Source organism: Pseudomonas sp. PGPR40 (genome assembly GCF_022014505.1).
Taxonomy (GTDB): domain Bacteria; phylum Pseudomonadota; class Gammaproteobacteria; order Pseudomonadales; family Pseudomonadaceae; genus Aquipseudomonas.
In genome coordinates, this window is the sequence record NZ_JAKLSP010000041.1 from 1 (window position 1) to 45161 (window position 45161).

37 protein-coding genes and 1 other RNA gene are annotated in these 45161 nt (G+C 60.0%); 28 read left to right on the plus strand and 10 right to left on the minus strand.

All coding sequences use genetic code 11. From position 1 onward, the window contains the following. Positions 1 to 150: 150 nt before the first annotated feature. The 5 genes from rlmF to MEB48_RS26595 form a co-directional block, all read right to left on the minus strand. Positions 151 to 1173 (minus strand): 23S rRNA (adenine(1618)-N(6))-methyltransferase RlmF, encoded by a 1023-nt coding sequence (rlmF, locus tag MEB48_RS26575; RefSeq protein ID WP_237886750.1) that lies wholly within the window; start codon positions 1171 to 1173, stop codon positions 151 to 153. Positions 1174 to 1449: 276 nt separating this feature from the next. Continuing rightward, on the minus strand, positions 1450 to 4296 hold the full coding sequence (locus MEB48_RS26580) for a valine--tRNA ligase (protein ID WP_237886751.1): 2847 nt from the start codon (positions 4294 to 4296) through the stop codon (positions 1450 to 1452). A gap of 237 nt (positions 4297 to 4533) precedes the next feature. Further along, the gene (locus MEB48_RS26585) at positions 4534 to 4920 is read right to left on the minus strand and encodes a DNA polymerase III subunit chi (protein ID WP_237886752.1); all 387 of its coding nucleotides are present in this window, start codon (positions 4918 to 4920) and stop codon (positions 4534 to 4536) included. An 8-nt stretch (positions 4921 to 4928) separates the two neighbouring features. Beyond that, positions 4929 to 5357, minus strand: a complete 429-nt coding sequence (locus tag MEB48_RS26590; protein WP_237886753.1) for a DNA polymerase III subunit chi — start codon at positions 5355 to 5357, stop codon at positions 4929 to 4931. Positions 5358 to 5417: 60 nt separating this feature from the next. Next, a complete protein-coding gene (locus MEB48_RS26595; RefSeq protein ID WP_237886754.1) occupies positions 5418 to 6908 on the minus strand; it encodes a leucyl aminopeptidase in 1491 nt (496 codons plus the stop codon). Between the two features lie 294 nt (positions 6909 to 7202). On the opposite strand from MEB48_RS26595, the gene lptF reads away from it, so the two are divergent. From lptF to pdxJ, 8 genes are all read left to right on the plus strand, one after another. Then, positions 7203 to 8321, plus strand: a complete 1119-nt coding sequence (lptF, locus tag MEB48_RS26600; protein WP_095051238.1) for an LPS export ABC transporter permease LptF — start codon at positions 7203 to 7205, stop codon at positions 8319 to 8321. Then, the gene (gene lptG / locus MEB48_RS26605) at positions 8314 to 9375 is read left to right on the plus strand and encodes an LPS export ABC transporter permease LptG (protein ID WP_237886755.1); all 1062 of its coding nucleotides are present in this window, start codon (positions 8314 to 8316) and stop codon (positions 9373 to 9375) included. The genes lptF and lptG overlap by 8 nt, the downstream gene beginning before the upstream one ends. A 171-nt stretch (positions 9376 to 9546) precedes the next feature. Further along, complete coding sequence (gene lepA, locus MEB48_RS26610; RefSeq protein ID WP_237886756.1) at positions 9547 to 11346, plus strand: translation elongation factor 4; 1800 nt, start codon at positions 9547 to 9549, stop codon at positions 11344 to 11346. Positions 11347 to 11351: 5 nt separating this feature from the next. After that, positions 11352 to 12206: a signal peptidase I gene (gene lepB, locus MEB48_RS26615; protein ID WP_237886757.1), complete on the plus strand. Its 855-nt coding sequence runs from the start codon at positions 11352 to 11354 to the stop codon at positions 12204 to 12206. Between the two features lie 184 nt (positions 12207 to 12390). After that, positions 12391 to 13080 (plus strand): ribonuclease III, encoded by a 690-nt coding sequence (rnc, locus tag MEB48_RS26620; protein WP_237886758.1) that lies wholly within the window; start codon positions 12391 to 12393, stop codon positions 13078 to 13080. Beyond that, positions 13073 to 13975: a GTPase Era gene (era, locus tag MEB48_RS26625; protein ID WP_237886759.1), complete on the plus strand. Its 903-nt coding sequence runs from the start codon at positions 13073 to 13075 to the stop codon at positions 13973 to 13975. Before rnc ends, era begins: the two co-directional genes overlap by 8 nt. A gap of 169 nt (positions 13976 to 14144) precedes the next feature. Further along, positions 14145 to 14831, plus strand: coding sequence for a DNA repair protein RecO (gene recO / locus MEB48_RS26630; RefSeq protein ID WP_237886760.1), 687 nt, complete (start codon positions 14145 to 14147; stop codon positions 14829 to 14831). A gap of 81 nt (positions 14832 to 14912) precedes the next feature. Further along, complete coding sequence (pdxJ, locus tag MEB48_RS26635) at positions 14913 to 15662, plus strand: pyridoxine 5'-phosphate synthase (protein WP_237886761.1); 750 nt, start codon at positions 14913 to 14915, stop codon at positions 15660 to 15662. Between the two features lie 129 nt (positions 15663 to 15791). Here pdxJ and mltF read toward each other — a convergent pair whose 3' ends face one another. Beyond that, a complete protein-coding gene (gene mltF, locus MEB48_RS26640; RefSeq protein ID WP_237886762.1) occupies positions 15792 to 17252 on the minus strand; it encodes a membrane-bound lytic murein transglycosylase MltF in 1461 nt (486 codons plus the stop codon). 274 nt (positions 17253 to 17526) lie between these two features. Between mltF and purL the strand changes: the two genes are divergently transcribed. After that, complete coding sequence (gene purL / locus MEB48_RS26645; RefSeq protein ID WP_237886763.1) at positions 17527 to 21423, plus strand: phosphoribosylformylglycinamidine synthase; 3897 nt, start codon at positions 17527 to 17529, stop codon at positions 21421 to 21423. Between the two features lie 5 nt (positions 21424 to 21428). Next, positions 21429 to 21740, plus strand: a complete 312-nt coding sequence (locus MEB48_RS26650; protein ID WP_007905538.1) for a Nif3-like dinuclear metal center hexameric protein — start codon at positions 21429 to 21431, stop codon at positions 21738 to 21740. Between the two features lie 124 nt (positions 21741 to 21864). Here the strand turns inward: MEB48_RS26650 and MEB48_RS26655 are convergent, their stop codons facing one another. The 4 genes from MEB48_RS26655 to MEB48_RS26670 all read right to left on the minus strand — a co-directional run bounded on the left by MEB48_RS26655 (position 21865) and on the right by MEB48_RS26670 (position 25311). After that, positions 21865 to 22443: a BON domain-containing protein gene (locus MEB48_RS26655; protein WP_237886764.1), complete on the minus strand. Its 579-nt coding sequence runs from the start codon at positions 22441 to 22443 to the stop codon at positions 21865 to 21867. Next, positions 22440 to 23033, minus strand: a complete 594-nt coding sequence (locus MEB48_RS26660; RefSeq protein WP_030129809.1) for a phosphoheptose isomerase — start codon at positions 23031 to 23033, stop codon at positions 22440 to 22442. Before MEB48_RS26660 ends, MEB48_RS26655 begins: the two co-directional genes overlap by 4 nt. A 104-nt stretch (positions 23034 to 23137) precedes the next feature. After that, the gene (locus tag MEB48_RS26665) at positions 23138 to 23500 is read right to left on the minus strand and encodes a YraN family protein (protein WP_007904371.1); all 363 of its coding nucleotides are present in this window, start codon (positions 23498 to 23500) and stop codon (positions 23138 to 23140) included. Next, a complete protein-coding gene (locus tag MEB48_RS26670) occupies positions 23500 to 25311 on the minus strand; it encodes a penicillin-binding protein activator (protein WP_237886765.1) in 1812 nt (603 codons plus the stop codon). Before MEB48_RS26670 ends, MEB48_RS26665 begins: the two co-directional genes overlap by 1 nt. A gap of 177 nt (positions 25312 to 25488) precedes the next feature. Here MEB48_RS26670 and rsmI point away from each other — a divergent pair, with 177 nt between their 5' ends. From rsmI to lpxC, 18 genes are all read left to right on the plus strand, one after another. Further along, complete coding sequence (gene rsmI, locus MEB48_RS26675) at positions 25489 to 26394, plus strand: 16S rRNA (cytidine(1402)-2'-O)-methyltransferase (RefSeq protein WP_237886766.1); 906 nt, start codon at positions 25489 to 25491, stop codon at positions 26392 to 26394. 75 nt (positions 26395 to 26469) lie between these two features. Continuing rightward, positions 26470 to 26823: RNase P RNA component class A (gene rnpB / locus MEB48_RS26680), an RNA gene on the plus strand. Positions 26824 to 27177: 354 nt separating this feature from the next. After that, positions 27178 to 27633: a division/cell wall cluster transcriptional repressor MraZ gene (gene mraZ, locus MEB48_RS26685; RefSeq protein ID WP_003205355.1), complete on the plus strand. Its 456-nt coding sequence runs from the start codon at positions 27178 to 27180 to the stop codon at positions 27631 to 27633. Beyond that, complete coding sequence (gene rsmH / locus MEB48_RS26690) at positions 27630 to 28577, plus strand: 16S rRNA (cytosine(1402)-N(4))-methyltransferase RsmH (RefSeq protein WP_442969125.1); 948 nt, start codon at positions 27630 to 27632, stop codon at positions 28575 to 28577. Before mraZ ends, rsmH begins: the two co-directional genes overlap by 4 nt. Further along, positions 28574 to 28867 (plus strand): cell division protein FtsL, encoded by a 294-nt coding sequence (ftsL, locus tag MEB48_RS26695; protein WP_237886767.1) that lies wholly within the window; start codon positions 28574 to 28576, stop codon positions 28865 to 28867. Before rsmH ends, ftsL begins: the two co-directional genes overlap by 4 nt. Continuing rightward, on the plus strand, positions 28867 to 30606 hold the full coding sequence (locus MEB48_RS26700) for a peptidoglycan D,D-transpeptidase FtsI family protein (RefSeq protein WP_176466863.1): 1740 nt from the start codon (positions 28867 to 28869) through the stop codon (positions 30604 to 30606). Before ftsL ends, MEB48_RS26700 begins: the two co-directional genes overlap by 1 nt. Next, on the plus strand, positions 30606 to 32069 hold the full coding sequence (locus MEB48_RS26705) for a UDP-N-acetylmuramoyl-L-alanyl-D-glutamate--2,6-diaminopimelate ligase (RefSeq protein WP_237886768.1): 1464 nt from the start codon (positions 30606 to 30608) through the stop codon (positions 32067 to 32069). Before MEB48_RS26700 ends, MEB48_RS26705 begins: the two co-directional genes overlap by 1 nt. Further along, the gene (locus MEB48_RS26710; protein WP_237886769.1) at positions 32062 to 33429 is read left to right on the plus strand and encodes a UDP-N-acetylmuramoyl-tripeptide--D-alanyl-D-alanine ligase; all 1368 of its coding nucleotides are present in this window, start codon (positions 32062 to 32064) and stop codon (positions 33427 to 33429) included. The genes MEB48_RS26705 and MEB48_RS26710 overlap by 8 nt, the downstream gene beginning before the upstream one ends. Beyond that, the gene (gene mraY, locus MEB48_RS26715; RefSeq protein ID WP_095051253.1) at positions 33429 to 34511 is read left to right on the plus strand and encodes a phospho-N-acetylmuramoyl-pentapeptide-transferase; all 1083 of its coding nucleotides are present in this window, start codon (positions 33429 to 33431) and stop codon (positions 34509 to 34511) included. The genes MEB48_RS26710 and mraY overlap by 1 nt, the downstream gene beginning before the upstream one ends. Positions 34512 to 34516: 5 nt before the next feature. Then, a complete protein-coding gene (gene murD / locus MEB48_RS26720) occupies positions 34517 to 35863 on the plus strand; it encodes a UDP-N-acetylmuramoyl-L-alanine--D-glutamate ligase (protein WP_237886770.1) in 1347 nt (448 codons plus the stop codon). Beyond that, entirely contained in the window at positions 35860 to 37077 is a 1218-nt protein-coding gene (ftsW, locus tag MEB48_RS26725) for a putative lipid II flippase FtsW (RefSeq protein ID WP_442969126.1), read from the plus strand. The genes murD and ftsW overlap by 4 nt, the downstream gene beginning before the upstream one ends. Further along, the gene (gene murG / locus MEB48_RS26730) at positions 37067 to 38137 is read left to right on the plus strand and encodes an undecaprenyldiphospho-muramoylpentapeptide beta-N-acetylglucosaminyltransferase (RefSeq protein ID WP_237886771.1); all 1071 of its coding nucleotides are present in this window, start codon (positions 37067 to 37069) and stop codon (positions 38135 to 38137) included. The genes ftsW and murG overlap by 11 nt, the downstream gene beginning before the upstream one ends. After that, complete coding sequence (gene murC, locus MEB48_RS26735; RefSeq protein WP_237886772.1) at positions 38130 to 39590, plus strand: UDP-N-acetylmuramate--L-alanine ligase; 1461 nt, start codon at positions 38130 to 38132, stop codon at positions 39588 to 39590. The genes murG and murC overlap by 8 nt, the downstream gene beginning before the upstream one ends. Beyond that, positions 39587 to 40546, plus strand: a complete 960-nt coding sequence (locus tag MEB48_RS26740; RefSeq protein WP_237886773.1) for a D-alanine--D-alanine ligase — start codon at positions 39587 to 39589, stop codon at positions 40544 to 40546. The genes murC and MEB48_RS26740 overlap by 4 nt, the downstream gene beginning before the upstream one ends. A 4-nt stretch (positions 40547 to 40550) precedes the next feature. Further along, positions 40551 to 41417 (plus strand): cell division protein FtsQ/DivIB, encoded by an 867-nt coding sequence (locus MEB48_RS26745; protein ID WP_237886774.1) that lies wholly within the window; start codon positions 40551 to 40553, stop codon positions 41415 to 41417. 14 nt (positions 41418 to 41431) lie between these two features. After that, the gene (ftsA, locus tag MEB48_RS26750; RefSeq protein WP_237886775.1) at positions 41432 to 42691 is read left to right on the plus strand and encodes a cell division protein FtsA; all 1260 of its coding nucleotides are present in this window, start codon (positions 41432 to 41434) and stop codon (positions 42689 to 42691) included. A gap of 81 nt (positions 42692 to 42772) precedes the next feature. After that, on the plus strand, positions 42773 to 43966 hold the full coding sequence (gene ftsZ / locus MEB48_RS26755; RefSeq protein ID WP_095051261.1) for a cell division protein FtsZ: 1194 nt from the start codon (positions 42773 to 42775) through the stop codon (positions 43964 to 43966). A 112-nt stretch (positions 43967 to 44078) separates the two neighbouring features. Further along, positions 44079 to 44990: a UDP-3-O-acyl-N-acetylglucosamine deacetylase gene (gene lpxC / locus MEB48_RS26760; RefSeq protein ID WP_007939852.1), complete on the plus strand. Its 912-nt coding sequence runs from the start codon at positions 44079 to 44081 to the stop codon at positions 44988 to 44990. Positions 44991 to 45161 lie beyond the last annotated feature (171 nt).

Here is a 45161-nt window from a genome sequence, read left to right on the forward strand (position 1 = left end):
GCAGATGAAAGGTGTGTTTTCCCAGGTCGATGGCGGCAATAGCTACTTTCATGGCAACGGTCTCCGATAGGCCCCCTGCGAAAGCTTAGTGGGCAATCGCAGGGGGCCGGGGGTAGCCATTTCATTAGTTGATCTACGTCGGTCAGCTAATCAGCTTTTACGCGCCCAGCGTTCGCGCCAGACCTGCTGTTCGTTTTTAGTCTGGAATGTCCAGGCGACGAATCGGCTTTGCTTCTGCCCTTGGGACATTTCCACCACCTGGCTTTCCAATACGCCGGCCTTTTTCAGCGCCGTCTGGATCGCAGGCAGGTTCGAGGCTTTCGAGACCAGGGTGCTGAACCAAAGCACTTTGTGTTGGAAATGCGCACTCTCAGCGATCAATTGCGTCACAAACCGCGCTTCGCCACCTTCACACCACAGTTCGGCGGACTGGCCGCCGAAGTTCAGCACCGGCAGTTTGCGTTTCGGATCGGCGCGGCCCAGTGCGCGCCATTTACGCTCACTGCCCCGGGTAGCCTCGTCCATCGAGGCGTGGAACGGCGGGTTGCACATGGTCAGGTCAAAGCGTTCGCCGGGTTCGAGCAGGCCTAGCAGAATGTGTTTGGGATTGCTTTGCTGGCGCAGCTGGATGGCTTTGTTCAGCCCGTTGGACTGCACGATGGCTTTGGCGGCGGCCACGGCCGTCGGGTCGATTTCCGAGCCGAGGAAGTGCCAGCGGTAGTCGCTGTAGCCGATCAATGGATAGACGCAGTTGGCGCCCATGCCGATATCGAGCACCTTGACCGGCGCACCGCGAGGAATCTCGCCGTCGTTGACGCTGGCCAGCAGGTCGGCCAAAAAGTGCACGTAGTCGGCGCGGCCCGGAACGGGTGGGCACAGGTAATCGGCCGGGATGTCCCAATGGGCAATGCCGTAGAACGACTTGAGCAGCGCCCGGTTGAACACCCGCACCGCGTCCGGGCTGGCGAAGTCGATGCTTTCCTTGCCATACGGGTTGATGATCACGAACTTCGCCAGTTCCGGCGTGCTCTTGATCAGCGCCGGGAAGTCGTAACGACCCTGATGGCGATTGCGCGGATGCAGGCTGGCCTTCTCGCGCGGCTCCACGGCTTTGGCCGGAGTAGCGGAGTCAGGCTTCTTGCGCGCAGGTCTTGGTGTGCGGGGGGCGTTCATGGGCGTTGTCGATTCGGGTATGGCTAAAAGTGGCGGGTATTGTCCCACATCCAGTGTGGGAGTGGTGTCGATCGCCCATCGTGCTGGTCACACTGATCAAATGTGGGAGCGGGCTTGCTCGCGAAAGCGGTGTCTCAGGCGACTTGAATGTTGGATGTAAGAATGCCTTCGCGAGCAAGCCCGCTCCCACAGGGGGATTTACGGTGTTTTGAGGAAAGGGGCGGGCATAAAAAAGGGAGGCCGTTGCGGGCCTCCCTTTTTCATTGCGATTTACCGTTACAAACTGGCAATCCGCGCATGCTGCTCGGCCAGTTTGCCCAAAGCCTGTTCAGCTTCGGCCAGTTTGGCGCGTTCCTTTTCGATGACTTCGGCCGGGGCCTTATCAACGAAACCGGCGTTGGACAGCTTGCCGCCAACACGCTGAACTTCACCCTGCAGACGCAGGATTTCCTTGTCCAGACGAGCCAGTTCGGCGTCCTTGTCGATCAGGCCGGCCATCGGCACCAGCACTTCCATCTCGCCGACCAGTGCGGTGGCGGACAGCGGTGCTTCTTCGCCGGCCTTCAGCACGGTGATCGATTCCAGACGCGCCAGCTTCTTCAGCAGCGCTTCGTTCTCGGTGAGACGGCGCTGATCTTCGGCGCTGACGTTTTTCAGGAACAGGTTCAGCGGCTTGCCCGGACCGATGTTCATTTCGCCACGGATGTTACGCGTGCCGAGCATCAGGCCCTTGAGCCATTCGATGTCGTCTTCGGCGCCCTGATCGATGCGTGCGTCATTGGCCACTGGCCAAGGTTGCAGCATGATCGTCTTGCCTTCGATACCGGCCAGCGGCGCGACGCGCTGCCAGATTTCTTCGGTGATGAACGGCATGAACGGGTGCGCCAGACGCAGCGCGACTTCCAGCACTCGAACCAGGGTGCGGCGGGTGCCGCGCTGACGTTCGACCGGTGCATTTTCGTCCCACAGCACAGGCTTGGACAGTTCCAGGTACCAATCGCAATACTGGTTCCAGATGAACTCGTACAAGGCTTGTGCGGCCAGGTCGAAACGGAACTGATCGAGCTGACGGGTCACTTCGGCTTCGGTGCGTTGCAGCTGCGAAATGATCCAGCGATCCGCCAGGGACAGCTCGTAGGCTTCGCCGTTCTGACCGCAGTCTTCGCCCTTGTCCAGCACGTAACGCGCGGCGTTCCAGATCTTGTTGCAGAAGTTGCGATAGCCTTCGACGCGGCCCATGTCGAACTTGATGTCGCGACCGGTCGATGCCAGCGAGCAGAACGTGAAGCGCAGGGCGTCGGTGCCGTAGCTGGCGATGCCGTCGGCGAACTCGTCGCGGGTCTGCTTCTCGATCTTCTTCGCCAGTTTCGGCTGCATCATGCCGGAGGTGCGTTTCTGCACCAGCTCTTCCAGCTCGATGCCGTCGATGATGTCCAGCGGGTCCAGGACGTTGCCCTTGGACTTGGACATCTTCTGGCCCTGGCCATCACGTACCAGACCGTGCACATAAACGGTCTTGAACGGAACCTGCGGCGTGCCGTCTTCGTTTTTCACCAAGTGCATGGTGAGCATGATCATCCGGGCAACCCAGAAGAAAATGATGTCGAAACCGGTCACCAGTACATCGGTGGAGTGGAATTTTTTCAGGAATTCGGTCTGCGCCGGCCAGCCGAGCGTGGAGAACGTCCACAGGCCCGAACTGAACCAGGTATCCAGAACGTCGTTGTCCTGTTGCAGCGCAACGTCCGGGCCGAGGTTGTTCTTGGCCCGTACTTCGGCTTCGTCGCGACCGACATAGACCTTGCCCGACTCGTCGTACCAGGCCGGAATCCGGTGGCCCCACCACAGCTGACGGCTGATGCACCAATCCTGGATGTCGCGCATCCACGAGAAGTACATGTTTTCGTATTGTTTCGGCACGAACTGAATGCGGCCGTCTTCAACCGCAGCGATGGCCGGCTCGGCCAATGGTTTGGTGGAGACGTACCATTGGTCGGTCAACCACGGTTCGATGATGGTGCCGGAGCGGTCGCCTTTCGGCACTTTCAGGGCGTGATCGTCGACGCTGACCAGCAGGCCGGCGGCTTCGAATGCTGCGACGATCTGTTTGCGCGCTTCGAAGCGGTCAAGGCCGGCGTATTCGGCCGGGAGTTTGCCGTCGACTTCGGTGTTCAGCGTGCCGTCCAGGTTGAACACTTGGGCTGCGGGCAGAACATTGGCGTTCTTGTCAAAAATGTTCAGCAGCGGCAGGTTGTGGCGCTTGCCGACTTCGTAGTCGTTGAAATCGTGGGCCGGGGTGATTTTCACGCAGCCGGTGCCGAATTCAGGATCGCAATAATCATCGGCGATGATCGGAATGCGGCGGCCGACCAGCGGCAGCTCGACAAATTTGCCGATCAGGGCTTTGTAGCGCTCATCGTTCGGGTTAACCGCCACGGCGGCGTCGCCGAGCATGGTTTCCGGGCGAGTGGTCGCGACGATCAGGTAATCCTTGCCTTCAGCGGTTTTGGCGCCGTCGGCCAGCGGGTATTTCAGGTTCCACAGGAAACCTTTCTCGTCGTGGTTTTCCACTTCGAGGTCGGAAATCGCCGTGTGCAGCTTGGTGTCCCAGTTGACCAGACGCTTGCCGCGATAGATCAAGCCGTCTTCGTGCAGGCGCACGAACGCTTCTTTAACCGCTTCCGAGAGGCCGTCGTCCATGGTGAAGCGCTCACGGCTCCAGTCCACGGACGAGCCGAGGCGGCGGATCTGACGGCTGATGTTGCCGCCGGACTGATCCTTCCACTCCCAGACTTTCTCGAGGAATTTCTCGCGGCCCAGATCGTGGCGATTCTGGCCCTGGGCTTCGAGTTGACGCTCCACCAGCATTTGCGTGGCGATACCGGCGTGGTCGGTACCTGGCTGCCACAGGGTGTTGCGACCCTGCATGCGGCGGAAACGGATCAGGGCGTCCATGATCGCGTTGTTGAAGCCGTGACCCATGTGCAGGCTGCCGGTGACGTTCGGCGGCGGGATCATAATGGTGTAGGACTCGCCCGCACCTTGCGGGGCGAAGTAGTTCTCGGACTCCCAAGTGTTGTACCAGGAAGTTTCAATGGCGTGCGGCTGGTAGGTCTTATCCATGCGCGGCGGGACCCTATTGGCATTTATTCAGGAAAAGCCGGCAAGTATAGCGGGGCGTGGGGCGTAGGGCGAGTTGATCACGGGTTGAGCTGACCATCAGCCATTGCACAAAAAAAATGTGGGAGCGGCGGTGCGACGATTCGACTTGCTCGCGAAGGCGGCCTGTCATCCAACACTAATGTTGAATGTTATGGCCTCTTCGCGAGCAAGCCCGCTCCCACATTAGAAGGGTGGTGTTTATTCGTACTGGCTCAACAACCGTTCCATCCGCGCATCCAGACGGCGTTTGATTTCGGTTTCGATGTGCGGGGCGAAGTCGTCGATCACGTCTTGCATGATCAATAGCGCGGCGGCGCGCAATTCGCTGTCCAGATGCAGCAGGGCGTCGGGGCCTTTGCTGGCGGCAGGCGATGGTTGCGCGACTGGAGCAGGCGGTGGTGTTGTTTCGACCGGTTGCGGCGCATTGCCGACAGTGTCGAACAGCATGGGGATCTGTTCCTGATCACCTTCAATGACCGTGTCGGTCAGCAAGGGCGGTTGCAGGTTGTCATCGCCGAGCAGTTGGCGGATCGACTCGAGGTCATCCAGCAGGTGCGCGGAATGTTGCGGTTTTGGAGTGTCCATCGGAATGCTCAGAGTCGCTGTAAACGGTGATCTTGCAGAGGATAGCCCTGTTCGCGGTAGAAACGGAAACTCTCCCGTGCAGCCGAACGAATCGTCGGATCTTCCACCACCACTTCCGCCACCCGAGCGAATTTGTTGGCGAAGGCCGGGACTTTCAGGTCGAGATTGATCAGCAGATCCTGATGCTGACCGCAGTCATCGCCAAGACCCAGGACAATCAAATCGTCCGGCTCGTTTTCGGCGGGACCGTGGGGCACGAAGCTTTCGCCCTTGAAGGCCCACAACCGCGCATCGAGGTCATCACGCTGGGCGGCATCGCTGCAATGCAGGTAAATGCGGTGGCCCATGCGCCAGGCTTTTTCGGTGAGCTTGCAGGCGAAATCCAGCCGTGCCGAAGGATCGGCGCTGGGCAGGATATAGAAGTCGACTTTGGTCATTGCGGTTCCTGAGTCCTGAGCGGCGTCACCGAAAAGTGACGCCACTCAGGTTCATCGGTTTCAGGCCTTGGCGCGGTCCAGCAGGTATTGGGTCAGCAGGGGAACCGGACGGCCAGTGGCGCCCTTGTCCTTGCCGCCGCTGGTCCAGGCCGTGCCGGCGATGTCCAGGTGCGCCCAGTTCAGGTTCTTGGTGAAGCGTGACAGGAAGCAGGCAGCGGTGATGGTGCCGGCTTTCGGGCCGCCAATGTTGGCGATGTCGGCGAACGGGCTGTCCAGCTGCTCTTGATATTCATCGAACAGCGGCAGTTGCCAGGCGCGGTCGTCGGCGGATTGGCCAGCGCTCAGCAGTTGGCCGATCAGTTCGTCGTTGTTGCCCAGCAGGCCCGAGGTGTGAGAGCCCAGTGCGACGACACAAGCACCGGTCAGGGTGGCGATGTCGATCACCGCTTGCGGCTTGAAGCGTTCGGAGTAGGTCAGGGCATCGCACAGCACCAGACGGCCTTCGGCGTCGGTGTTGAGGATTTCCACAGTCTGGCCGCTCATGGTGGTGACGATGTCGCCCGGACGCGAAGCGTTGCCGCTCGGCATGTTCTCGGCGCAGGCCAGGATGCACACCAGGTTGATCGGCAGTTTCAGCTCAAGCACGGCACGCAGGGTACCGAACACGCTGGCGCCGCCGCCCATGTCGTATTTCATTTCATCCATGCCGGCGCCGGGCTTGAGGCTGATGCCACCGGTGTCGAAGGTGATGCCTTTGCCGACCAGTGCGTACGGCTTCTCGGATTTCTTGCCGCCGTTGTACTGCATGACGATCAGGCGCGGTGGCTGGGCGCTGCCCTGGCCGACGGCGTAGAACGAGCCCATGCCCAGGTCCTTGATCTTTTTCTCATCGAGGACTTCGACTTTCAGACTCTTGAATTCTTTGCCCAGGTTCTTGGCTTGCTCGCCCAGGAACGTCGGGTGGCAAATGTTCGGCGGCAGGTTGCCCAGGTTGCGGGTGAAGGCCATACCATTAGCGATCGCGGTGGCGTGGGCCACGGCGCGTTCGACTTCAGCCTGTGCTGCCTTGATGGTCACCAGGGTGACTTTTTTCAGGGCGAGCGGGTCGGCTTTCTGGCTCTTGAACTGGTCGAAGGTGTACTTACCATCCACCAGGGTTTCGGCCAGCAGGCGAGTCTTGCCATAGCTGTCGCGGCCTTTGACCACGACTTCGTCCAGAGCCAGCACTGCATCGCTGCCGCCCAGGCCTTTAAGGGTGTTGAGGATTCCGGCGATGATTTTGCGGAACGGGCGATCGCTCAGTTCGAGGTCCTTGCCCACGCCCACCAGCAGCACGCGCTCGGCCTTGAGGTTAGGCAGGCTGTGCAGCAACAGGCTCTGGCCGACTTTGCCAGCCAGGTCGCCGCGCTTGAGTACTGCACTGATGGTGCCGCCGCTCAGTTCGTCGAGTTGTTTGGCAACGGCGCCGAGCTTGCGGCCCTCACCGACGGAGACCACCAGCGTGGCAGTCTTCAACGTTTCCGGGCTAACGCTTTTTACAACCAGTTCCATGTCCGGGTCCCTGAATTAATGGTCAAAGTGCGCAACGCGCAGAAGGCTTGCTTAATAAGTAGAAAGACGCAGGTAGCAGTGCCCGCGACAAAGGCGGCAGTTTGAACCTCGCCGGTTGCGCCTGACAACCCTCGGTTGGTGCGAACTTCAGCGGTTCAGGCGCCTCCTTCAGCATGCGCAGTGACAGGCGCACCCAATCACAGGATAATGCGCCTCTTTTTCGGCGGCTCTGCCCTGCGGGCCGACTGATACGTTTGTTTGGCCGCTTAGCCTGACAACCCTGGAGTGTCTGGTTTGATTGTCTTCCGTTACCTATCCCGCGAAGTCCTGTTGACCTTGAGCGCCGTCAGCGCCGTGTTACTGGTCATCATCATGAGCGGGCGTTTCATCAAATACCTTGCCCAGGCGGCCTCTGGCCTTCTGGATCCGGGCTCGCTGTTCCTGATCATGGGTTTCCGTCTGCCGGGTTTCCTGCAGTTGATCCTGCCTTTGGGGCTGTTTCTCGGGATTTTGCTGGCCTACGGTCGTCTGTACCTCGACAGCGAAATGACCGTGCTGTCCGCCACCGGCATGAGCCAGCAGCGGCTGTTTCGCATCACGCTCTTTCCGGCCACGCTGGTTGCGCTGGTGGTGGCATGGCTGAGCCTGAGCCTGGCGCCACAGGGTGCCAACCAGTTCCAGTTGCTGCTGAACAAACAGGATGCACTGACTGAGTTCGATACCCTCGAACCAGGCCGATTCCAGGCTTTGCGCGACGGTACTCGCGTGACCTACACCGAGCAATTGTCGGATGACCGCATCAATCTGAACGGCGTGTTCATTTCGCAAAAGAATGTAAATTCCGACAAAAAGGATCGGGGGATTTCCGTACTGGTGGCCGAGAAGGGCCGTCAGGAAATTCGCCCCGACGGCAATCGGTATCTGATCCTCGACAACGGCTACCGCTACGACGGTAATCCGGGTCAGGCCGATTACCGCGCCATCAAATATGAGGAATACGGCGTATTGCTGCCCAAGCCGGATGTCAGCGACGAAGTCACCGATCGTGACGCGATGACCACCCGCTCCCTGCTGGGCAACGATGACATCCGCTCGCGTACCGAACTGCAATGGCGTCTCTCATTGCCGCTGCTGGTCTTCATCGTGACCCTGATGGCGGTGCCGCTGTCGCGGGTCAACCCGCGCCAGGGCCGTTTCCTCAAGCTGCTGCCGGCGATTCTTCTTTATATGGCTTACCTGACCATCCTGATTGCCGCTCGCGGCGCCCTCGAAAAGGGCAAGATCCCGCCGGCACTGGGTTTGTGGTGGGTGCATGCGATCTTCCTGGCCATCGGTCTGGGCTTGCTGTACTGGGAGCCACTGCGCTTGAAGATGGCGAGTCGCCGCAGTGCGCTGGAGGTGGCCCGTGGATAAGCTCGATCGCTACATCGGTAGTAGCGTGTTCATGGCGATCCTGGCAGTACTGGGGATCATCCTCGGTCTGGCCACGCTGTTTGCCTTCATCGATGAGATGAGCGAAGTCAGCGATACCTACACCTTGATGGATGTTTTGAGTTACGTCTTGCTGACCGCGCCGCGCCGTCTGTACGACATGTTGCCGATGGCGGCGCTGATCGGGTGCCTGATCGGCCTTGGCAGTCTGGCCAGTCATAGCGAACTGACCATCATGCGCGCGGCGGGCGTGTCGCTCGGGCGGATCGTCTGGGCTGTGATGAAGCCGATGCTGCTGTTGATGGTGGTGGGGCTGGTGATCGGCGAATACGTCGCGCCAGCCACGGAAGTTACTGCTCAGGCCAATCGTTCCCTGGCCCAGGGCAGTGGCGATGCACAAAGCGCCAGGCACGGTCTGTGGCACCGGCAGGGTGACGAGTTCATTCACGTCAACTCTGTGCAACCCAATGGTCTGCTGTACGGCGTGACCCGTTATCGCTTCGACGATCAGCGCCACATGCTGTCTTCAAGCTTCGCCAAGCGCGCGGAATTCGATACGGATCACTGGCAACTGAACGACGTCACGACCACGCTGTTCCATGAAAAGAGCACCGAAGTGGTGACAACCCCGGTCGAGCGCTGGGAAGTTGCCCTGAGCCCACAACTGCTGAGCACTGTGGTGATGGCGCCTGAATCACTGTCGATCACCGGTCTGTGGAGTTACATTCACTACCTGGCTGACCAGGGCCTGAGCAACGGTCGTTACTGGCTGGCATTTTGGGTCAAGGTGTTGCAGCCGCTGGTGACCGCTGCATTGGTGCTGATGGCGATTTCCTTCATCTTCGGCCCGCTGCGTTCGGTGACCCTCGGTCAGCGGGTCTTTACCGGCGTGCTGGTGGGTTTCACCTTCCGCATTGTCCAGGATTTGCTCGGGCCTTCGAGCCTGGTGTTCGGTTTCTCGCCGCTGTTTGCGGTGCTGGTGCCGGCCGGTGTCTGTGCCCTGGCCGGAGTCTGGTTATTGCGCCGGGCCGGTTGATCGCGGGTTTTCCCCGACCTTGCCTGTCACTCAAAACTCCCCTGTCGCAAGACCGGGGCGTTTTTGTAGGCGCCGTCTGACCTGCGAACGTGACGCTTGCGCCGTGGATCAGGTACAATTCCCGGCTATTTTTCGGCGGGCTATGCCTGCAGCCTTTTTGAGTGTTGATCCGTGAGTGATTTGAGTCATATCCGCAATTTCTCCATCATCGCCCACATTGACCATGGCAAGTCGACGCTGGCCGATCGCTTCATCCAGATGTGCGGCGGCCTTGCCGAGCGCGAAATGGAAGCCCAGGTGCTGGACTCCATGGACCTGGAACGTGAACGCGGGATCACCATCAAGGCCCACAGCGTCACCCTTTATTACACTGCTCGCGATGGCATCAAGTACCAGCTGAACTTCATTGACACCCCCGGCCACGTTGACTTCACCTACGAAGTCAGCCGGTCGCTGGCGGCTTGTGAAGGTGCGTTGCTGGTGGTCGATGCCGGTCAGGGCGTTGAGGCGCAGTCGGTTGCCAACTGCTACACGGCGATCGAGCAGGGCCTGGAAGTGATGCCGGTTCTGAACAAGATCGACCTGCCACAGGCCGATCCGGAGCGCGTCAAAGAAGAAATCGAAAAAATCATCGGCATCGATGCCACCGACGCGGTCGAGTGCTCTGCCAAGACTGGTCTGGGCGTCGACGAAGTGCTTGAGCGCCTCGTCACCACCATTCCTGCGCCGACCGGCAACATCGAAGATCCGCTGCAAGCGTTGATCATCGACTCCTGGTTCGACAACTACCTGGGCGTTGTTTCCCTGGTTCGCGTGCGCCACGGTCGCGTGAAGAAGGGCGACAAGATCCTCGTCAAATCCACCGGCAAGATCCACCTGGTGGACAGCGTCGGTGTATTCAACCCGAAACACACGCCTACCGCTGACCTGAAGGCCGGTGAAGTGGGCTTCATCATTGCCAGCATCAAGGACATTCACGGTGCACCGGTCGGTGACACCCTGACCTTGAGCTCCACGCCCGACGTTGACGTGCTGCCAGGCTTCAAACGCATTCAGCCGCAGGTGTACGCCGGTCTGTTCCCGGTCAGCTCCGACGACTTCGAAGATTTCCGTGAAGCCCTGCAAAAGCTCACCCTCAACGACTCGTCCCTGCAGTACACCCCGGAAAGCTCCGACGCGCTGGGTTTCGGCTTCCGTTGCGGGTTCCTCGGCATGCTGCACATGGAAATCATCCAGGAGCGCCTGGAGCGCGAGTACGACCTGGACCTGATCACCACGGCGCCGACGGTTATTTTCGAGCTGTTGCTGAAAACCGGTGAAACGATTTACGTCGATAACCCGTCGAAGCTCCCGGACCTGTCGTCGATCGAGGACATGCGCGAGCCAATCGTGCGGGCCAATATCCTTGTGCCGCAAGAACACCTGGGTAACGTCATTACCCTGTGTATCGAAAAGCGTGGCGTGCAGCACGACATGCTGTTCCTCGGTACCCAGGTACAAGTGACCTACGATTTGCCGATGAACGAAGTGGTCCTCGATTTCTTCGACCGTCTGAAATCCACCAGTCGTGGCTATGCTTCGCTGGATTACCATTTCGACCGTTATCAATCAGCTAATCTGGTGAAACTGGATGTGTTGATCAACGGTGACAAGGTCGACGCCCTGGCGCTGATCGTGCACCGCGACAATGCGCACTACAAAGGTCGCCAGTTGACCGAGAAGATGAAAGAACTGATTCCGCGCCAGATGTTCGACGTCGCGATCCAGGCCGCCATCGGCGGGCAGATCATTGCGCGGACTTCCGTCAAGGCACTCAGAAAGAACGTATTGGCCAAATGCTACGGCGGTGACGTTAGCCGTAAGCGCAAGCTGTTGGAAAAGCAAAAGGCCGGTAAAAAACGCATGAAGCAGGTCGGTAACGTGGAGATTCCACAAGAAGCTTTCCTTGCAGTGCTCAGGTTGGATAGTTAGGTCCTATGTCACTAAATTTCCCGCTGTTGCTGGTCATCGCCGTGTTCGTCTGCGGCCTGTTGGCGTTGCTCGATCTGCTGTTCCTGGCGCCGCGGCGCCGGGCTGCCATTAACTCTTATCAGGGTAGCGTCAGCCAGGCTGACATGGTGGTGGTCGAGAAACTGAACAAAGAGCCGCTGCTGGTCGAATACGGCAAGTCGTTCTTCCCGGTGTTGTTCATCGTGCTGGTGCTGCGTTCGTTCCTGGTGGAGCCGTTCCAGATTCCTTCCGGCTCGATGAAACCGACCCTGGACGTCGGCGACTTCATTCTGGTGAACAAATTTTCTTACGGGATCCGCCTGCCGGTGATCGACAAGAAAGTCATCGAAGTCGGTGATCCGCAGCGCGGCGATGTGATGGTGTTCCGCTACCCGAGCGACCCGAACGTCAATTACATCAAGCGTGTGGTGGGCCTGCCGGGTGACCAGATTCGCTACACCGCTGACAAGCGTCTGTTCGTCAACGGTGAATCGGTCGCCGAACAATTGGTCGGTTCCGAGCCAGGCACGTTGGGCAGCGCCGAGCTCTACAAGGAAAAACTCGGCGTTGCCGAGCACCTTATCCGCAAGGAAATGAGCCGCTACCGCGCAACGCCGGATCGTTCGTGGACCGTGCCTGCCGGGCACTACTTCATGATGGGCGACAACCGCGACAACTCGAACGACAGTCGCTACTGGGATGATCCGAGTATTCCCAAGGATCTGCTGGGCATGGTTCCCGACAAGAATATCGTCGGCAAGGCCTTCGCGGTCTGGATGAGCTGGCCGGAACCCAAACTCAGTCACCTGCCGAATTTCTCGCGGGTTGGCCTGATCAAGTAATCACACACGGCGCTGTTGAACACAGCGCCGAATGCATTTCTGGAACCGGCATAATCGGCGACAGAAGCATGAAAACAACGATATTCAGGACGTTATTTTTGAACACAGCGTTAATTGTCCCAAGCCTGCGCCGCACCACGGCGATGGCGGTGGAATCCAGCCACGAACTCAGCGTGGGTAAACCGTGAGCGCCTCCTTAAGCCGTCTAGAGCGTCAGCTCGGCTACACCTTCAAAGACCAGGAGCTGATGGTTCTGGCCCTGACTCACCGCAGCTTCGCCGGGCGCAACAACGAACGCCTGGAGTTCCTCGGTGATGCCATCCTCAACTTCGTCGCTGGCGAGGCGCTGTTCGATCGCTTCCCGCTGGCCCGCGAAGGCCAGTTGTCGCGTTTGCGCGCACGCTTGGTGAAAGGTGAGACCCTGGCCGTACTGGCCCGTGGTTTCGACCTGGGCGATTACCTGCGCCTGGGGTCCGGTGAATTGAAAAGCGGCGGTTTCCGTCGCGAGTCGATTCTGGCCGATGCCCTGGAAGCGCTGATCGGTGCGATCTACCTGGACGCCGGCATGGACGTGGCGCGTGCGCGCGTGCTGGCCTGGCTGGCCGGAGAGTTCGAAGGCCTGACGCTGGTCGACACCAACAAAGATCCGAAAACCCGCCTGCAGGAATTCCTGCAGTCCCGTGGTTGTGAGCTGCCACGTTACGAAGTGGTGGATATCCAGGGTGAGCCACATTGCCGGACGTTCTTCGTCGAATGTGAAATCATCTTACTGAATGAAAAAAGCCGAGGTCAGGGTGTGAGTCGTCGTATTGCCGAACAGGTAGCGGCCGCCGCAGCACTGATTGCCCTGGGTGTGGAGAATGGCAATGACTGATACAACCGCAACTCGCTGTGGCTATGTTGCCATCGTCGGCCGTCCCAACGTGGGCAAGTCCACGCTGCTGAACCACATTCTGGGTCAGAAGCTGGCGATCACCTCGCGCAAGCCGCAGACCACCCGTCACAACATGCTCGGCATCAAGACCGAAGGCGACGTGCAAGCGATCTACGTCGACACCCCGGGCATGCACAAGGGCGGCGAAAAGGCCCTGAACCGCTACATGAACAAGACCGCTTCGGCGGCGTTGAAAGACGTCGACGTGGTGATCTTCGTGGTTGACCGCACCAAGTGGACCGACGAAGACCAGATGGTCCTCGAGCGCGTTCAGTACGTGACCGGCCCGCTGATCGTGGCGCTGAACAAGACCGACCGTATCGAAGACAAAGCCGAGCTGATGCCGCATCTGACCTGGTTGCAGGAACAGCTGCCGAATGCGCAGATCATGCCGATCTCGGCCCAACACGGGCACAACCTGGACACACTGGAACGAGTGATCGCCGAGCACCTGCCGGAAAACGATCACTTCTTCCCCGAAGATCAGATCACCGACCGCAGCAGCCGCTTCCTTGCTGCCGAACTGGTGCGCGAGAAAATCATGCGCCAGTTGGGTGCCGAGCTGCCGTACCAGATCACCGTGGAAATCGAAGAGTTCAAGCAGCAGGGCAAAACCCTGCACATCCATGCCTTGATCCTCGTCGAACGTGACGGCCAGAAGAAAATCATCATTGGCGACAAGGGCGAGCGCATCAAGCGCATCGGCACCGAGGCGCGCAAGGACATGGAGCTGCTGTTCGACTCCAAGATCATGCTCAACCTCTGGGTCAAGGTTAAGGGTGGCTGGTCTGACGACGAGCGTGCGCTGCGTTCGCTGGGTTATGGCGACCTGTAAACTGCTTGGCAGCACATAGATCTACTGTGGGAGCGGGCTTGCTCGCGAAGAGGATGTAACATTCAGCATTGATGTTGACTGTTGCACTGCTTTCGCGAGCAAGCCCGCTCCCACATTGGTTTTGGGTTGTTTATAAAACTGCGTTCCGTCATTGAGAACCCTGACTCCCATGTCTCAAACCCCCATAGGCCAACCCGCCTACGTCCTCCACAGCCGCGCCTACCGCGAAAACAGCGCGCTGGTGGATTTCCTTACGCCGCAAGGTCGGCTGCGCGCGGTGTTGCGTAGCGCACGGGGCAAGGCCGGGACATTGGCGCGGCCGTTCGTGCCGCTGGAAGTCGAGTTTCGGGGACGGGGTGAGCTGAAAAACGTCGGTCGCATGGAAAGCGCCGGTGTTTCCACCTGGCTCAACGGCGAGGCGCTGTTCAGCGGCCTTTACCTCAACGAGTTGCTGATCCGCCTGCTGCCCGCCGAAGATCCTCATCCCGGGGTCTTCGATCACTACGCCGCGACCCTGCTCGCCCTGGCCGAAGGTCGTCCACTGGAACCATTACTGCGGTCCTTCGAATGGCGCTTGCTCGACGACCTCGGTTACGGCTTTGTCCTGAACGCCGACATCCACGGCGACCCTATCGCGCCGGATGGCCTCTATCGCTTGCAAGTGGATGCAGGCCTGGAACGGGTCTATCTGCTGCAACCGGGTCTGTTCAATGGCTCTGAGCTGCTGGCCATGGCCGATGCCGACTGGTCCGCGCCTGGTGCGCTGTCCGCCGCCAAGCGCTTGATGCGTCAGGCTTTGGCCGTTCATTTGGGCGGTCGTCCTCTGGTCAGTCGCGAGTTGTTTCGCAAGCCGTAAGAACTGTTGATGCTGCGTCAACAGACCCTGTCTCCCCGTGTATGCTGTGCACCGAACTTACCCTTCTTCAGGAGCGCTTCCGTGACCACCAGCAATCGCATTCTTCTTGGCGTGAACATCGACCACGTTGCCACCCTGCGTCAGGCCCGCGGTACTCGCTACCCGGATCCGGTCAAGGCAGCGCTGGACGCGGAAGAGGCGGGCGCTGACGGTATCACCGTGCACCTGCGTGAAGACCGTCGGCACATTCAGGAGCGCGATGTGCTGCTGCTCAAGGACGTGCTGCAAACCCGCATGAACTTCGAAATGGGCGTCACCGAAGAAATGATGGCCTTTGCCGAGCGCATCCGCCCGGCGCACATTTGCCTGGTCCCGGAAACTCGTCAGGAGCTGACCACCGAAGGCGGTCTGGATGTGGCTGGACAGGAGTCGCGGATCAAGGCGGCGGTGGATCGTCTGGCGAAAATCGGCTGTGAAGTGTCGCTATTCATCGACGCTGACGAACGGCAGATCGAAGCGTCCCGCCGTGTCGGTGCGCCGGCCATCGAATTGCACACCGGGCGTTATGCGGATGCCGAGACGCCAACCGAAGTGGCTGAAGAGCTCAAGCGCGTGGCCGATGGCGTGGCATTCGGTCTGGCCCAAGGGCTGATCGTCAACGCCGGTCACGGTCTGCACTATCACAACGTCGAGGCTGTTGCGGCGATCAAGGGCATCAATGAACTGAACATCGGTCATGCGCTGGTGGCCCATGCGTTGTTCGTCGGATTCAAGTCGGCGGTGTCGGAGATGAAGGCGTTGATTCTGGCGGCTGCTGCACTAAAGGGTTGAGATCGGCGGTGCTGCCTTCGCGGGCAAGCCTCGCTCCTACAGGTCCGAGTTGAACGGCAACTATGTACTCGACGCGAACCTGTAGGAGCGAGGCTTGCCCGCGAAGGCGTCATTGAAAACAGCAAAAATTTAAAGCGGCGGGGTTTCCTGGCTCGGCTTGGTCTTGTCGACTCCCGGCACATGCAGGTTGCCCTCGGCCACCTGATTGCCTTCCAGCTGCGGCTGCGTGACCCATGTCAGGATGTCGTAGTAACGACGGATGTTCGCCACGAAATGCACTGGCTCGCCACCGCGGGCATAGCCATAGCGGGTCTTGCTGTACCACTGTTTCTGCGACAGGCGCGGCAGGATCTTCTTCACGTCCAGCCACTTGTCCGGGTTCAACCCTGCCTTGGCCGTCAGTTTGCGCGCGTCATCCAGATGACCGCTGCCGACGTTGTAGGCTGCGAGCGCGAACCACGTACGATCCGGCTCCTGAATCGACTCGTCCAATTGCTCCTTCATATACGCCAGGTACTTCGCGCCGCCCATGATGCTCTGCTTGGGGTCGAGCCGATTGGACACGCCCATCGCTTGCGCCGTGTTCTGGGTCAGCATCATCAGTCCGCGCACGCCGGTCTTGGACGTGACCGCCGCTTGCCACAACGATTCCTGATAACCAATCGCCGCCAACAAGCGCCAGTCGACTTTCTCTTTCTTGGCGTACGTCTTGAAGTGCTGTTCATACTTGGGCAACCGCTGCTGAAGATGCTGGGCGAAGGTGTAGGCGCCCATGTAACCCAGCACGTCGACGTGCCCGTAATAGCGGTCTTTGAGGCGTTGCAGGGTGCCGTTTTTCTTCACTTTGTCGAGATAAGTGTTGATCTCGTTGAGCAGGCTGTTGTCTTCGCCGGCGGCCACGGCCCAGCTCTGATTGCTGGCGTCACCGAGATCGAAGGCGACCCGTATGTTGGTGAAATACACCTGGTTCATCGCGACTTCGTTGGAGTCGACCAGGGTCAGGTCGATCTGGTCTTCATCGACCATGCGCAACAAGTCGACCACTTCAACCTGGTCGGATTCTTCGTACTCGATGCCAGGGAATTTCTTTTTCAGCTCCGCCAATTGCTCGGCGTGGGTGCTGCCCTTGAGCACCATGATCTTCTTGCCGACCAGATCGCCTGCGTCGGTCGGCCGCGACTGACCGTTGCGGTAGATGATCTGTGGGGTGACTTCAAGGTAAGAGTGGGAGAACCGCACCTGCTGTTTGCGTTGCTCGCTGCTGACCAGGCCGGCAGCAGCCAGCACCGGGCCATTGGGCTTGCCCACCTGATTGAACAGGTCGTCGAGATTGTCGGCAGTTTCGATCTTGAGTTCGACCCCCAGATCGTCGGCGAAACGCTTCACCAGCTCGTATTCGAAGCCGGTTTCACCGTTGCGATCCTGAAAGTAGGTGGCGGGACTGTTACGGGTAACCACCCGCAGCACGCCATCCTCCTTTACGCGCTCCAGCGTGTTGGGTTTATCAACACAGCCACTGAGCACCAGGAAGAGTCCGGTTGCGATCAGCCATTTGGCATACCGCGGACGCAAAGCCGTTGGGGAAAACATTTGCGCAGTATACGCAAAGGACCACAAGCGCCATATCTCGACAGCGAAGGGCTTGTCTGCTAGAGAGTCTGAATCCCGCTTGGGGCCCGCAGGAATGGGCCCGAACAGCATTTTGTGACAGAAAAAATAACCTGCGGCGCGCGCCTGTTTCGGGCCCGAATACCCGGCCCGACGTTCGGGTACAGCCGTGCGTACCGTTTCGGGTGCTGTCGCGAGCGGTTTAGGCTAGAATGCACGGCCTCAAAGCACACCCCTTCCCGAGGCTGTCCCGAAGATGTTGATCCTGCGCGGCGCTCCTGCCCTTTCTGCCTTTCGCCACAGCAAACTCCTTGAGCAACTGAGCCAGAAGGTTCCGGCTGTCAGTGGCTTGTATGCTGAATTCGCTCACTTCGCCGAAGTTACCGGCGTCCTGACCGGCGACGAACAGCAGGTGCTCGCGCGCCTTCTGAAGTACGGCCCAAGCGTTCCAGTACAAGAGCCAACCGGTCGTCTGTTTCTGGTGTTGCCACGTTTTGGCACCATCTCGCCGTGGTCCAGTAAAGCCAGCGACATCGCTCGCAACTGCGGCCTGACCAAGATCCAGCGCCTGGAGCGCGGTATCGCGTTCTACGTCGCCGGCCAGTTCAGCGACGCCGAAGCGCAGCTGATCTCGGACGCGCTGCATGACCGTATGACCCAGATTGTCCTCGGTAACCTCGAACAAGCCGCCGGCCTGTTCAGCCACGCCGAGCCAAAGCCCCTGACCGCGATCGACGTGTTGGGTGGCGGCCGCGCCGCGCTGGAAAAAGCCAACACCGAGCTGGGCCTGGCCTTGGCCGAAGACGAGATCGACTATCTGGTCGCAGCCTTCGTCGGCTTGAAGCGCAACCCGCATGACATCGAATTGATGATGTTTGCCCAGGCAAACTCCGAGCACTGCCGTCACAAGATCTTCAACGCCAGTTGGGATATCGACGGTCAGAGCCAGGAAAAAAGCCTGTTCGGCATGATCAAGAACACCTACCAGATGCACAGCGAAGGTGTTCTGTCGGCTTATAAAGACAACGCCTCGGTGATTGTCGGCTCCGTTGCCGGCCGTTTCTTCCCGGACCCTGAAACCCGCCAGTACGGCGCGGTGCAGGAACCGGTGCACATCCTGATGAAAGTCGAAACTCACAACCACCCGACCGCGATCGCCCCGTTCCCAGGCGCATCCACCGGTTCTGGCGGCGAGATTCGTGACGAAGGCGCAACCGGTCGCGGCGCCAAGCCAAAGGCTGGCCTGACCGGTTTCACCGTATCCAACCTGCAGATCCCGGGCTTCGAGCAGCCGTGGGAAGTGCCGTACGGCAAGCCTGAGCGCATCGTTACCGCGCTGGACATCATGATCGAAGGCCCGTTGGGCGGTGCCGCGTTCAACAACGAATTCGGCCGTCCGGCCCTGACCGGTTACTTCCGTACCTTCGAACAGTCGATCACCACCCCGCGTGGCGACGAAGTTCGCGGTTACCACAAGCCGATCATGCTGGCTGGCGGCATGGGTAACATCCGTGCCGAACACGTGCAGAAAGGTGAGATCACCGTTGGCTCCAAGCTGATCGTGCTTGGTGGCCCGGCAATGCTCATCGGCCTGGGCGGCGGCGCTGCCTCTTCCATGGCCACCGGCACCAGCTCGGCGGATCTGGACTTCGCATCGGTACAGCGCGAAAACCCGGAAATGGAGCGTCGCTGCCAGGAAGTCATCGACCGTTGCTGGCAGTTGGGTGAACACAACCCGATCAGCTTCATCCATGACGTCGGCGCAGGCGGTCTGTCCAATGCCTTCCCGGAACTGGTCAACGACGGCAACCGTGGCGGTCGCTTCGAACTGCGCAACATTCCAAACGACGAGCCGGGCATGGCCCCGCACGAAATCTGGAGTAACGAATCCCAGGAACGCTACGTTCTGGCAGTCGGCCCTGCGGACTTCGAGCGCTTCCAGGCGATCTGCGAACGTGAGCGTTGCCCGTTTGCCGTGGTCGGCGAAGCCACTGCCGAACCGCAGCTTACTGTCACGGATAGCCACTTCGGCAACAGCCCGGTGGACATGCCGCTCGAAGTGCTGCTGGGCAAAGCCCCGCGCATGCACCGTTCGGCCGTTCGCGAAAACGAGCTGGGCGACGATTTCGATCCGTCGACCCTCGAGATCGCCGACTGCGTCGAGCGCGTTCTGCATCACCCGGCCGTGGCCAGCAAAAGCTTCCTGATTACCATCGGCGACCGCACCATTACCGGCCTCGTGGCCCGTGACCAGATGGTCGGCCCGTGGCAGGTTCCGGTGGCCGACGTTGCCGTCACCGCCACCAGCTTCGACGTCTACACCGGTGAAGCCATGGCCATGGGCGAGCGCACTCCGCTGGCTCTGCTGGACGCTCCGGCGTCGGGCCGCATGGCCATCGGCGAAACCCTGACCAACATCGCGGCATCGCGCATCGCCAAAATCTCCGACATCAAACTGTCGGCGAACTGGATGTCCGCCGCCGGTCACCCGGGTGAAGACGCGCGTCTGTACGACACCGTGAAAGCGGTCGGCATGGAACTGTGCCCAGAGCTGGGCATCACCATTCCGGTGGGCAAGGACTCGATGTCCATGGCCACCCGCTGGAACGACGAAGGCGTCGACAAGACTGTGACTTCGCCAATGTCGCTGATCGTGACCGGGTTTGCGCCAGTGGCTGACATCCGTCAGACCCTGACCCCGCAACTACGGATGGACAAGGGCACCACCGACCTGATCCTGATCGACCTCGGTCACGGTCAGAATCGCATGGGCGCTTCGATCCTCGCTCAGGTTCACGGCAAACTCGGCAAGCAGGCACCGGACGTCGATGACGCCGAAGACCTGAAAGCCTTCTTCGCCGTGATCCAGGGCCTCAACGCCGACGGTCATTTGCTGGCTTACCACGACCGTTCCGACGGTGGTCTGCTGACCAGCGTGGTGGAAATGGCCTTCGCCGGTCACTGCGGCCTGAGCCTGAACCTCGACGGTCTGGCAGAAACCTCCGACGACATCGCCGCGATCCTGTTCAACGAAGAGCTGGGTGCCGTGATCCAGGTTCGCCAGGACGCCACTCCAGACATCCTCGCGCAGTTCAGCGCTGCCGGTTTGGGCGACTGCGTGTCGGTGATTGGTCAGCCAATGAACAACGGCGAGATCAGCATCACCTTCAACGGCGACACCGTGTTCGAAGGTCAGCGTCGTCTGCTGCAACGTCAGTGGGCTGAAACCAGCTACCAGATCCAGCGTCTGCGTGATAACGCCGACTGCGCCGAACAAGAATTCGACGTGCTGCTGGAAGAAGACAACCCGGGCCTGAGCGTCAAGCTGAGCTACGACGTCAACCAGGACGTCGCCGCGCCTTACATCAAGAAAGGCATTCGCCCACAGGTTGCCGTGCTGCGTGAGCAGGGCGTCAACGGTCAGGTGGAAATGGCGGCCGCGTTCGACCGCGCCGGTTTCAACGCGATCGACGTGCACATGAGCGATATTCTGGCCGGCCGTGTCGACCTGAACGACTTCAAGGGCATGGTCGCTTGCGGCGGTTTCTCCTACGGCGACGTACTGGGTGCCGGCGAAGGCTGGGCCAAGTCCGCGCTGTTCAACAGCCGCGCTCGCGATGCTTTCCAGGGCTTCTTCGAACGTAACGACAGCTTCACCCTCGGCGTGTGCAACGGTTGCCAGATGATGTCCAACCTGCACGAGCTGATCCCGGGCAGCGAGTTCTGGCCACACTTCGTGCGCAACCGTTCCGAGCAGTTCGAAGCCCGCGTGGCGATGGTACAGATCCAGGAGTCGAACTCGATCTTCCTGCAGGGCATGGCCGGTTCGCGCATGCCGATCGCCATCGCGCACGGTGAAGGTCATGCCGAATTCGCCAGCGAAGAAGCGTTGCTGGAAGCCGATCTGTCGGGGTGCGTGGCGATGCGTTTCGTCGACAACCACGGCAAGGTCACCGAAAACTACCCGGCCAACCCGAACGGCTCGCCGCGCGGTATCACCGGGCTGACCAGTCGTGACGGTCGCGTGACCATCATGATGCCGCACCCGGAGCGTGTATTCCGCGCCGTGCAGAACTCGTGGCGTTCGGAAGACTGGAACGAAGACGCACCTTGGATGCGTATGTTCCGTAATGCTCGCGTGTGGGTGAACTAAGCGCCGTGTACAAGCTCGGTTTTTTTGTTCCGGCCAGTCATGTCGAGGTGGTCAAAAGCGCTGTGTTCGCTGCCGGTGGTGGGCGGATCGGGGCTTATGATCATTGTGCGTGGCAGGTGTTTGGGTTGGGTCAGTTTCGTCCACTGGATGGCAGTCAGCCGTTCATTGGTGAAGCGGGGCAGGTCGAGCAGGTTGAGGAATGGAAGGTTGAGCTTGTGGTCAGCGATGAGTTGATTCGGGCGGTGGTGGTGGCTCTGAAAGAGAGCCATCCCTATGAGACGCCGGCTTATGAGGTATGGCGGTTGGAGGATTTCTGATCTTCCTGGCCGCTGAAATAAAAAACCCGCTGAAGTGATTTCAGCGGGTTTTTTTATGGGCGCCCGGTTTGGGCGCAATCTTGTGGGTGAACCGCCCGGTGCGGGCTCGCGTGTCGCAATGGGATCAGTCGATGTACTCAAACAACTTCACGATCTTTTGCACGCCGGAAACGCCTTGCACCAGATTGGTCGCCTGGGCCGCTTCCTGCTTGGTCAGCAGGCCCAGCAAATAGACGATGCCGTTTTCAGTCACGACTTTGATGCGCGAGCCTGGAATGGAAGAATCGGTGAGCATCTGCGTCTTGATCTTGGTGGTCAGCCAGGTGTCATTCTGGCGCGCCAGCAGCGAGGAGGGCGCCAATACTTGCAGCTCGTTGTGAACCTTCTTTACCCGCTGAACGGAGGCGGCAACCTGTTCGGCCTTGGCCTTGAGGTCGGCGCGAGGGGTTTGCCCGGCGAGCAGCACCACACCGTTGAAGCTGGTGACGACGATGTGCGAGTTGTTGTCCAGGTCTGGATCGGCCTTGGCGATGTTTACACCCGCCTTGGTTTCGATCAGGGAGTCGTCGATCTTGCTGCCGAAGGTGCGGGTGCCGCGGTCATCGTCAATCGGTGCTTCACGGCTGGCGTTAACCACCGAGGTGCAGCCGCTGATGCCGAGGCACAGGGTCAAGGCCAGAAGGCCCAGGCGATTAGGGGTCATTCTTCACTCCCGAATATTTGGCTGTCGATCAAATCGCAAAGGCAATGGATCGCCAGCAGGTGGACTTCCTGAATGCGTGCAGTGACGTTGGCCGGTACGCGAATCTCGACGTCCTCAGGCAATAGCAGTGACGCCATGCCGCCGCCATCACGACCGGTCAATGCTACGACAATCATTTCGCGATCATGTGCGGCCTGGATCGCTTGAATTATGTTTGCCGAGTTACCGCTGGTGGAAATCGCCAGCAATACATCACCTGGTTGGCCGAGTGCACGAATCTGTTTGGAGAAGATTTCGTTGTAGCTGTAATCGTTGGCGATCGAAGTGATCGTCGAGCTGTCGGTCGTCAGCGCGATGGCGGGCAGGCTCGGGCGCTCGCGTTCGAAGCGATTGAGCAGCTCGGACGAGAAGTGCTGTGCATCACCGGCGGAACCGCCGTTGCCGCAGGACAGCATTTTGCCCTCGTTGAGCAGGGCGTTGACCATGACCTGGCTGGCTTGCTCGATGTGCGGTGCAAGTACGTCCATCGCCTGTTGCTTGGTGTCGATACTGGCCTGAAAAAGCTGGCGAATTCGCGATTGCATGTCCATCTGTGTGACCTTAATTAGCGCGGCTACTCGGCACATGAATGTGCAGCCCGCAAAGCAAAGAGCAAAAAGTGTTGGGTGAAGATGTCCGGTTCGGGGCGCAGAGATCAGCTGTCGAAGGCATTCTGCAACCAGTTCAACTGATCGAGGTTGCTGTCGATGGCAACCACGTCGAAGCGGCAGGGGGAATTGGCCCAGCGTGACTCTCGCTGAAGAAAATACTGCGCGGCAAAAATCAGTTTCTGCCGTTTGCGCCCATCGATGCTATCGAGCGCGCCACCCCATTGGGTGTTTTTTCTGTAGCGGACTTCGACGAATACTACTGTATCGCCATCAAGCATGACCAGATCAAGCTCGCCGCGTTTACATAACCAGTTCTGCGCCAGCAGGCGCAGACCTTGTTGCTGAAGATGCTCGAGCGCATGACGCTCGGCATCTTTACCGCTTTGCTGGCGTGACCTGTCAGGCATCAGCGTGAGGTATCCGGCAGGCGTTGAACCTGACCGTTGATGAACTCTGCCCATGGCAACTGACGCTCGACCCGCTGATTCTGAGTCATGCCCAGGCTGCCCGATTGGCCTTGGATGCGGCTGTCCGGCAAGGCCTTGAGTTGCCCCAGGCGCGGTGCCAGATGATAGGCGTCAACGCCCATCGCGTACAGGCGGCCCAGGCTGCCGCCGGCTTGTGGCCATTGTGCAGTGACCTGTTTGCGCAGCGGATCGTTGGCATCCAGCAGCCATGGGGTTTCGCAGAAGCGAATACCGTTCATGTCGTTGTACTGGTTCTGGTCGCCGCTGGCGCTGAACACGTGGGAGGTGGCGTAAACCGGCACGTCACCTGCGTACTGGAAGTTCAGGGTCGGTTTGATCTGCTGGGCCTGTTGCGGCGTCGCGGCCAGGAAGATGAACTCGATGTCCTGACGACGTGAAGGTTGTGCGGCAACCTGTGAGCCGACAGTGCTTTGCAGGCTCTTGGCGCGGCCTTCGCTCTGGCGCAGCTGGAACATGTCGGCAATCTGCTGGGCCAGTTGCACTGGCTGGTCGACGCGTTCGACCGCGACGATGCTGCCGCCGTTGGCTTGCCAATCCTGGCTGAACGCCTTGTAAACGCGGTCGCCCCATTCGCCTTTCGGCACCATGATGGCGGCGCGGTGCAGGCCATCGGCGCGTGCACGACGAGACACTTCGCGGGCTTCGTCTTCAGCCGCAAGACCGAACTGGAACAGTTGGGCCGGACCTTGTTCGCCTTCGCTGTAATTCAACGCCAGGGTAGTGATCGGCAGTTGCGGGCGGGCGCTGAGCTGTTTGACCAGCGGCTTTTCTAGCGGGCCGACCACCAGTTGCACGCCATCGGCCTGGGCCTTGCGATAGAACTCATCGAGGGATGTCAGGCGCGAGCTGTCATAGAACTCGATGGCCGGCGGCTTCTGCCCGGCTTGTTGCGCCTGGTAGTGAGCGGCCATGAAGCCTTCGCGCAGTGCTCTGCCAACCGAACCTAGCGGGCCGTCTTGTGGCAGCAGCAGGGCAATCTTGCTCAGGGGCTGGCTGGCCAGTTCCTTGAGTTTGGTCAGTGGCAATGGCAGCTGGATGGCCGCGGGATGCTTTGGATTCCGTTCGCGCCAGTAGTCGATCGCGGCTTGCTGCTGTTCCAGGGTGCCGGCCGTTTTCACCGCCAGCGCCAGACGTATCCAGCCGCCGAGGTCATCGTCGGTGGTCGGCTGCAATTGATCAGTCGGCAATGAAGCGATCAGGGTCCAGATCGCTTCGTGGTTTTTGCTGGCGGCTTCACCTTCAAGCATCGGCGCAATGAAGATGCGCTCCCGTGCGGCGGCGAGGGTCTGGCCATCGGCCTCAAGGGCGCGAGCATGAACGGTGCCGGTGCGAACCTGTTGTTCGACGGGCAGTTCGCCCAAACGTTGCAGGCTCGGATGGCTCAGAGCAGTCAGCGCCGCTTTCGGCTGATTGCGGACCATGGCCAGTTCAGCCGCCAGGGTACTGGCGAAGACTTGTTGGCCAGGCTTGAGTTGTTCCACTGGGACCTGTTGCAGGATTTGCGCAGACTGGCCGGCATTGCCCTGACGATAAGCCAGGTCTGCCGCACTCAGGCGCAACAGGGCGGCGTCTTCCGGATCTTTGCTTTTAGCGGCCTGTTCGAGCAATTGCTCGATACTGGCGTCCGGGGTCCGTGGAAGTTCGCCAAGGCTGGAAGAGGGCGAGCTGGCGCAAGCCGCCAGCAAGGCAGCGAGGCAAAGGGCAGAGAACAGCCGCAGGCAAGCGATCATGTAAGTGTTCCTGATACTCGATCAAATTAGCGGGGAATTGTACCCAAGCACTGGCCGGGGCGCGATGTTACTGGCGTGAATCGATCAATTTAGCTCGTGTAAATGTTGCAGCACTGCACAAAAGGCTGGAAAACCCGGGAAGGGTGAGACGTATCGCAAGCGCCACTACGCGCTACAATGTCGCCTTTTACCGATCATGAGGTGTGCGCTTTGACTGCTCCAGGTGCTTTGAATTCCGCTGCTGGCTCGCTTTATGTGGTGGCGACGCCCATCGGCAACCTGGACGACATCAGTGCGCGTGCGCTGAAGATCCTGCGCGAGGTCGCTTTGATCGCTGCCGAAGACACTCGCCACTCCCAGCGATTGATGCAGCATTTCGGCATTCCGACGCCGCTGGCGGCCTGTCATGAACACAACGAGCGAGAGGAGGGTAACCGCTTTATCACGCGTCTGCTGGCGGGCGACGATGTGGCGTTGATCTCCGACGCCGGGACGCCGCTGATTTCCGATCCGGGTTATCACCTGGTGCGTCAGGCCCGTGCCGCGGGAATCAATGTGGTGCCGGTTCCGGGGGCATGTGCATTGATTGCGGCGCTGTCGGCGGCGGGGCTGCCGTCCGACCGTTTCATCTTCGAAGGTTTTTTGCCGGCCAAGGCTGTCGGCCGACGTGCTCGCCTGGAACTGGTGAAAGAAGAGCCGCGCACACTGATTTTCTATGAAGCACCGCATCGGATCCTTGAATGCCTGCAAGACATGGAGCTGGTATTCGGCGCCGAGCGCCCGGCATTGCTGGCACGGGAGCTGACCAAGACCTTCGAAACCCTCAAAGGCTTGCCGTTGGCCGAGTTGCGCGAGTTTGTCGAATCGGACAGCAATCAGCAGCGTGGCGAGTGCGTGGTGCTGGTAGCGGGCTGGACTGCCCCTGAGACTGATGACGCTGTCAGCAGTGAGGCGATGCGTATTCTCAACCTGTTACTCGAAGAAATGCCGCTCAAGCGTGCGGCGGCATTGGCGGCGCAAATTACCGGTGAACGCAAGAATGTGCTCTATCAGGTCGCGCTGGATAAGCAGAAGGGCGAGTAAAACTGACGTGCAGCGCCGGCCAGAGGCTTTTTAGCGCTTGTTCTTCGGCCACTCTGCCGTTAATCTTCGCGGCGGAGAGTCGATCGGACAGTCGCTGCCCTCTATGAAAATTAGGGGGGGGAGGAAAGTCCGGGCTCCATAGGGCGAAGTGCCAGGTAATGCCTGGGAGGCGTGAGCCTACGGAAAGTGCCACAGAAAATAACCGCCTAAGCGCTTCGGCGCCGGTAAGGGTGAAAAGGTGCGGTAAGAGCGCACCGCACGTCTGGCAACAGTTCGTGGCTAGGTAAACCCCACTTGGAGCAAGACCAAATAGGGTCCCAAGGCGTGGCCCGCGCTGGGACCGGGTAGGTTGCTAAAGATGTCCAGTGATGGCCATCGTAGACGAATGACTGTTCAAGACAGAACCCGGCTTACAGATCGACTCTCCACCTTTTTTTCCTCTCTGCTGAATCTTTGGCAGGGATGTGCGTAATGGCAATTTCCCTCCCTGCTGAATCAATAGCAGAAGCGCTTTTGTAATACCGAAAAAATCTTACTCTTAACAAACTACTTTAACTTCTGAACGCAGCCTTCTGTGCTGATTCAAGTTATTGAGCGAATTCATCTGTCAGATTCTCGTTTGCCCTCCTTTTACGCTCCTAAATCTCCGTTCTGTAAGGCTTTTCCTTTAATCCGCGCCTTGACGGTGTGGTGGGCGCATTCCTATAGTGTGCGCAAGTGGCGGAAAGTGGCATGAAGTGGGTTTTTTGAACGCAAAACGCTAATATTTGGAGAAACGCCAACGTGTTTCGCGGAGCTAACGCTATCAGTCTCGATGCAAAGGGCCGTCTCGCAATGCCGAGCCGGTACCGTGACGAGCTGGTTTCGCGTAGTTCCGGTCAATTAATCGTCACCATCGATGCCGTTGATCCGTGTTTGTGTGTTTATCCCCTCGATGAGTGGGAAATTATCGAAACCAAACTGCGCGCACTGCCTTCGCTTCGCGAAGAGAACCGCCGCCTGCAACGTTTACTGATTGGTAATGCCGTCGACCTCGAGCTCGATGGCAGTGGTCGTTTTCTGGTTCCGCCGCGTCTTCGCGAATATGCCAAGTTGGATAAGCGCGCAATGTTGGTAGGCCAACTGAACAAGTTCCAATTGTGGGACGAGGATGCCTGGAATGCGGTTTCTGCCGCTGACCTGGCTGCTATTCAACAACCGGGCGCCATGCCTGATGAACTGCGTGATTTAATCCTGTGACTATTGATAGCGGCTTTAACCACATCACCGTACTGCTTGACGAAGCCGTCGAGGCTCTCGCCGTACGTCCTGATGGCTGCTATCTGGACGGTACGTTCGGACGTGGCGGACATAGTCGGTTGATCCTCAGCCAGCTCGGACCTGATGGCCGGTTGCTCGGATTCGACAAAGATCCTCAAGCGATTGCCACCGGGCAAACGCTAGCGGCCGAAGACGGCCGCTTTGTCGTTGTACAGCGCAGCTTTGCCGAGCTCGGTTCGGAAGTCGCCGAACGCGGTCTGGCTGGCAAGGTCAGCGGCGTTCTGCTCGACCTCGGCGTGTCTTCGCCGCAGCTCGACGACCCTGAGCGCGGTTTCAGTTTTCTCAACGACGGTCCGTTGGACATGCGCATGGACCCGTCCCGCGGGATCAGCGCCGCCGAGTTCGTCAACACCGCGCCGGTGGAAGAAATTGCCCGGGTGTTCAAGGAATATGGCGAAGAGCGTTTCTCCGGTCGCATGGCGCGTGCCGTGGCCGAGCGTCGCGACATCAAGCCGTTCGAGCGCACTGGCGATCTGGCTGAAGTGCTGAAAGTCGCCAACCCGGCATGGGAAAAGGGCAAGAACCCGGCCACCCGTGCATTCCAGGGCCTGCGTATTCACGTCAACAACGAACTGGGCGATCTGGAAACCGGCCTCCAAGCCGCGCTGGAATGCCTGGAAGTGGGCGGCCGTCTGGTCGTCATCAGCTTCCACTCGCTGGAAGACCGCATCGTCAAACTGTTCATGCGCAAACTGGTGAAAGGCGAAGCCGACAATCTGCCGCGCAACTTGCCGGTCCGTCACGTCGCTTTCGAACCGATCATCAAAATCCATGGCAAAGCGCAGACGGCCTCCGACGCCGAACTCAAAGCCAACCCACGTTCCCGTAGCGCCGTCATGCGCGTGGCGGAGAAGCTGCGGTGAGCAAGCTTTTCGCCAAGCCACTTCCCGGCGGAAGCTTTTTCATGCTGCTGCTATTTGTCGGTGTGCTCGTGTCGGCCATCGGCGTGTCCTATAGCGCGCACTGGAACCGTCAGCTGTTGAATTCGCTGTACAACGAATTGAGCGTGCGCGACAAGGCGCAGGCCGAGTGGGGCCGGTTGATTCTCGAGCAGAGCACCTGGACGGCTCACAGCCGTATCGAAATCCTGGCCACCGAGCAACTGAAGATGCGCATTCCCGGCGCTGCTGAAGTGCAGATGGTGGCGCCATGATGAAACTCGAAGGCGCGCTCTTTCCATGGCGGTTCCGTCTGGTGGTCGGGTTGCTCGGCATCATGGTGGCGGCGATTGCCTGGCGCATCATCGATTTGCAAGTGGTCGACCGTGCCTTCCTTAAAGGTCAGGGCGATGCGCGCAGCGTTCGTCATATTCCGATTCCGGCTCACCGTGGTCTGATCACCGACCGTAACGGCGAGCCGTTGGCCGTGAGTACTCCGGTCACCACCCTGTGGGGCAACGCCAAGGAAATGCAAACGGCCAAAGAGAAGTGGCCGGCATTGGCGGCTGCCTTGGGGCAGGACCCGAAAGCCCTGGCCGAACGTCTCGAAGCCCAGGCCAACAAAGAATTCATTTATCTGGTGCGCGGGCTGACCCCTGAGCAGGGCCAGGCTGTGCTCGATCTGAAAGTGCCGGGTGTTTATGGCATCGAAGAGTTCCGGCGTTTTTACCCGGCCGGTGAAGTCACCGCCCATATGGTCGGCTTTACCGACATCGATGACCACGGACGCGAAGGCGTCGAGCTGGCCTACGACGAATGGCTGGCCGGCGTACCCGGCAAACGACAAGTGATCAAGGACCGGCGCGGCCGGTTGATCAAGGATGTCCAGGTCACCAAAAACGCCAAGGCCGGCAAGCCCTTGGCGTTGTCCATTGACCTGCGCCTGCAATACCTGGCCAACCGTGAACTGCGCAACGCGATCATCGAGAACGGCGCCAAGGCTGGCAGCCTGGTGATCATGGACGTGAAGACCGGCGAAATTCTCGCCATGGTCAACCAGCCAACCTACAACCCGAACAACCGTCGCAACCTGCAACCGGCGATGATGCGCAACCGCGCGATGATCGACGTGTTCGAGCCGGGTTCGACCATGAAAGCGATTTCCATGAGCGCCGCGATTGAAACCGGGCGCTGGAAGCCGACCGATACCGTTGAGGTTTATCCAGGCACCTTGCAGATTGGTAAGTACACCATCAAGGACGTATCCAAGAGCGAAGGCCCGGTACTCGACCTGACCGGAATCCTGATCAATTCCAGTAACGTCGGCATGAGTAAGGTCGCGTTCGATATCGGCGGCGAAACGATTTTCCGCCTGGCGCAGAAAGTCGGCCTCGGTCAGGACACCGGCCTCGGCTTCCCGGGCGAGCGCGTCGGCAACCTGCCGAACTACCGCGAATGGCGCAAGGCTGAAACCGCCACGCTGTCCTACGGCTACGGTATTTCCGTAACCGCGATCCAGTTGGTCCACGCCTTCTCGGCCTTGGCCAACAATGGCCGTCTCGCGCCGCTGACCCTGATCAAAACCGACAAGGCACCGCAAACCACACAGGTATTGCCGGAAGCCGTCGCAAAAACCATGCAGACCATGCTGCAACAAGTGATCGAAGCCCCGCGCGGTGTATTCCGTGCGCAGGTGCCGGCGTATCACGTGGGCGGCAAGTCGGGTACCGCACGTAAAACGTCGGTCGGAACCAAAGGCTACGCCGAGAACTCCTATCGCTCGCTGTTCGCCGGTTTCGGCCCGATGAACGATCCGCGTTACGCAATCGTGGTGGTGATCGATGAACCGACCAAGGCCGGTTACTTCGGTGGTCTGGTCTCGGCGCCGGTGTTCAGCAAAGTGATGTCCGGGACCCTGCGTCTGATGAACATCACCCCGGACAATCTGCCAGCTACTCAACAAGCGAACGCCGCACCGGTCGTTCCGCTGAAAGCCAATGGAGGGCGCGGCTGATGTCGCTGAGCCTGAACAAGATTTTCGCCCACGCCGGCCGTGATCTATTGATCCGCGAGTTGGCGCTGGACAGCCGCAATGTACGGGCAGGCGATTTGTTTCTCGCGGTCCCGGGCGGCAGATTCGACGGGCGTGCGCACATCGCCGACGCCTTGCAACGTGGCGCCGCTGCCGTGGCCTATGAAGTCGAAGGCGCGACCGTGCTGCCGATTACCGACGTACCGCTGATTCCAGTCAAAGGCCTGGCGGCGCAGCTGTCGGACATTGCCGGGCGTTTTTATGGTGAACCGAGCCGCCACCTCAATCTGATCGGCGTGACCGGCACCAACGGTAAAACCAGCGTGACCCAATTGGTCGCCCAAGCGCTCGACCTGCTTGGTCAACACTGCGGCATCGTCGGCACTCTGGGTTCCGGTTTCTACGGCGCGCTGGAAAGCGGTCTGCACACCACGCCGAACCCGATTGCGGTGCAAGCGACCCTCGCCGACCTGAAAAAGGCCGGCGCCAAAGCCGTGGCCATGGAAGTTTCTTCCCACGGCCTGGATCAGGGCCGCGTGACTGCGTTGGCGTTCAATGTGGCGGTGATGACCAACCTGTCGCGCGATCATCTGGATTACCACGGCACCATGCAGGCCTATGGCGAAACCAAGGCCAAGTTGTTTGCCTGGAATGATTTGAAGTGCCGGGTGGTCAACCTTGACGACGATTTCTGCCGGCAACTGGCTGCCGATCAAGGCGAGTCGCGACTCATCACTTACAGCCTGGAAGATTCCAGCGCCTACCTGTATTGCCGCCAAGCGCAGTTCGACGACGAAGGCGTGCGCGCCACGCTGGTCACGCCGCAAGGCGAGCACCATTTGCGCAGCACCTTGCTCGGTCGTTTCAACCTGAGCAATGTGTTGGCCGCGGTCGGCGCCTTGCTCGGACTGGACTACGCGCTGGACGAAATCCTCAAAGTGCTGCCGAAACTCGAAGGCCCGGCCGGTCGCATGCAGCGCCTGGGCGGCGGTACTCAGCCGTTGGTGGTGGTCGATTACGCCCACACACCGGATGCGCTGGAAAAAGTCTTGATGGCCCTGCGTCCTCACGCCAAAGGCCGGTTGCTGTGCCTGTTCGGTTGCGGTGGCGATCGTGATCGCGGCAAGCGTCCGCTGATGGCGGAAGTGGTCGAGCGTCTGGCCGATGGCGTACTGGTCACCGATGACAATCCGCGTACCGAAGACCCAACCGTGATTTTCGACGACATCCGCGCCGGTTTCACCGCTGCGGATAACGTCACCTTCGTCGCCGGCCGTGGCCAGGCGATTGCCCAATTGATCGCCAGCGCTTCGGCGGATGACGTGATTGTCCTGGCGGGTAAAGGCCATGAGGACTATCAGGAAATCAACGGCGAGCGCCACGCTTTCTCCGATCTGGTCGAGGCCGATCATGCCCTGACCGCGTGGGAGGTGGCCCATGCTTAAAGCCTTGAAACTGAGCGAACTGACCGGCGCATTGAATGGCCGTCTGATTGCCAGCGACGCCAGCTTCGACGGCGTCAGCATCGATAGCCGCGCGATCAAGCCCGGCCAGCTGTTTATTGCTCTGGCCGGTCCGCGTTTCGATGGCCATGACTACCTCAATGACGTTGCCGCCAAAGGCGCCGTGGGTGCCGTGGTCGAGCGCGAAGTGGGCGACAGCACGCTGCCGCAACTGCTGGTCAAGGATTCCCGCCAGGCGCTAGGCCAATTGGGCGCGATGAACCGTGCGGCATTCACTCAGCCGGTCGTGGCCATTACCGGTTCCAGCGGCAAGACCACGGTCAAGGAAATGCTCGCGAGCATCCTGCGCACGCGCGGTCCGGTGCTGGCGACCCGTGGCAACCTGAACAATGACCTGGGCGCTCCGCTGACCTTGCTCGAATTGGCACCGGAACACACCGCTGCCGTGATCGAACTCGGCGCCTCGCGGCTCGGCGAGATTGCCTACACCGTCGGCATGACCAAGCCTCACGTGGCGGTCATCAACAATGCCGGGACCGCCCACGTCGGCGAGTTCGGCGGGCCGGAAAAAATCGTTGAAGCCAAGGGTGAGATTCTCGAAGGGCTGGATGCCGATGGCGTCGCTGTGCTGAATTTCGACGACAAGGCTTTTGAAATCTGGAAGACCCGTGCCGCCGGTCGCAAAGTGCTGACGTTTGCCCTGAGCAACATCAGCGCCGACTTCTATGCCAGCGATCTGGACCGCGACGCCCGCGGTTGCCCGGCGTTCAACCTGCACAGTCCTGAAGGTGTGGAACGGGTTCAACTGAACCTGCTCGGCACCCATAACGTCGCCAATGCCATGGCCGCCGCCGCTGCAGCCCATGCCTTGGGCGTATCGCTGTCCGGCATCGCCACCGGTCTTGGCGCCGTGCAACCGGTCAAGGGCCGCACCGTCGCGCAACTGGCAACTAACGGTATGCGCGTGATCGATGACACGTACAACGCAAACCCCACCTCTATGTGCGCCGCCGTTGATATACTCGCCGGCTTTTCCGGTCGCACCGTTTTGGTGCTCGGGGATATCGGCGAGTTGGGCGATTGGGCGGAGCAGGGGCACCGCGATGTGGGTGAGTACGCCCGCGGCAAGGTATCGGCGCTTTATGCCGTCGGGCCAATGATGACTCACGCCGTGAACGCTTTCGGCGAACAGGCTTTTCACTTCAGCACACAGGCTGAGCTGATCAAGGCCCTGGACGCCGAGCAGGACACAAACACCACCATTTTGATCAAGGGCTCGCGCAGCGCCGCGATGGAAAACATCGTCGCCGCTTTGTGCGGGACCCGTCTGGAGAAACATTAATGCTGCTGCTGCTAGCGGAGTATCTGCAACAGTTCTACAAAGGCTTCGCGGTCTTTCAGTACCTGACCCTGCGCGGGATCCTCGGTGTGCTGACCGCGCTGGTCTTGTCGCTGTGCTATGGCCCGTGGATGATCCGCACTTTGCAGAACCGTCAGATCGGTCAATCCGTTCGTAACGACGGTCCACAATCGCACCTGTCCAAGTCCGGCACGCCAACCATGGGTGGCGCGCTGATTCTGTCGTCCATCGGCGTCAGCACCTTGCTGTGGGCTGACCTGAGCAACCGTTACGTTTGGGTCGTATTGCTGGTGACCCTGCTGTTCGGCGCCGTCGGCTGGGTCGACGATTACCGCAAAGTCATCGAGAAAAATTCTCGCGGCCTGCCTAGTCGCTGGAAGTATTTCTGGCAGTCGGTGTTCGGCCTGGGCGCGGCGATCTTCCTTTATATGACTGCGGCGACGCCGGTAGAAACCACCCTGATCCTGCCGATGCTCAAGGACTACAGCATTCCGCTGGGCGCGGGTTTCATCGTCCTGACCTATTTCGTGATTGTCGGCTCGAGCAACGCGGTCAACCTGACCGATGGTCTCGACGGTCTGGCGATCATGCCTACCGTGATGGTCGGCGGCGGCTTGGGAATCTTCTGCTACCTGTCGGGTAACGTGAAGTTCGCCGAATATCTGCTGATTCCTTACGTGCCGGGCGCGGGCGAGCTGATCGTGTTCTGCGGCGCGTTGATCGGCGCGGGCCTGGGTTTTCTCTGGTTCAACACCTATCCGGCCCAGGTGTTCATGGGCGACGTCGGCGCACTGGCGCTGGGCGCGGCCCTGGGCACCATCGCAGTGATCGTCCGTCAGGAAATCGTCCTGTTCATCATGGGCGGCGTGTTCGTGATGGAGACCCTGTCGGTCGTTATCCAGGTTGCGTCCTTCAAGCTGACCGGTCGCCGTGTGTTCCGCATGGCACCGATACACCACCATTTTGAACTCAAGGGCTGGCCCGAGCCGCGTGTGATCGTCCGCTTCTGGATCATCACCGTGATTCTGGTACTGGTCGGCCTTGCCACCCTGAAGCTGAGGTAGAACGAGTGTCTCTGATCGCTTCTGACCACTTCCGCATCGTTGTCGGCCTCGGCAAGAGCGGCATGTCCCTGGTTCGCTTCCTGGCGAACCGGGGCGTGTCGTTTGCTGTCGCCGATACGCGGGAAAATCCACCGGAACTGGCCACGCTCAAGCGTGACTATCCGCACGTGGAAGTGCGTTGTGGCGAGCTGGACGTCGAATTCCTGTGCCGTGCCGACGAGCTCTACGTGAGCCCCGGCCTGGCGCTGGCGACCCCGGCCCTGCAGGCTGCCGCCGCCCGTGGCGTGAAACTGTCCGGCGACATCGAGCTGTTCGCGCGTAACGCGAAGGCGCCGATTGTCGCCATCAGTGGTTCCAACGCGAAAAGCACCGTCACCACCCTGGTCGGCGAGATGGCGGCTGCGGCCGGCAAACGTGTCGCTGTCGGTGGCAACCTCGGTACGCCAGCGCTGGATTTGCTCAGCGACGATGTCGAGTTGTACGTGATGGAGTTGTCGAGTTTCCAACTGGAAACCACCGATCAACTCAACGCCGAAGTGGCGACCGTGCTCAACATCAGCGAAGACCACATGGACCGCTACAGCGGTTTGCCGGCCTATCACCTGGCCAAGCACCGGATCTTCCGGGGTGCCAAACAGTTCGTGGTTAACCGTCAGGATGCCCTTAGCCGCCCGTTGATGGGCGAGGGCCAGCCATGCTGGACCTTTGGTTTGAGCAAACCCGATTTCAAGGCCTTTGGCATTCGGGAAGAAGACGGCGAGAAGTATCTGGCTTTCGAATTCCAGAACCTGATGCCGGTGCGTGAGTTGAAGATTCGTGGCGCGCATAACCAGTCCAACGCCCTGGCGGCCTTGGCGCTGGGCCACGCGGTGGGTCTGCCGTTCGACGCCATGCTTTCGGCCCTGCGCACTTTCGCCGGCCTCGAGCATCGCTGCCAGTGGGTTCGTGACCTGAACGGCGTGAGCTACTACAACGATTCCAAAGCTACCAACGTCGGTGCCGCACTGGCCGCCATCGAAGGTCTGGGGTCAGACATCGACGGCAAACTCGTGCTGATCGCCGGTGGCGATGGCAAAGGTGCCGAGTTCAAGGATCTGCGTGATCCGGTCGCGGCCAACTGCCGCGCCGTCATTTTGATGGGCCGTGACTCCGACAAGATCGGTGAGGCCATCGGCGATGCCGTTCCACAGATTCGCGTCACTTCGCTGGACGAAGCCGTCGCGCAATGCCGCGCCATCGCTGAACCGGGCGATGCGGTGCTGCTGTCCCCAGCCTGCGCCAGTTTCGACATGTTCAAGAACTACGAAGATCGCGGTCACCAGTTTGTCCGTGCCGTGGAGGACTTGGCATGAATCTGAGCGATATCATCAAGCCTTATCCATCGCCACTGATCACCGGGCGCGGCATCGACCTCGACTTCTCGATGCTCGCCGGCTGTCTGGCGTTGTTGGGCCTGGGGCTGGTGATGATTGCATCGGCATCCACCGAAGTAGCAGCAGTGCAGTCGGGCAGTGCCCTGTATTACATGATTCGCCACCTTATCTACGTGGTGCTGGGCCTGGGTGCCTGCATCGTCACCATGATGATTCCGATCGCTACCTGGCAACGCTTGGGCTGGCTGATGTTGCTGGGGGCATTCGGCTTGCTGATCATGGTGATCATCCCCGGGATCGGCCGTGAAGTGAACGGTTCGATGCGCTGGATCGGCTTCAGCTTCTTCAACGTTCAGCCTTCCGAGATCGCCAAGGTGTTCGTGGTGATCTACCTCGCCGGTTATCTGGTGCGTCGCCAGAAAGAAGTGCGTGAAAGCTGGATGGGTTTCTTCAAGCCGTTCATCGTTCTGCTGCCGATGGCGGGTCTGTTGCTGATGGAGCCGGACTTCGGTGCCACCGTCGTGATGATGGGGGCTGCTGCGGCGATGCTGTTCCTCGGCGGGGTCGGGCTGTTCCGTTTTTCCTTGATGGTTGTCCTGGCTGTCGGGGCGGTGGTGTTGTTGATTCAAATGCAGCCGTATCGAATGGCGCGCCTGACCAACTTTGCCGATCCGTGGGCCGACCAGTTCGGTGCTGGCTATCAGTTGTCTCAAGCCTTGATCGCTTTCGGTCGCGGCGAATGGCTGGGCGTTGGCCTGGGCAACAGCGTGCAGAAACAGTTCTACCTGCCGGAAGCCCACACTGACTTCGTGTTCTCGGTCCTGGCCGAAGAACTGGGTGCCGTGGGTTCTTTGTGCACCGTAGCGCTGTTCGTCTTTGTCTGTATTCGCGGCATGTACATCGGTTACTGGGCCGAGAAGGCCAAACAGTTTTTCGCCGCCTATATCGCGTACGGCCTGTCGTTCCTGTGGATCGGTCAGTTCCTGATCAACATCGGTGTGAACGTCGGCTTGCTGCCGACCAAGGGTCTGACCCTGCCATTCCTCAGTTATGGCGGCAGTTCGTTGGTGATCTGCTGTGCCTGTCTTGGCTTGTTGCTGCGCATCGAGTGGGAGAGTCGAACCCACTTGGGCAGCGAAGAGATGGAATTCCATGAGAGCGACTTCGCCGAGGAGCCGAACCATGGGCGCTAACGTACTGATCATGGCCGGCGGCACCGGGGGCCACGTGTTCCCGGCATTGGCCTGTGCCCGGGAGTTCCAGGCCCGCGGTTATACCGTGCACTGGCTCGGCACGCCCCGCGGGATCGAAAACGATCTGGTGCCGGCGGCCGGTCTTCAATTGCATCGGATCCACGCCAGCGGTTTGCGCGGCAAGGGCAAATTGTCCTTGCTCAAGGCGCCGTTCATGTTGCTCAAGTCGATCTGGCAGGCGCGGGCGATTATTCGTCAGCTGCAGCCAGTCTGCGTGGTCGGCTTCGGCGGTTATGTGACCGGTCCCGGCGGCATTGCAGCCAAATTGGCCGGCGTCCCAGTGATCGTTCATGAGCAGAACGCAGTGGCCGGTACCGCCAATCGGTTGCTGGTGCCGTTGGCCGCCCGGGTCTGTGAAGCGTTCCCCGACACCTTTACCCTGTCGAACAGCCGCCGGACCACCGGTAACCCGGTGCGCACCGAGCTGTTCCTCGCAACACCGCGACCTGCCCTGGCCGGTCGCAAGGCACGTTTGCTGATCCTGGGCGGAAGCCTGGGCGCAGAGCCGTTGAACAAATTGCTGCCTGAAGCCTTGTCGCAAGTCGCCCCCGACCTGCGCCCGGACGTGTTTCATCAGGCCGGCAAAAACCACGATGAAGTGACTGCAGAGCGCTATCGCGCGGCTGGCGTCGAGGCGCAAGTGCAGCCTTTCATCAAAGACATGGCCCAAGCCTATGGTTGGGCCGACCTGGTGGTGTGCCGCGCAGGCGCGCTGACCATCAGTGAACTGGCGGCTGCCGGTCTGCCCTCGATGCTGGTGCCTTTGCCCCACGCGATCGACGATCACCAGACCCGCAACGCCGATTATTTGGCCCGTGAAGGTGCTGCCTTCCTGATGCCGCAGAGAACGACTGGCGCAGCGGATCTTGCCGCTCGCCTGACAGAGGTCTTGATGCAACCGCAACGACTCAACGACATGGCCACCGCGGCACGCCGCCTGGCCAAACCCGATGCCACCCGTAACGTGGTCGATACCTGCCTGGAGGTGGTCCATGGTTGAGAATAAGAAAGCCATGCCTCATCCGGAAATGCGCCGCATCCGTCGCATCCACTTCGTCGGTATCGGCGGCGTGGGCATGTGCGGCATCGCCGAAGTGTTGCTGAACCTGGGCTATGAAGTGTCCGGTTCGGACCTCAAAGCCTCGCCGGTGACCGAGCGTCTCGAATCCTTCGGTGCCCACATCTATATCGGCCACCGTGCCGAGAACGCCGCGAACGCCGATGTGCTGGTCACCTCCAGTGCCGTGAACACTTCCAACCCGGAAGTCGCCACCGCGCTGGAACGCCGGATTCCGGTCGTGCCGCGTGCCGAGATGCTGGCCGAGCTGATGCGCTACCGTCACGGCATCGCCGTCGCCGGTACCCATGGCAAAACCACCACCACCAGCCTGATCGCTTCGGTGTTCGCCGCCGGTGGCCTGGACCCGACGTTCGTCATCGGTGGCCGTCTGAATGCCGCGGGTACCAATGCCCAGCTCGGCACCAGCCGTTACCTGATCGCCGAAGCCGATGAAAGCGATGCCAGCTTCCTGCACTTGCAGCCGCTGGTGGCCGTGGTCACCAACATCGACGCCGACCACATGGCGACCTACGACGGTGACTTCAACAAACTGAAGAAAACCTTCGTCGAGTTCCTGCACAACCTGCCGTTCTACGGTTTGGCGGTGGTGTGCCTGGACGATCCGGTGGTGCGTGAGATCCTCCCGCAGGTGAAACGTCCGACGGTCACTTATGGCTTTGGCGACGATGCCGACGTGCGCGCGATCAATGTGCGTCAGCAGGGCATGCAGACCTTCTTTACCGTGTTGCGCCCTGACCGCGAGCCGCTGGATGTGTCGGTAAACATGCCGGGCAACCACAACGTGCTGAACGCGCTGGCGACCATTTGCATCGCCACCGATGAAGGCGTCAGCGATGAGGCCATCGTCCAGGGCCTGTCCGGGTTCCAGGGTGTCGGCCGGCGCTTCCAGGTGTACGGCGAACTGCCGGTGGATGGCGGCAACGTAATGCTGGTCGATGACTACGGTCACCACCCGACCGAAGTCGCCGCCGTGATCAAAGCCGTGCGCGGTGGCTGGCCGGAGCGCCGTCTGGTGATGGTCTACCAGCCGCACCGTTACAGCCGCACCCGCGACCTGTACGACGATTTCGTCAATGTACTGGCCGACGCCAATGTGCTGCTGCTGATGGAAGTCTACCCGGCCGGCGAAGAGCCGATCCCGGGCGCCGACAGCCGCAAGCTGTGCAACAGCATTCGCCAGCGCGGTCAGCTCGACCCGATCTACATCGAGCGCGGCGTCGAGCTTGCGCCGATCGTCAAACCGCTGCTGCGTGCCGGCGACATCCTGTTGTGCCAGGGCGCCGGTGATATCGGCGGTCTCGCACCGAAACTGTTGAATAGTCCGTTGTTCGCTGGCGCGGTTGCCGTGCCAAGCGTGGGGAAGTTGAAATGACTGCTGCTTACGCCAACCTCGTCTCCACTGTCGCGCCGAAAGACTTCGGCCGCGTCGCCGTACTGTTCGGTGGCAAGAGTGCCGAGCGTGAGGTTTCCCTGAAGTCGGGTAATGCGGTGCTCGATGCACTGCAAAGTGCCGGTGTCGACGCCTTCGGTCTCGACGTGGGCGATGACTTGCTGCAGCGCCTGCTGAACGAAAAAATCGACCGCGCCTTCATCATCCTCCACGGTCGTGGCGGTGAAGACGGCAGCATGCAGGGGCTGCTCGAATGCCTGGGCATTCCGTACACCGGCAGCGGCATTCTGGCCTCGGCACTGGCCATGGATAAACTGCGCACCAAGCAGGTCTGGCACAGCCTCGGCATTCCGACGCCTCGCCATGCCGTGTTGAGCTGCGAGGCCGATTGTATTTCGGCGGCCACGGAACTGGGCTTCCCTTTGATCGTCAAACCGGCCCATGAAGGTTCCAGTATCGGGATGGCCAAAGTGACCTCCGCGTCCGAATTGATCGACGCGTGGAAAGCGGCCAGTACCTACGATTCGCAAGTGTTGGTCGAGCAATGGATTCAAGGTCCGGAGTTCACCATCGCCACCCTGCGTGACCAGGTGTTGCCACCGATTGCCCTGGGCACAACGCACAGTTTCTACGACTACGACGCCAAGTACGTGGCTTCCGATACCCAGTACCGGATTCCGTGTGGCCTGGACAGCAACAAAGAAAAAGAACTCATGGACCTCACGGCCAAAGCCTGTGAAGCGCTGGGTATCGCCGGTTGGGGCAGGGCAGACGTGATGCAGGACGCCGATGGGCAGTTCTGGTTCCTGGAAGTCAATACCGCACCGGGAATGACCGATCACAGTCTGGTGCCGATGGCGGCGCGTGCCGCCGGCCTGGATTTCCAGCAACTGGTTCTGGCGATTCTGGCCGCCAGTGTTGAAGAACCTAGAGGTTAAGACGATGCAAGGCGCACAGCTTAGACATCAGCCCTCCGCACCCGGCCGCAAGCCGGTGCCGCGGGGTGCCAGCCGAATGGTGGCCAAAGAGCCGATGTCCGCGCGCCTGCCGAAAGCCAACTTTGGTTTTCTGAAAAGCCTGTTCTGGCCCGTGCTGCTGGTTGCGTTGGGGTTCGGCACTTATGAAGGCGCACAGCGTTTGTTGCCGTACGCCGACCGGCCGATCACCAAGATCGCGGTGCAGGGCGACTTGAGTTACATCAGCCAGCAAGCGGTGCAGCAGCGGATCGCCCCGTACGTGGCGTCGAGCTTCTTCACCATTGACCTGGAGAGCATGCGTACCGAGCTTGAAACGATGCCATGGATTGCCCACGCCGAAGTGCGTCGGGTATGGCCGGATCAAGTAGTGATTCGCCTGGAAGAACAACTGCCGGTAGCCCGGTGGGGCGATGAGTCGCTGTTGAACAACCAGGGGCAGGCGTTCACCCCGCGCGAGCTGGCGAACTACGAACACTTGCCACAGTTGTTCGGTCCGCAGCGGGCCCAGCAGCAAGTGATGCAGCAATACCAGGTGCTGAGCCAGATGCTCAGACCGTTGGGCTTCTCGATTGCACGCCTGGAGTTGCGTGAACGAGGCAGTTGGTTCCTGACCACCGGCGCCGGCAGCGCGGGCCCGGGGATCGAACTGCTGCTGGGACGCGGCAAGCTGGTGGAAAGGATGCGCCGCTTCATTGCCATCTATGACAAGACGCTCAAAGAGCAGATTACGAACATTGCGCGCATCGATCTGCGCTACGCCAACGGTCTCGCCGTTGGCTGGCGGGAACCTGTAGCGCCCACGATAGCTCAACCCGCTGTCGCGAAGAATTAAGAGAGGCAGGACCCATGGCAAACGTGCAAAGCGGCAAAATGATCGTCGGTCTCGATATCGGCACCTCCAAGGTGGTGGCGCTGGTAGGCGAGGTCGCGGACGACGGCACGCTCGAAATCGTCGGGATCGGTACTCATCCGTCCCGCGGCCTGAAAAAAGGCGTAGTGGTGAACATCGAGTCCACCGTCCAGTCGATCCAGCGCGCTATCGAAGAAGCGCAGCTGATGGCCGGTTGCCGGATCCACTCGGCGTTCGTCGGCGTGGCCGGCAATCACATCCGCAGCCTGAATTCCCACGGCATCGTGGCGATTCGTGATCGCGAAGTCAGCACCGCCGACCTTGAGCGCGTCCTCGACGCTGCCCAGGCCGTGGCGATCCCGGCTGACCAGCGTGTGCTGCACACCCTGCCGCAGGATTACGTGATCGATAACCAGGAAGGCGTTCGCGAGCCGCTGGGCATGTCCGGCGTGCGTCTGGAAGCCAAGGTTCACGTGGTCACCTGCGCGGTCAACGCCGCACAGAACATTGAAAAATGCGTGCGCCGCTGCGGCCTGGAAATCGACGACATCATCCTCGAGCAACTGGCTTCCGCGTATTCGGTCCTGACCGACGACGAGAAAGAGCTGGGCGTATGCCTGGTGGACATCGGTGGCGGTACCACTGATATCGCAATCTTTACCGAAGGTGCGATCCGTCACACCGCGGTGATTCCGATTGCGGGCGATCAGGTGACCAACGACATCGCCATGGCGCTGCGCACCCCGACCCAGTACGCCGAAGAAATCAAGATTCGCTACGCCTGCGCCCTGGCCAAACTGGCCGGTGCCGGCGAAACCATCAAGGTGCCGAGCGTCGGCGACCGTCCGCCGCGCGAGCTGTCCCGTCAGGCCTTGGCCGAAGTGGTCGAGCCGCGTTATGACGAGCTGTTCACCCTGATCCAGGCCGAATTGCGTCGCAGCGGCTACGAAGACCTGATTCCGGCCGGCATTGTGCTGACTGGCGGTACAGCGAAGATGGAAGGCGCGACTGAGCTGGCCGAGGAAATCTTCCATATGCCGGTTCGCCTGGGCGTGCCCCATGGCGTCAAGGGCCTGGACGATGTGGTCCGCAACCCGATCTATTCCACCGGCGTTGGCCTGTTGATGTACGGCCTGCAGAAGCAGTCCGACGGGGTTTCGTTCTCCGGCATCGGCAGCCGCGACAGTTACAGCAATGACGAACCGAAAGCCGCCTTGCTCGATCGCATCAAGAGCTGGGTACAAGGCAACTTCTAACGAAGCAGTTTCAAGCGACAAGCGGTAAAGGCAGCAAAACGCAGTAGGCGAAAAAAACTAGAGAACGTAAGGAGAGGGAAAATGTTCGAACTCGTAGACAACATCCCCGCAAGCCCGGTAATTAAAGTTATCGGTGTTGGCGGTGGCGGCGGCAACGCTGTCAATCACATGGTCAAGAGCAACATTGAAGGCGTTGAGTTCATCTGCGCCAACACTGATGCCCAGGCGCTGAAGAGCATCAGCGCGCGGACCATCCTGCAACTGGGTACCGGCGTGACCAAAGGTCTGGGTGCCGGCGCCAACCCTGAAGTAGGTCGTCAGGCCGCTCTCGAAGATCGTGAGCGCATTGCCGAAGTCCTGCAGGGCACCAACATGGTGTTCATCACTACCGGCATGGGCGGTGGTACCGGTACCGGTGCTGCGCCGATCATTGCCGAAGTGGCCAAGGAAATGGGGATCCTCACCGTTGCGGTAGTGACCCGTCCGTTCCCGTTCGAAGGCCGCAAGCGCATGCAGCTCGCCGACGAAGGTATTCGTCTGCTGTCTGAAAGCGTCGACTCGTTGATCACCATTCCCAACGAGAAACTGCTGACCATCCTCGGTAAAGACGCCAGCCTGCTGTCGGCTTTCGCCAAGGCCGACGATGTACTGGCCGGTGCCGTTCGCGGTATCTCCGACATCATCAAGCGTCCGGGCATGATCAACGTCGACTTTGCCGACGTGCGTACCGTGATGAGCGAAATGGGCATGGCGATGATGGGCACTGGCTGCGCCAGCGGTCCGAACCGTGCACGTGAGGCCACCGAAGCGGCCATTCGCAACCCGTTGCTCGAAGACGTGAACCTGCAAGGCGCACGCGGCATCCTGGTGAACATCACCGCCGGTCCTGACCTGTCTCTGGGTGAGTACTCCGACGTGGGTAGCATCATCGAAGCCTTCGCTTCCGAGCACGCGATGGTCAAGGTCGGTACCGTTATCGATCCTGACATGCGCGACGAGCTGCACGTGACTGTTGTTGCCACGGGTTTAGGCGCTAAAATCGAGAAGCCTGTGAAGGTCATCGACAATACCGTTCACACCTCGATGGCTTCCCAGCCACAACAACAAGCCCCTGTTCGTCAAGAACAGCCTGCGGTGAACTACCGTGACCTGGACCGTCCGACCGTCATGCGCAACCAGGCTCAGGCCGGTGCTGCGACTGCCGCGAAGATGAACCCGCAAGATGACCTGGACTACCTGGACATCCCGGCTTTCCTGCGTCGTCAGGCCGATTGATGAAATGTATCAGGGGTATTAGGGTGATTGGTGTTCAGCAAAGGTCTGGTCTGCTATCATCGCCAGCCTTTGTTGATACCAGTTCGCAATTTGCGCTGAAGCGGCCCATGCCATGATAAAACAACGCACCCTGAAGAATATTATCCGTGCCACAGGTGTCGGCCTGCACTCCGGGGAGAAGGTCTACCTGACCCTCAAGCCAGCGCCCGTCGACACCGGCATTGTGTTTTGTCGTGCTGACCTCGACCCTGTGGTGCAGATTCCTGCCCGTGCGGAAAACGTTGGCGAAACCACTATGTCGACCACGCTTGTTAACGGTGACGTCAAAGTGGACACGGTGGAGCACCTGCTCTCGGCCATGGCTGGCCTGGGCATCGATAACGCCTACGTCGAGCTCTCCGCGTCCGAAGTCCCGATCATGGATGGTAGCGCTGGACCCTTCGTATTCCTGATTCAATCGGCTGGCCTGGAAGAACAGGACGCTGCCAAGAAGTTCATCCGGATCCTGCGGGAAGTGACAGTGGAAGACGGCGACAAGCGCGCCACTTTCGTCCCTTTCGAAGGTTTCAAAGTGAGCTTCGAGATCGATTTCGATCACCCGGTTTTCCGTGACCGCACACAAAGTGCAAGCGTGGATTTTTCCAGCACTTCGTTCGTAAAAGAAGTCAGCCGCGCCCGTACCTTTGGTTTCATGAGTGACATCGAGTACCTGCGCAAGCACAACCTCGCACTCGGCGGCAGCGTTGAAAACGCTATTGTGGTCGACGCGGATGGTGTACTGAACGAAGACGGCCTTCGCTATGAAGACGAATTCGTGAAGCACAAGATCCTCGATGCAATTGGTGACCTCTACCTGCTGGGCAATAGCCTGATTGGTGAGTTCAAGGGCTTCAAGTCCGGACATGCATTGAACAACCAGCTGCTGCGCAAGTTGATTGAGCAGACAGATGCCTGGGAAGTCGTGACTTTCGAAGACGCCAGCACTGCACCGATCTCTTACATGCGTCCTGTTGCGGCCGTGTAAGCAAAAAACCTCTCTAGTTTTTTAAAGGCTACCTTCGGGTGGCCTTTTTTTATGGTGCGCCAGGCATGGCGCGTAGCGCCGTGACTGGCGCTGTTCAGCTCATTATGGTGATGAGTTGGATGACTTGGAGGTGGAAGTCCTCTACACACCCGGCAAGGGGAAGTGTTAGCC

What these genes read in the sequence shown, in the direction of transcription:
- MEB48_RS26590 (WP_237886753.1), bottom strand. Translation starts at nt 5,357, where the DNA reads ATGACCAAAGTCGACTTCTATATCCTGCCCAGCGCCGATCCTTCGGCA.
- era (WP_237886759.1), top strand. Translation starts at nt 13,073, where the DNA reads ATGACTGATACAACCGCAACTCGCTGTGGCTATGTTGCCATCGTCGGC.
- mltF (WP_237886762.1), bottom strand. Translation starts at nt 17,252, where the DNA reads ATGTTTTCCCCAACGGCTTTGCGTCCGCGGTATGCCAAATGGCTGATC.
- MEB48_RS26710 (WP_237886769.1), top strand. Translation starts at nt 32,062, where the DNA reads ATGCTTAAAGCCTTGAAACTGAGCGAACTGACCGGCGCATTGAATGGC.
- MEB48_RS26660 (WP_030129809.1), bottom strand. Translation starts at nt 23,033, where the DNA reads ATGGACATGCAATCGCGAATTCGCCAGCTTTTTCAGGCCAGTATCGAC.
- ftsA (WP_237886775.1), top strand. Translation starts at nt 41,432, where the DNA reads ATGGCAAACGTGCAAAGCGGCAAAATGATCGTCGGTCTCGATATCGGC.
- murG (WP_237886771.1), top strand. Translation starts at nt 37,067, where the DNA reads ATGGGCGCTAACGTACTGATCATGGCCGGCGGCACCGGGGGCCACGTG.
- MEB48_RS26655 (WP_237886764.1), bottom strand. Translation starts at nt 22,443, where the DNA reads ATGACCCCTAATCGCCTGGGCCTTCTGGCCTTGACCCTGTGCCTCGGC.
- MEB48_RS26595 (WP_237886754.1), bottom strand. Translation starts at nt 6,908, where the DNA reads ATGGAACTGGTTGTAAAAAGCGTTAGCCCGGAAACGTTGAAGACTGCC.
- ftsW (WP_442969126.1), top strand. Translation starts at nt 35,860, where the DNA reads ATGAATCTGAGCGATATCATCAAGCCTTATCCATCGCCACTGATCACC.
- MEB48_RS26740 (WP_237886773.1), top strand. Translation starts at nt 39,587, where the DNA reads ATGACTGCTGCTTACGCCAACCTCGTCTCCACTGTCGCGCCGAAAGAC.
- MEB48_RS26580 (WP_237886751.1), bottom strand. Translation starts at nt 4,296, where the DNA reads ATGGATAAGACCTACCAGCCGCACGCCATTGAAACTTCCTGGTACAAC.
- mraY (WP_095051253.1), top strand. Translation starts at nt 33,429, where the DNA reads ATGCTGCTGCTGCTAGCGGAGTATCTGCAACAGTTCTACAAAGGCTTC.
- MEB48_RS26665 (WP_007904371.1), bottom strand. Translation starts at nt 23,500, where the DNA reads ATGCCTGACAGGTCACGCCAGCAAAGCGGTAAAGATGCCGAGCGTCAT.
- rsmI (WP_237886766.1), top strand. Translation starts at nt 25,489, where the DNA reads ATGTCGCCTTTTACCGATCATGAGGTGTGCGCTTTGACTGCTCCAGGT.
- rlmF (WP_237886750.1), bottom strand. Translation starts at nt 1,173, where the DNA reads ATGAACGCCCCCCGCACACCAAGACCTGCGCGCAAGAAGCCTGACTCC.
- MEB48_RS26700 (WP_176466863.1), top strand. Translation starts at nt 28,867, where the DNA reads ATGAAACTCGAAGGCGCGCTCTTTCCATGGCGGTTCCGTCTGGTGGTC.
- MEB48_RS26745 (WP_237886774.1), top strand. Translation starts at nt 40,551, where the DNA reads ATGCAAGGCGCACAGCTTAGACATCAGCCCTCCGCACCCGGCCGCAAG.
- lepB (WP_237886757.1), top strand. Translation starts at nt 11,352, where the DNA reads ATGTCACTAAATTTCCCGCTGTTGCTGGTCATCGCCGTGTTCGTCTGC.
- purL (WP_237886763.1), top strand. Translation starts at nt 17,527, where the DNA reads ATGTTGATCCTGCGCGGCGCTCCTGCCCTTTCTGCCTTTCGCCACAGC.
- MEB48_RS26670 (WP_237886765.1), bottom strand. Translation starts at nt 25,311, where the DNA reads ATGATCGCTTGCCTGCGGCTGTTCTCTGCCCTTTGCCTCGCTGCCTTG.
- MEB48_RS26705 (WP_237886768.1), top strand. Translation starts at nt 30,606, where the DNA reads ATGTCGCTGAGCCTGAACAAGATTTTCGCCCACGCCGGCCGTGATCTA.
- murC (WP_237886772.1), top strand. Translation starts at nt 38,130, where the DNA reads ATGGTTGAGAATAAGAAAGCCATGCCTCATCCGGAAATGCGCCGCATC.
- MEB48_RS26585 (WP_237886752.1), bottom strand. Translation starts at nt 4,920, where the DNA reads ATGGACACTCCAAAACCGCAACATTCCGCGCACCTGCTGGATGACCTC.
- ftsZ (WP_095051261.1), top strand. Translation starts at nt 42,773, where the DNA reads ATGTTCGAACTCGTAGACAACATCCCCGCAAGCCCGGTAATTAAAGTT.
- lpxC (WP_007939852.1), top strand. Translation starts at nt 44,079, where the DNA reads ATGATAAAACAACGCACCCTGAAGAATATTATCCGTGCCACAGGTGTC.
- recO (WP_237886760.1), top strand. Translation starts at nt 14,145, where the DNA reads ATGTCTCAAACCCCCATAGGCCAACCCGCCTACGTCCTCCACAGCCGC.